Source organism: Sulfitobacter sp. D7, assembly GCF_003611275.1.
Taxonomy (GTDB): domain Bacteria; phylum Pseudomonadota; class Alphaproteobacteria; order Rhodobacterales; family Rhodobacteraceae; genus Sulfitobacter; species Sulfitobacter profundi.
Genome location: NZ_CP020694.1, coordinates 115,344 through 170,439, shown reverse-complemented (window position 1 = coordinate 170,439; position 55,096 = coordinate 115,344). Strand labels below are relative to the sequence as shown.

Sequence of the window (55,096 nt, the reverse complement as noted above, 5' to 3'; positions counted from 1 at the left end):
CGCTAACCGGCCCGCAGCCCGCCCGTGCTACCTTTTGGCGCAGCCGATATGCTTTACCCCCTCGCCCCAAACGCTAGTTTCAAATCAGCCAGACAAAGGAACTCACAATGAACATGCGTATCGCGTCGATCTTCGCCATTTGCCTCGGGGCCACACCCCTTTGGGCGGAAAGCCATGCCTCCGGTGATGCCGAAGCCGGGGAAAAGGTCTTTCGTAAATGCAAAAGCTGCCACATGATCCAAGATGATGAGGGCAATGACATCCAAAAAGGCGGCCGCACCGGGCCGAACCTTTATGGAATCTACAACCGCGTGGCGGGGTCGGTCGAAGACTACCGCTATGGCGATTCCATCGTTGAAGCCGGCGAAGCCGGGCTGGCGTGGAACGAAGAAGACTTCACCGGATATGTTGCCGATCCCAAGAAGTTTCTGGCCAGCTATCTCGACACGAACCGCGCCAAATCCAAGATGTCTTACCGTCTGAAAGATGAAGAAGACGCCAAGGATGTTTGGGCGTATCTGGTCTCGGTCGGGCCCGAGGTTACTGAAGCGGATATGGAAGAAGCCAAAACGACCGAATAATCCGACGTTTCACTGATTTATATCAACGGGGGGCCGATGATCCGGCCCCCCGTTTTGCGTTTTAAAGGCAGTCGCGCAGCAGCTGCGTGACATTCTCTTTGGTCAGTTCAATCGGGTTGCCGCCGCAGCTTGGGTCTTGCAGGGCCGAGGCCACCAGCGCGTCGATATCCGGGTCCGTCACACCAAGGGCGGTCAGCGAGCTTGGGATGTTCAACTCTTCGTTCAGCTTGCCGACGAAATCGTAAAACCCGTCAAAGCCGCCGACGATATCAAGATAGGCTGCCGCTTTGGCCAGACGGCCCTCAATCGCGGGGCGGTTCATGCGCAGGACGGGCTGCATGACAACCGCGTTGGTGGTGCCGTGGTGCGTGTGATGCACTGCGCCGATCGGGTGGCTGATGGCATGGATGGCACCCAGACCCTTTTGGAACGCCGTGGCGCCCATGGCCGCGGCAGACATCATATGCCCGCGCGCCTCAAGATCAGTACCATCGGCATAGGCACGGGGCAGATATTCCTTGACCAGACGCATCCCTTCCAGCGCCATGCCTTGGCTCATCGGGTGGTAATGCGGCGAGCAGAAGGCTTCGAGGCAATGGGCGAAAGCATCCATCCCGGTGCCTGCGGTGATCATCGGTGGCATGCCGACGGTCAGCTCCGGGTCGCAGATCACGACGGCGGGCAGCATTTTAGGGTGGAAGATGATCTTTTTCTCATGGCTTTGGGAATTGGTGATCACGCTGGCGCGGCCCACTTCCGACCCGGTGCCAGCCGTCGTCGGCACGGCCACGATCGGCGCGATGCCATCGGGGTCGGCGCGGGTCCACCAGTCCCCGATATCCTCAAAATCCCACAGGGGGCGCGTTTGGCCTGCCATGAAGGCGATGACCTTGCCCAGATCAAGCCCCGAGCCGCCGCCAAAGGCGATCACGCCGTCATGGCCGCCGTCGCGGTAGACCTTGATGCCCGCCTCGGCGTTCATCTCGGTCGGGTTCGGGTCAACGTCCGAGAACATCGCGCGGCCAAGGCCAGCCGCCTCCATCAGGTCGAGCGTGGACTGGGTGATCGGCAGATAGGCCAGCCCTTTGTCGGTGACCAACAGCGGGTTTTTGATACCTGCGGCGGCGCAGGCTTCGGCGATCTCTTTAATTCGGCCTGCGCCGAAGCGGATGGCGGTGGGGTAAGACCAATTGGCAGTCAGGGACATGTCTCAGGCTTTCTTGAGGTGGTAGGATTTAGGGCGTGTCAGCGCGTGATAGCCCAGTTCAGACAGGCCCGCGCCGCGCCCGGTCTGCTTGCAGCCGGTCCAGCACAGCGCCGGGTCGAGGTAATCGGCGCGGTTCATGAAGACGGTGCCGGTTTCCAGCCGCTGGCCAATGGCTTCGGCGGCATCAGCGTCAGCGGTAAAGATCGCAGCGGTCAGACCAAATTGGCTGTCGTTCATCAGCGCGATGGCTTCTTCGTCGTCCTTGACTGGCATGATGCCGACCACGGGGCCAAAGCTTTCGTCGCGCATGACGCGCATCTCATGGGTGACATCCGTCAGCACCTGCGGCGTCAGATAGGCACCGCCATCGTCGGCGGGCATCTTTTCGATATGCGCCTTGGCACCTGCCGCAACGGCCTCATCAATCTGCGCGCGGACCTCATTGGCAAAGCGAACATTGGCCATCGGGCCAAGCGTCGTGGCTTCTTCCAATGGGTTACCGAGGTTGAGGTTGTTCACCCATGCCACGGCCTTTTCGACAAAGGCGTCATAGAGGCTTTCGTGCACATAAATCCGCTCGATCCCGCAGCAGCATTGGCCCGCGTTGAACATCGCGCCGTCCATCACACCATCGACTGCCGCGTCGAGATTGGCATCGGCCCGGACATAGGCGGGGTCTTTGCCGCCCAACTCTGTCGCGACGCCAGTGAAGGTGCCCGCCGCCGCGCGCTCCATCGCCTGCCCGCCACCGACGGAGCCGGTGAAGTTCACGAAATCGAACGCATTGTCCGCGATCAGCGCCGAGGTGGTGTCATGGCTCAGCACAACGTTCTGAAACACATCCTCGGGCACGCCCGCCGCGCGGTAGGCATCGGCGAGGTGTTCGCCGACCAGAATGGTCTGCGAGGCATGTTTCAAGATCACCGAATTGCCCGCGATCAGCGCGGGCGCGATGGTGTTGTTCGCGGTCATGTAGGGGTAGTTCCACGGTGCCACGACGAAAACCACGCCATGCGGCTCACGCATGATCTTGCGGCTGAAGGCGGCGCTGTCTTCGATTATCGTGGGGGCCAGCGCATCGGCTGCGATCTTGGCCATGTGGCTGGTGCGTTCCTGCAAACCGCCGAATTCGCCGCCATAGCGTACCGGGCGGCCCATTTGGTGGGCCAGTTCCTCGGTCATGCGGTTGGTGGAATTCTCGATCTCTTTCAACGCGCCCATCACCAAATCAACGCGCTCCTGCAAAGGCCGCGCCGCCCATGCCTTTTGCGCTTTGCGAGCGCGGGCAACAGCCTCAAGCGCCGCGTCATTGCTCAGGGTTTCGCGTTCCGCATAGACCGAACCGTCAATCGGAGAGATACATTTTACCGTCGTCATTCTCAGGCCCTTTCAAAGCCACGGGCGATTTCCCAATCGGTCACCACCCGGTCATATTCTTCCTGCTCCCATTCCGCCGCGCGGGTGTAATGGGTCACTACATCGTCGCCCAAGACCTCGCGCAAGAACGTCGAGCCGCGCAGGGTCTCGGTTGCTGCACGCAGGGTCTGGGGGATATCGACAGCTTTGCTTTCACCGTAGGCATCGCCGCGTGTGGGCGGGGCCAGTTCCATCTTGTCTTCGATCCCTTTGATCCCGGCGGCCAGCATGACCGCCTGCGCCAGATAAGGGTTTAGATCCGATCCGCCAATACGGCATTCGACACGCACGCCCTTGGTCCCCGCCCCACATAGGCGGAACCCAGCGGTGCGGTTGTCGACGGACCAGACGGTTTTGGTCGGGGCAAAGGTGCCTTTGGCGAAACGCTTGTAGCTGTTGATATAGGGCGCGAGGAAATAGGTGTATTCCGGCGCATAGGCGATCAGGCCGGCCATGTAGTGGCGCATCAGGTCGGACATGCCCAGTTCATCGTCTCCATCAACGAACATCGGCTTGCCGTCTTTCCACAGCGACTGATGCACATGGCTAGAGGAGCCGACCCGGTCTTTATGCCACTTGGGCAAAAAGCTGGCCGCCTGCCCCTGCTGCCATGCGATTTCCTTGACCGCGTGTTTCGCGATTGTGTGGTAGTCGGCACAATCAAGGGCCGGGGAATAGCGGATGTTAAGCTCTTCCTGCCCCGCTTCGGCCTCGCCTTTGGAATTCTCAATCGGCAGACCGGCGGCAAAGAGGTGGTTGCGCACGGGGCGCATCACGTTCTCTTCCTTGGTGGTCTGGAAGATGTTGTAATCCTCGTTGTAGCCGCTGAACGGCACGAGGTTGCGGTAGCCATCTTTGCGCAGCGCGTCAAAGCTCTGCTCGAAAAGGAAGAACTCCAATTCGGTGGCCATCATCGCGTCAAAGCCCAGCTCCTTCAGCCGCGCGATCTGTTTTTTCAACATGGCGCGGGGGGAATGGGGCACCGGGGAATGCGTGTCGTGATCCAGCACATCGCAAAGCACCATCACTGTGCCTTCGAGCCACGGCACCGGGCGGATCGTATCAAGGTCGGGCTGCATGACATAATCGCCATAGCCCGTCTCCCACGAGGTGGAGGCAAAGCCTTCGGGCGTGCTCATCTCTAGGTCGGTGGCCAGCAAGTAGTTGCAGCAATGGGTCTCTTTGTAAGAGGTTTCGACAAAGTTCACGGCATGGAAGCGTTTGCCCATCAACCGGCCCTGCATATCCACAAGGCAGGCAAGGACCGTGTCGACGGATCCCTCTTTGACCAGTTTTTTCAGCGCGTCGAATGTCAGTGTGCCGGGCATGTTCTGTCCACTTCAGGGGGTAAGGCGGGGGCGCAGGCAGCGCGCCCCCGGTTGTCGGTTCAGCCATTGGTGTAGGGCGGACCGGCTTTGTTGATGACTTCGTTATAGTCGCGGAAGATCTGCACGATCTTGGCGTGCACTTCGCCTTCTTCGGCGATCTCTGTCCAGAAGTCCTTGGCCGCGTTTTCGACCTCGGCCCATTCGTCGGCAGGCACGGTGCTGAGCTTGAGCTTGTCGCCCTGCGCCCGCAGACGCGCCTCGCCGCCCCAGTACCATTGGTTGCGGTAGGTGTGGCCCGCTTCGATCCCCGCCATGACCAACTGCTTGAGGTGATCCGGCAGATCGGCCCATTGCTGCTGGTTGACGAAGAACGAACCGATCCAAGCACCCGAGATGTTGTTGGTGAGGAAGTAGTCGGTCACGTCGGCCCAGCCGACGGTGTAGTCTTCGGTGATGCCCGACCACGCCATGCCGTCCAACTCGCCGGTCTGCACGGCAACTTCGGCATCTTCGTAAGGAATGTTCACCGGCACAACGCCGAACTTCGACAAGAAGCGGCCCGCGGTGGGGAAGGTGTAGAGCTTCAGACCGTCCAGATCGGCGACCGACTTGATTTCTTTGGTGGTGTTGAAGTTACAGGGGTCTTGGCCCGCAGCCGACAGCCATTCGACTCCAACCTTGGCGTATTCCTCTTTCCAGATGTCGGCCAACCCATATTGGTTGAACAGCACCGGCACGTCGAGGATGTGCTTGGTGGCGAAGGGGAAGTAGCCGCCGAATTGTTGCAGCGGCGTGGGCGAAGCCATGGAGTCGTCATCGGAATGCACCATGTCGATGGTGCCGCGCTGCATGGCTTGGAACAGCTCGCCGGTGGGGACGATCTGGTCGGCGTAGAAGAGTTCGATCTCCATCTCGCCATTGGCGGCGGCGTTGATGTAATCGACGGCAGGTTTGGTCACCTGCTCACCCAAGGCAGCACCGGCATAGGTCTGCATGCGCCATTTGATCGGCGCTTGGGCATGGACAATTGACGGCGCGGCGAGGGCCGCAGGGGCGGCGACGGCGGCCCCGGATAGAAACTTTCTGCGAGTGGTCATACGTCTCTCCTTTGTTGAAATGTCAGGCCGTCTTTGCGCGGCTCTCATTGTTATTTGTCGTAGATATAATCAGGCAGCCATGTCGCGATCTGTGGGAAGACCATGACGAGTATCAGCGCCAAGACCATCACCAGCACGAAGGGCGTGATCGAGGCATAGATGTCGCGCAGGGTGATCTCCGGCGGGGCCATCGCGCGCATCAGAAACAGGTTATAGCCAAACGGCGGCGTCATATAGGCGATCTGCGTGGTGATCGTATAAAGGATACCATACCAGATCAGATCAAAGCCCAGCGCACCGACGAGCGGCACATAAAGCGGGGCCACGATGACCAGCATCGCTGTGTCATCAAGGAAGGTGCCCATGATGATAAAGCTGAGCTGCATCATGATCAGGATCATCCACGGGCTCAGGTTCATCTTCTCGGTAAAGAGGCTCTCAATCGCCTTGACCGCGCCCAGCCCGTCAAAGACCGCGCCAAAGGCGAGGGCTGCGAGAATGATCCACATGAACATGCAGGTGATGCCGAGGGTGTTGCGGACGGAGTTCTCAAAAACTTCGCGCGTCATCCGGCCCTTCAGCACAGCGGCAAGGAACGCCGCCCCTGCCCCGATGGCAGAGCTTTCCACAAGACTGGTCCAGCCGCGCACAAACGGCACCATCATCACCGCAAAGATCACCAGCGGCAGGATACCCGCACGCAGGAGCCGCAGTTTTTCGGCGCGGGGAATGTCGCGATCTTCGGCCGAGAGGATGGGGCCGAGCTCTGGGTTCATGCGGCAGCGGATCACGATATAGGCGATAAACATCGCCGCCATCATCAGCCCCGGAATGACACCCGCCAGCCACAGCTGGCCCACCGGCTGCCGCGCGATCATCGCGTAAAGCACCAGCACGACCGAGGGCGGCACGAGGATCCCAAGGCTCGATCCCGCTTGGATCACCCCCGTCACCATCCTCTTGTCATAGCCACGTTTCAGCAATTCCGGCAGCGCAATGGTCGAGCCAATCGCCATCCCCGCCACGCTCAGCCCGTTCATGGCCGAGATCAGCACCATCAGACCAATCGTACCAATCGCCAGCCCGCCGCGCACGCCGCCCATCCAGACATGGAACATCTTGTAAAGGTCATCGGCGATGCGGCTCTCGCTCAGCACATAGCCCATGAAGATGAACATCGGCAGCGTCAGCAGCGGATACCACTTCATCAGCTTCATCGCGGCGGCAAAGCCGATGTCATATCCGCCCTTGTCACCCCAAAGCAGCAGCGCCGAGACCACGGCGATAAAGCCGATGGCGCCAAACACCCGCTGGCCGGTCAGCAGCATCAGCATCATCGATGAGAACATCAATGTCGCAATCATTTCATAGGACATCAAATGGCCTCACCCTTGAGCCGCAGCACGTCTTTCAACAGCTCGGACAGACATTGCAGCAGCATCAGAAAGATACCGACGATCATCACGACCTTGATGGGCCAGAGGTAGGGCCGCCAAGCGGAACTGGATTTCTCCATATGGCCGATCTCTTCGGTGCCCGTGACCAACCCACCGAAAAAGCTAAACGGCTCGGTCCCCCAATAGCCCAGCGAATAGGCGGTGGAACTCACCGCCCCATAGAGCAGCACGCAGAGATAGAAGATCAGGAAGAAAACAGTGAACAGGTCAAACCACGCCTTCCGGCGCAGCGACCAATCGCCATAGAGCAGGTCCATCCGCACGTTCGAGCCGAGTTGGATCGAATAGGGCCCGCCTAGGATGTAGTAGCCCACCATGATGAATTGGGCCATTTCCAGCGTCCAAAGCGAGGGGACGAAAAACGCTTTGCTGACCGTCGACCACAAAAGCACCCCCATCAGGACAAAGATGCCATACATCATGATCCGCCCGATCCGTCGGTTCATCGCGTCGATGCCCCGGATATAGCCACGCATGAATTTCATGGTTTGGCGTCCTTCATCGCGTCATTCATTTCGGGCCGCATCAGCGCGGCACGCAACCAATTGCTGATCATCGCGGCCATCTGCTGTTGCTCGGCCTCGGTTGTGATCAGGTCATTACGGATCTCAAGCATGACATGCGGATGGCCATGCGCCAAACCGTGTTCCTTGAGCGTATGGGTTACCCCGTCTTGGGGGCCATAGGGCGCGTTGCGCTCGACCGTTAGGTCCGTGAACTCTGGCGCCACCGCCAGCATCGCATCCGCCAGCCGTGTGTCACTGTCATGCAGGATGCCAATTTCCACACGGCGCGGTTTGCCGTGGTAGATGGGCGTGAAACTATGCACCGTCACGATCGCGGGCGCATCGACCCGCTTGATCGTCGCGGCAAGGGTCGCGCGGAAGGGCTCGTAATAGCGCGTCACCCGCTCGGCCCGGCCCGCCTCATCAAGCGTGGCATTGCCGGGGATCGCGAAAATCTCGCTCTGGGCAGGCATCGCGCCGGGGGCTTCGGGCGGGCGGTTGCAGTCGTAAACAAGCCGCGAAACGCGCCCGGCAACCAGCACGGCGTCTAAATCCTGCCCCATCGCCCGCGCCACGGCCAGAGCGCCGGGATCCCATGCCACATGGCTTTCGCGGGCCGCAGCATCCAGACCAAGACCATCAAAGCAGGCCGGTATCTCACGCGCCGCATGTTCGCAGACCAACACCAGCGGTGCCTTGGCCCCGGCGTTAATCACCTCGACGGCTTCATTCGAAAGATCTGTCTGCTCTGACACCTTGTCCCCCTCAGTTGATCAAACCTCATTCGGGCGGGGGGCTTCTGTCAACAGAATAATGTCAAATTTATTACAACGCCGTTCAGTTTGTGTTATTACTCGTCAAAAGAGGGGCATCCATGGCTGAACCGACGCTGACCATTTCCGACCGTATCCAGCAAGAACTGGACCGGCTGACCCGTGCTGAACGCCAACTTGCCCATTCGATTCTTGAGAATTACCCCGCCTCTGGCCTCGGCCCGCTGACGGCGCTGGCCAAGGACGCCAATGTCTCTACCCCCACCGTGGCGCGAATGGTGCAAAAGCTGGGGTTCAAGGGCTACCCTGAGTTTCAGAACGAGTTGCGCGAAGAGCTAAAGGCCAAGGCCAAGAACCCCATCGCCAAACACGACACATGGACCGAAGGCGCGCCCTCGGGCCATGTGCTGAACCGTTTCACCGACGCGGTGATCGACAATATCCGTCACACCCTCGGCCAGATTGAACCGGCCACCTTTGATCGTGCCTGCGCCATGATCGCCGATACCGCGCACCCGCTTTATATTGTGGGCGGGCGCATCACGCATACGATGGCGGAATATCTGTTTCTGCACGCGCAGATCATCCGGCCCCGGGTCACGCATATTCAATCCACCTCGAACGCTTGGCCGCATTACCTGCTCGACGTGGGCGAAGGCGATGTCTTCGTCATCTTCGACGTGCGCCGCTATGAGAACAACACCCTGAAACTGGCCGAAATGGCCCATGCGCGGGGGGCCAAGATCATCCTCTTTACCGACCAGTGGCGCTCTCCGGTGCATAACCTTGCCGATATCTGTTTCTCCAGCCGGATCGTCGCGCCCTCGGCTTGGGACAGTGCGGCGGCGACGCTTTTGCTGGTGGAAAGCGTGATCTCGGCCATGCAGGACATCAATTGGGCCGACACCAAAGACCGGGCCGAGCGGCTGGAAGAGATGTTCGATCAGACCCGATTGTTCCGCAAATTCACCTGATCCACAAAGGCTGAGCGCCCTGTCATAAAGGGTATTGGCTTGCCCAAACCCCGCCAGTCGTCTATGGCCAGCACGCCGGGTGTGGTGTCCAGCGCGGTGCCGTGACACGCGCCAAGGCCGGAGGGGGACCGACCATGCGTGATGAAATCTTTTCGCCCAGCGAGCTTGAGCGCCATTATGACCTCGCGCCATCGCCAGCGCTGGCGGCTGAAATGGCCGATATCTACGCCAAGATGGACCGTGTCGTTTCGCCCCCCGATTGGGCCATTCACGCGCCCTATGTCGCCGCGATAAACAAGCTGAAAAAAGAGCGTAACGCGGTCATCCTCGCGCATAACTACATGACGCCTGACATCTACCACGGCATCGCCGATTTCGTGGGCGACAGTCTGCAACTGGCGATCAAAGCGACCGAGGTTGAGGCCGATGTGATCGTGCAATGCGGTGTGCATTTCATGGCCGAGACCTCGAAAATCCTGAACCCGTCGAAAACCGTGCTGATCCCCGATATGGAAGCGGGCTGTTCGCTGGCCGAAAGCATCACCGCCGAGGGTGTCGAACAGATGCGCGCGCAATACCCCGGCGCGCCGGTGGTGACTTACGTGAATACCACGGCCGAGGTAAAAGCCGCGTCGGACATCTGCTGCACCTCCTCCAACGCCGCGCAGATCGTCGCCGCGATGGAGAGCGACACGGTGATCATGACGCCCGACAAATACCTCGCTCAGAACATCGCCAAACAGGTGCCCGAGAAACGCATCGTCTGGTGGGACGGTGCCTGCATCGTGCACGAACGCTATACCGCCAAGGATATCGCCGATTACCGCGAGTGGAACCCCGACACCCGCATCATCGCGCACCCTGAATGCCCGCCGGATGTGGTGGCCGAGGCGGATTTCTCCGGTTCGACCAGCGGCATTTTGGACTATGTGCACCGCGAAAAACCGGCGAAAGCGATGCTGGTCACCGAATGCTCCATGGCGTCAAACATCGCGGATGAGCTGCCCGAAGTTGATTTCGTCGGCCCCTGCAACATGTGCCCCTACATGAAGAAGATCACGCTGGAAAAGGTGCTGTGGTCGCTGCACACCATGTCTGGCGCGGTCGAGGTTGAGGCGGAAGTCTCCGAAAAAGCGCGCGTCGCGGTGCAGCGGATGATCGACCTCTCCCGCGAACTCGGCCTCTGAGGGCCGCGCCGGTGCAAGAGATCACAACCGGCAGGATCATCATCGTCGGTGCGGGCCTCGGCGCGCTTTATGCAGCGCTTTGTCTTGCGCCGCACCCGGTTTTGCTGATCTCGCCTGATCCGCTTGGCTCGGGGGCCAGCTCCGCTTGGGCGCAGGGGGGTGTCGCTGCTGCGATGGCGCAGGCCGACAGTCCAGAGGCGCATGCGCTGGACACCATCGCCGCCGGTGCTGGCACGGTAGAAGCGCGCGTCGCGGCGACCGTGACGGAAGAGGCCCGCGCCCATATCCTTGCCCTGACCGACTTTGGCACCGCTTTCGACCGCAGCGCCGATGGCGGCTATGTCATGTCCCGCGAGGCGGCGCATAGTTTCGCGCGTGTGGTGCGGGTGCAGGGCGATCAGGCCGGGGCCGAGATCATGCGCGCCCTGATCGAGCGGGTGCGCAACACCCCGTCGATCCAAGTACTCGAAGGCGTGTTGGCGCGCGGATTGGACAGCGACGGCAGCAAAGTCACCGGCGTTGAGATTGAATTGGCCCGGGCCAAAGGCTCCGCCCCCGCCCTGCTGCGCGGCGCGGGGGTCTTGCTGGCGGGCGGCGGGTCGGGCGGGCTCTATGCGCTGACGACCAATCCGGCTCGCATTCGCGGGCAGGTGATCGGGATGGCGGCACGGGCAGGCGCGCTCATCGCCGATGCAGAATTCGTGCAGTTCCACCCCACCGCCATCGACTGCGGCGAAGACCCCGCCCCCTTGGCAACCGAAGCCCTGCGCGGCGCCGGCGCGCATCTGATCAACAGCGAGGGGGCGCGGTTCATGACCGAGGTCCACCCGCTGGCCGAACTCGCCCCGCGTGACATCGTGGCCCGCGCGATCTTTGCCCAGACCCAAGCGGGCCAGCGCCCCATGCTCGACACCCGTGCGGCCTTGGGCCCTGCGGTGCTGGCCGAGTATCCCGCCGTCGCAGCCGCCTGTGCCCGCAACGGCATTGACCCGGTGATCCAACCGATCCCCGTGGCCGCCGCCGCGCATTACCATATGGGCGGCGTGGCCACGGATGCGCATGGGCGTTCCAGCCTCGCCGGGCTTTGGGTCTGTGGAGAGGCGTCTTCGACCGGGCTGCACGGCGCGAACCGGCTTGCATCGAACGGGCTGCTCGAAGCGCTGGTCTTTGCCCGCCGCGCGGCGCAGGACATGCTTGAGGAATGCAGCACCGGCGACAGCGGCACGGTGGCCCTGCCCGACCTGCCCGCTGGCGAAACACCCGCTGAGACCCTCGTCGCCCAGTTACGCCAAACCATGACCGCCCATGTCGGCGTTCTGCGCGATGCGGAAGGGCTGCAACGCGCCCTTGCCACGATTGCACAGATCGAAGCCGCACAACCCGACTGCGCCCAGCTGCAAAACATGACCGCCACCGCGACACTGATCACCGCCGCCGCCCTCGCCCGCCGCGAAAGCCGGGGCGCGCATTGCCGCACTGATTATCCCGACACGCTCCCCGAAGCCGCGCGCAGTTTTCTGACACTGGCCGAGGCGACCGCATTCCGCTCCAACCATGAGGAACTTCCCGCATGACCACCGCCCTGCCCGACCTGATCCTAGAGCCGCTGGTCCGCGCCGCGCTGATGGAAGACCTCGGCACCTATGGCGATGTCACCACCCGCAGCGTGATCCCCGAGGGTACAACCTATTCCGCCCGCCTGCGCGCCCGCGCCGAGGGAGTCGTTTCCGGTATGCAGATCGCACGGCTGGCCATTCATCTGGTCGATCCAACGCTTGAGGTTCGCACGCTGAAAGAAGACGGAAGCACGATTTCCGAAGGCGACACGCTGATGGAGATCGAAGGCTCCGCCGCCGCGATCCTGTCGGCAGAGCGTGTGGCGTTGAACTTTGCCGGGCGGCTTTCGGGCATCGCCACCCTGACAGCGGCCTGCGTGGCCGAAACCGAGGGCACCGAGGCCCGCATCACCTGCACCCGCAAGACCACGCCGGGGCTGCGTATGGTGGAAAAACAGGCGGTACTGCATGGCGGCGGGTTCAACCACCGCTTTTCCCTCTCGGATGCGATCCTGATCAAAGACAATCACATTGCCGCAGCCGGTGGCATTCGGCCAGTCTTGCAAGCGGTGAAAAGCAACGCCTCGCATATGACCCGCGTCGAGATCGAAGTGGACACGCTGGCGCAGCTGGAAGAAGTTTTGGACGAAGGCGGCGCGGATGTTGTGCTGTTGGACAATATGGACACGGCGACGCTTCGTGAAGCGGTGGAAATGGCCAAGGGCCGCATCGTTCTTGAGGCATCGGGCAACATGACATTGCCGCGCATAGCCGAGGTCGCGGCGACGGGGGTGAACTATATCTCCATGGGCGCGCTCACACATTCTGCGACAACGCTGGACCTTGGGCTGGATTTCTGAACCAACTAGGGCAAAGATCGCGCAGCCAGCGAAGGGAGCCCCGCCATGTCCGACCTTACCATCCGAACCGTGAGAGACCATGACCGCGCCGATTGGGAGCGGCTCTATCAAGGCTATGCCGAATTTTACAAAGTCGAGCAGACGCCAGAGATGCGCGCGCGGGTCTGGTCTTGGCTGCATGACCCGCTAACAGAGGTCGAAGGGCTGGTCTGCGAAGACGCCGAAGGACGGGTGATCGGCCTGACCCATTTCCGCCATTTCGCGCGCCCCTTGGCGGCGGCGACGGGCTGCTTCCTCGACGATCTCTTTGTGGAGCCGCAAGCACGCGGCAGCGGCGCTGCCGACGCGCTGATCGGGGAAGTGAAAAAGATCGCCCAGAAACGCGGCTGGAGCCTCGTGCGCTGGATCACGGCCGAGGATAATTACCGCGGCCGTGGGGTGTATGACAAGCTGGCAACGCGGACCAACTGGGTCACCTACGACATCAAGCTGTAGGATCGGGCGCCTTTTTCGGGGCCTCGGGATTGGTCGGCTCGTCTGGGTCAGTCACCAACTCTGCCTCTTCGATGTCGTCGGTCCGGGTTGTCAGCGCGCCTTCTGGCGGTGTCGTTTCCGGGGCACCGACGATCAGCGGCAGCATCTGCACACCGCTTGGCATGGCGACTTCCGAGAGCGGCGGGGTCTTCCATTCCAATGTGTCGAAGCTCTTGCAGTTTTCGCAGATCGGCTTCCATTCGGCGTGGATGTGGTGACAATTCTCGCAAATCCACTGCGGCCCGCGCGAGACATTGAGCGCGCGTGTCAGCCAGCCTTTGACCACCGTATCAGACGCGCCCTCACCCCGCTCGATCGCGGCCATCAGCGTGACGGAACGCGCGGAGGGATCGGTCTCAACCAGATTGCCAAGCGCACGGCGCGCTTCGGGGAAATCTTCGTTGGCGATGTGCAATTCGGCCAGCAGCATCTTGGTTTCGGGATGGTCGGGCTGTGATTTCGTCAGCGCGCGGAACCGTTTGATGCGCTGCTGCGGGGTCTCATCGGGCTGAACCTCGGCAAAGGCGGCGGCAAGGTCGGGGTGTGGGTGCACGCTCCACGCTTTTTGCAGCACTTTCGAGGCATAGCGCGGTTTGTCCTGCGCGATATAGCTGCGCGCGGCCATCACGGCGGCGGGCACCAGATCGGGCGACAGGCGGTTGGCTTCGATCGCGGCTTCGCGCGCCTCGATGCTGTTGCCTTCGGCGATGACTTCGCGGGCTTCCGACAGCGCCAGCACCGCATCGCGGCGTTTGTGCACGTCGCGCGGCAGGTGGCCGTTTTTGTACTTGGCCTGCAAGGTGCCGCGCGCGCCGGTCCAGTCATGCTTTTCGGCCTGCAACTTCAGCAGCGTATCGCCGGTTTCTTCGTGTTTGGGCTTCAGCGCGAAGGCCTTCTCGGCCAGTTTCAACGCGGTCTCGGTATCCCCATCGGCCAGCTTTTGTTTCATGATGCCACGCACGCCGACGAAACGGGTCTTTTCGTCTTCGACCAGCTTGCGATAGGTCCGCTCTGCCTTGCGGCGGTCGCCTGCAAGCTCTGCGGCCTGCGCGGTCAGCAGATTGGTCAGCGCCGGGCGTTTGAGATAGCGGTCCGCCTTGGCGGCCTTGGCCATCGCAACCTGACCCTCACCGCTGGCAAGCGCCATCAGCCCGTCCGACAGCGCCTCATAGCCCTTCCGTTCCCGGTTGCGGTCAAAGTAGCGCGACAGGGCGGTCTCATCCCCATTCAGGAAATGCCAGACCGCCGACAGCAGCGCCACGATCTTGAGCAGCACCCAGACCGCGAACATCAAAAGCAAAACGGCGATGACCGATTGCAGCGGCCCGAGGGTATATTCGGTGCCCGCCACGGTCAGTTGAATGCCGCCCTCGCTTTCCAGCAAGAAGCCCGCACCCCATGCCAAAGCGGCGACGAGCACGACGAAAAGAACGATTTTAATAAGAGACCAGAGCATTTTTCGTTCCTCAGTTGGCCGTCAGGCGTTGGGAGAGTTCATTGGCGGCGGTTTCAGCCGCCTGCCGCGCGCGGGCATCGGCAAGCCATTCCGCCATCGCGTCCTGCGCAGGGGCCGGCAGCGTTTCGATCTCGGCCAGCGCATCGGTCAAACGGCCATCGCGCACCGCCGCTTCAGCGCGGGAGAGGACAGCATCGGGGTCCGTCCCTTCGCGGGGCGCGACCGAGCGGGCACCAAGCTGCCGTTTCAGGAAGCTGCCAAAGCCGCCTTCGCCTTCTTCCGGCACGGCGGCACGGGCGGTGGCCAAGGCCTGCCGCGCGGCGTCGGGATAACGCGCTTGCAGATTGGCGAGGGTGACCACACCGCCCGCAGCGGTCTCAGTCAGCGCTTGGGGAATGTTCTCAACCCCGGCTTCCTGCAACTCGGCCAGCGCGGCCTCAAAGGGGCGTCCGGCGCTGATCGCGGCGTTCATCTGGGTGATGCCGGTCTGGGCGCGGGCCGCTTCTGCAGCGGCGGCGGTCGCCTCTTCGGCGGTTTGGGCGTTATCCAGCAGGCTTTCGATTTCGCGGCGCTGCTCAGCGACCGAGGCGCGCAGGGCTTCCATTTCACGCTCAAAGGCCGCGACTGCAATCTCGTTTTCGCCACCGCTTACGGGCTGTTTCTCAACCGTGGTGAGGCGGCTGTCGATCTCGGCCAATTGGCTTTGAAGCGCCGAGAATTCTTCGCGTGCGGCGGTCAACTCTGCGCTGAGCGCGTCGACCTGCGGCAGGCTTTCCGGTAGGGCCGCAGGCTCATCAGCGCGGGCTTCCAACTCTGCGATGCGGGCCTGCTGCGCTTCGATCGCGTTTTGCAATTCCGCAGCCCCCTGCGCGCGGGTGCCAAGAACGTCGTATTCCGATGCGGCAAACCCCAGTCCGGCGGCAATGGCCCCACCGAGCAGCATGGGGAAAAACACGCTCCGCCTGCGCTCTTTCGGCGCGGGCGCGGGGGTCGGTGTCGGGGTTGGCTTGGGGGTCGTAGCGCTTGGCTTTTCGGCCTTGGTCGGCGCGGGCTTCGACGTGCTGTCACCCGGCTTAGACGCGGCTGCCGACGCCCGCGAGGGCGCAGGATCGGTCGCTGGTTTGTCGTGGGAAACCGGTTTGTCCTTGGGCGCAACGCCGCTGGACGTTGGTTTAGGGTCATCCTTGGGCAAGGGCGTCTTTGGTGTCGTATCTTTGGCGGTAGAGGCGCTCTCCGCCTTAGCCGGTGCCTTGTCATCACGCTTGACCGCGTCGCTTGCAGCGGTCGGCTTCGCCGTGGCTTTCTCCGCTGCGGGCGCAGTGTCCCGCACGGGCAGAGTGCTGGTTGTTTTGCCCGGCTCGGTTTTGCCCAAGTCGGTTTGCCCGGGCTCGGCTTTCGCTGCGTCCGGTTTGACATCTTCGGTCTTCGGCGCGTCGGGTTTCACCGTGTCCGTACCCTTGGCATCGGTCTCGGATGGTTTCGGCGCGTCAGCTTTCTCCGCCGTTACTGCCTTATCCGCCTGCGGGGGCGTCTGTTCGGCCGTGGTCTTGTCCGCTTCGCTTTTGCTGACCGTCTTTTTGGGTTTTGCCACGCCGTACGCCTTTCGATTCTGAACCTATCATCCGCTCGCAGTGGCGAGCTTACCCGGCATACCTATGCCCCTCAAGGCAAGGTGGTGCAGCGGAAGAGTTTTTCAACGGCCTCCGCCATGGCTTCGCCAGTGGGTTCCGCAGCGACATCATGCGCATAGAGCGGCAGAGCTTCAAGCGCCTGCGCGGCGGCGGGGCTGATCGACAGGGCGATGACCCGCTCTGTGCAACTGGCCTCGCGGGCGAAATGCTGCGCGCTGCGGGGGGAAAAGAGCGGCACGATGACAGGACTTGGCCCATTTAAAAGGGTTTGCGCCGCGGCGGAGAGCGGCAAAAGGTTCTGTTCATAGATCGTCGCGACATCAACGGTCAGACCCGAAGCGCCTAAAATTGCAGCAACATCCGCCCGCCGATGGCGTCCGGCAAGGTGCAAGAGCGGGCCAATCTGCGGCTGCCCCGAGAGGGTCGCGATCAGCGTTTGGGCATCCAGCCCGGCCATCTGCGCCTGCCAGCCCGCTTTCGCCGCCGCCGCCGTGGTCTGCGGGCCGACACAAAAGGCGGGCCGCCCGTCCCCCTTTGGCGCATGGGCCACACCATTGGCCGAGGTAAAGATCACCCCGGCGAAGGGCGCGAGATCGACCTCTACACCGGTCGGGGCAATCTCGATCAGGGGGGAAATCACCGCCCCGTCCCGCAGCGCGGGCGAGAGCCGATCCAGAAACTGCGCGGCACCGGGATGTGGACGTGTCAGAAGCAATCTTGGCTGTGGCATCGCAAGGCTCCGGCATTGTTTGCGCGTGATAGCGGTGTTACCTGCGGTACAGGTGCCTTGCAACGGAAAGCCCCCATGCCCTCTACCCAACCTCAGACCCGCTTGATCCTTGGTTTGGAAAGCAGTTGCGACGATACCGCTGCCGCCGTGGTGCGTATGGGTGAGGATGGGCGCGGCACGGTGCTGGCCTCGGTCGTCGCAGGGCAGACCGAGCTGCACGCTGACTTCGGCGGTGTCGTTCCCGAAATTGCGGCTCGCGCCCATGCGGAAAAGCTGGATCACTGTGTCGAAGACGCTTTAGCCGAGGCCGGGATCGATTTGCGGCAGATCGACGCAATTGCCGTCACCGCCGGGCCGGGGCTGATCGGCGGGGTTGTCTCAGGCGTGATGTGTGCCAAGGGACTTTCGGCAGCGACGGGCAAACCGCTTTATGGGGTGAACCATCTGGCGGGCCACGCCCTGACGCCGCGGCTGACCGATGATGTGCCCTATCCCTATCTGATGTTGCTGGTGTCGGGCGGACATTGCCAGTTCCTGCTTGTGCGCGGCCCGGAGAGTTTTGACCGTCTTGGCGGCACCATTGATGACGCGCCGGGCGAAGCCTTTGACAAGGTTGCGCGGCTGTTGGGTCTGCCGCAGCCCGGGGGGCCTTCGATTGAAAAATGCGCGCAGGAGGGCGAGCCCAATCGCTTCGCCCTGCCGCGCCCGTTGTTGGATCGTGACGGCTGCGACATGTCCTTTTCGGGCCTGAAAACCGCCGTGCTGCGCGCTCGCGATAAATCCGTGGCAGAGCGTGGCGGGCTGACCCGACAAGATCAGGCGGATCTGGCGGCAGGGTTTCAAGCAGCCGTGGTCGATGTGCTTGCCCATAAGACGCGCCGCGCCTTTGCGGAGTATCCGGCAGAGGGTGCGCGGGGCCTTTGTGTGGCAGGCGGGGTGGCGGCAAACAAGTCCATCCGTGCCGCGTTAGAGACTGTTGCAGCGGAACAGCAGGCGCTTTTCGTCGCTCCGCCGCTGGCGCTTTGCACCGATAACGCCGCGATGATCGCCTTCGCTGCTGGAGAGCAAGCCGCCCTGCGCGGGGCCGATGATCTGACACTCTCGGCACGTCCCCGCTGGCCGCTGGATACCGCACGGCCTTCGATGCTGGGCAGTGGCAAGAAGGGGGCCAAGGCATGAGCGTTTCCGTCCTTGGCGCAGGGGCATTCGGCACGGCGCTGGCAATCTCGCTGGCGGGCAAAGGGCCGGTGACGCTTTGGGCGCGCGATGCGGGGGATATGGCCAAGCGCCGTGAGAATACCAAACGCCTGCCGGGGTGCCCTTTCCCTGATACGCTCACGGTGACGGATAGCCTCAAGGAAGCGAGCGAGGCAGAGATTCTACTGCTGGCCGTGCCGATGCAGCGGCTGCGCAGTGTCTTGGAAGACCACAAAGACGCGCTTCACGGGAAACATTTGGTTGCCTGCTGCAAAGGGATCGAACTCAGCAGCGGCGTCGGGCCAGTGAGCGTGATCACCCAGACCATCCCTGATGCCACGGCTGCGATCCTGACGGGGCCAAGCTTTGCCGCTGATATCGCCCGCGGCTTGCCCACCGCGCTGACCTTGGCCTGTGGCGATGCGGCGGCGGGCAAATACCTGCAAGCGGAACTGACCACGGCGAACCTGCGGCTCTACCGCACCACGGATACCATTGGCGCGGAACTGGGCGGGGCGCTGAAGAACGTCGTCGCCATCGCGAGCGGGGCCGCGATTGGGGCGGGGCTGGGGGAAAGCGCGCGGGCCGCGCTGATGACGCGCGGCTATGCCGAAATGCAGCGCCTCGCCGCGCATCTGAAGGCCGAACCGACAACGCTGGCCGGGCTTTCGGGCTTTGGTGATCTGACGCTGACCTGCACCTCAGAGCAATCGCGCAACTACCGGCTGGGGCAGTCGCTTGGCCAAGGCACGCCGTTCGACCCGTTGACCACGGTCGAAGGAGCCGCCACCGCGCGCGCTGTGGATGCACTTGCCTGCGAGGCTGCGCTCGATATGCCGATTACACGTGCGGTTGCCGGGCTGCTCGACAACCAGTTAGATGTGGCTGGCGCCATGAAATCACTACTGACCCGCCCCCTAAAGGAAGAATGATATGTTTGTTGCCCTGACCGCCCATGACAAAGCCGATGGCCTGCCGATCCGTCAGGAAAACCGGCCCGACCATTTGGCCTATCTCAAATCCAGCGATGCCGTAGCCCAAGCTGGCCCGCTGCTGAATGCCGAAGGCGGCATGATCGGCTCGCTCATCATTCTGGATGTGCCAGACATGGCCGCAGCCGAGGATTGGGCCGCGAATGACCCCTATGCCAAGGCCGGTCTGTTCCAAAGCGTGACCCTGACCCATTGGAACCGGGTGATCGGCTAATGGCCTATTGGTTGTTCAAATCCGAACCCGCAACATGGAGCTGGGCCGACCAAAAGGCCAAAGGTGACGCGGGCGAGGAATGGGACGGCGTGCGCAACTATCAAGCGCGCAACTTCATGCGCGAGATGAAGGTTGGCGATCTGGGGTTCTTTTACCACTCTCAGAAAGACCGCGAGGTTGTCGGCATCGTCGAAGTCTGCGCAGAAGCGCATCCCGACAGCAGCACCGATGACCCGCGTTGGGAATGTGTGGATATCAAAGCGGTGCGGTCGTTCAGCCTGCCTGTGACACTGGATACGATCAAGGCCGACCCACGGCTGGAGGATATGGTGCTGGTGAAAAACTCCCGCCTATCGGTGCAACCTGTGACCGAAGCGGAATGGGACCTTATCTGCGGTTTGGGTAAGACTGCGCCCTAGGGTCGGGCCCTGAGACAGGCCAAAATTAACGGTTGGGAAACGAAAAAGGGTTCCGGCACCCCGCCAGAACCCTTCTCACCCCATGTGCTCCCAAAACCACCACACATGTTCTTTAAACTCTTATCAGCGCATCAAGCCGATATAAGACTGATAGCAGAAGTCATTGAATTTCTCAACTTTCTACTGTGTCAAAGCCCCATCAAAAACGAAACGCGCGCTTAACCAAGCGCGCGTCCGAGGTAAGGTTTTGGTAAGTCTTTCCGACGATTAGCCGTAGACGGACTCTTTGCCGAAATGTTTGACCAGCATGTAATAGACCACAGCGCGGTACTTGTTCCGCTCTGACCGGCCATAGGTTTCAATCACTTTCTGGATGCCGCCCATGAGGTGCTCATCATCCGGCAGGCCGAGTTTCTTGATAAGGAAGTTGTCCTTTACGGTGTTCAATTCAGCCGTATCACCGGCAGACACCGTTTGCGCGTCGGCGTTGTAGATCGACGGACCGCAACCGATGGTCACCTTGGTCAAAAGGTCCATATCCGGGTCCATGCCGCATTTATTCTTCAGGTCCTCGGCGTATTTCGCGATCCATTCGTCACGCTTGCCCATAAATCTCTCCAACAGTAACTTCGGCTTCAGGGGTTCCTGAAACCGGAGCCTAAGGCCATAACCCTGTTTTGCAAAAGATTTATTTCGCAACCCCGGCTGACTGCCCCCGTCGACCACGCCCGGCAGCCACGCCCCCATACGCAAAGAGGCGCCCGATGGGGCGCCTCTGAGTTCGATATCGCGGGTCGCTTAGGATGCGTCGTCAAGACGGACGTCGTCTTCGAGACCTTCGATTGTATCTTCATCAACTTCCGGCTGGGCTTCCAGCTCGGCTTTGGTCCAAGAGCTCAGCTTCAGGTCGTTTTCGGCGGCCATGGAGATTTCCTCAAGCGGCACGGCGACGGTGTGTTCGCCAAGGCCAAGGAAGCCACCCACACCAACGACAGCGGCATAGCCAGCGTCAGTTTTGATCACATAGTCGATGTCACCGATGGTGTCGCCATCCGCTTCGACGACGGTCAGGCCGACCAGATCACCCACAACCATACCGGAGAAGGCATTGCTCATGCCGGTGTCGGTGCGTGTGACGTCTGTTTCCATGTTCGCTTCGGTGTCCGAAGCGACATTCTCTTCCAGATCGGTCTCAGCTTCGCCTTCGATCTCGGCAGTCATTTCGCTGTCGATATCGGCGTCTTCATCGGCTGCCAGATCGGTGTCTGTCTCAGTTGTGACAGTGCCGCTGGTGTCGGTGCTCAGGGTCGAGTTCGACTCTGAATCTGCGTTCCCGGCCAGATCGGCTTCGGCATCCGTCGACGGGGTCACGCCATCGGTTTCGGCGGTCAGCTCCGCTTCGTTGTCGACTTCGGTATCACCTTCGATTTCCGCGCTCTCCGTCGGGGCGGTCAGAATCTCGTCGGTTTTGTTGGGGTCGTTGGTCCCCTCGTAATCGTCAGAATTCTCACGCGACATCTCAGCGGTTTGCTCGGCCTGTTTCTCAACAGTGGCGGTCAAATCGTTGGCGGTGTCGCTTACGCTCTCACCCGAGATTGTGGCCTCGGCCTCTGCTGCTGCACCGGCTTCGGTGTCGGCAGTCTGAGCGAATGCGGTGCCCGCAGTCAGTGCAAGGGCGGCGACGGTGGATTTCAGGAATGTACGTTTCATTTTCGATACTCCTTTTCAGTGGTCTGGGGAAGAAACACCGCCCGGGTGACTATGTTCCGCCCGTCATCTGCCACCGGCAGATATGTGCTTGAATCCGCCGATGGGCCGCATTTCCTGAGGAGTTTCAAAACTTTAATACAAAAACGCCGCCCCGACGGTCTGCGGGGCGGCGTTGAAACCTTACCAAAGAGGGAACTCTTTGCGATTTAGTAGCGGTAATGCTCGGGCTTGAACGGGCCTTCAGGCGTCACACCGATATAGGCGGCCTGTTCGGGGTTCAGTTTCGAAAGCTTCACGCCGATCCGGTCGAGATGCAGACGGGCGACTTTCTCATCCAGATGTTTGGGCAGGATATAAACGTCGTTGCCGTATTTGTCGGTGTTCTCCCACAGTTCGATCTGCGCCAACACTTGGTTGGTAAAGGAGGCGGACATCACGAAGGACGGGTGCCCGGTGGCATTGCCAAGGTTCAGCAGACGCCCTTCGGAGAGCAGGATCAGACGATTGCCGTTCGGCATCTCGATCATGTCCACCTGTTCTTTGATGTTGGTCCACTTGTGGTTCTTCAGCGCGGCAACTTGGATTTCATTGTCGAAGTGGCCGATGTTGCCAACAATCGCCATGTCCTTCATCTCCCGCATATGCTCGATGCGGATCACGTCTTTGTTGCCGGTGGTGGTGATGAAGATATCGGCAGTTGCCACGACATCTTCCAGCAGCACGACTTCAAAACCGTCCATCGCTGCTTGCAACGCGCAGATGGGATCGACTTCGGTGACCTTGACGCGCGCGCCAGCACCGCTCAGCGACGCGGCAGAGCCTTTGCCCACATCGCCATAGCCCATGACGACAGCAACCTTACCGGCCATCATCGTGTCGGTGGCGCGGCGGATACCGTCCACGAGGCTCTCTTTACAGCCGTATTTGTTATCGAACTTCGACTTGGTGACAGAGTCGTTCACATTGATCGCGGGGAAGGGCAGTTGGCCTTGCTTTACCAGATCATAGAGACGGTGCACGCCGGTGGTGGTCTCTTCGGAAACGCCTTTGATCTGGTCGCGCATCTTGGTGAACCAGCCGGGGCTTTGCGCCATACGCTTTTTGATCTGAGCAAAGATCGCTTCTTCTTCCTCAGATTTGGGAATGGCGATCAGATCGTCTTCGCCGTTTTCAACCCGTGCGCCCAAAAGGATATAGAGCGTCGCATCGCCGCCATCGTCGAGGATCAGGTTCGGGCCGTCGGGGAACATGAAGGATTTGTCGAGGTAATCCCAATGCTCAACCAGTGACTGGCCTTTGATCGCGAAGACCGGAACGCCTGATTCAGCAATCGCCGCAGCAGCGTGGTCTTGGGTGGAGAAGATGTTGCAAGACGCCCAACGCACATCCGCGCCAAGCGCGACCAGCGTTTCGATCAAAACGGCTGTCTGGATGGTCATGTGCAACGATCCGACAATCCGCGAGCCTTTCAGCGGTTTGCTCTCACCGTATTCATCGCGCAGCGCCATCAGGCCCGGCATCTCGGTCTCGGCGATGTCCAGCTCTTTGCGCCCGTAGGCCGCCAGATTGATATCCTTAACAATATAGTCGTGGGCCATGCGGCGCTCCTGTTTGAAGTGTTGCAGGGCGGTTAGCACCTTCGCCGCGAATTCTCAATGTGAATGGGGAATGACCCCCGCAGGGTCAACGCTGAAGAGCGGCCAGTTGCTTATCGCCCGAGAGTCCCGCCATCCAGTCATCGCCTTGGGCCAGCACACAGGCATTGCCGTCGGCCAATGTCTTGACCAAGGTCCATGTGCCCGATTGATCCGACGCCCAGAGTTGGCTGTTGTCGTCCCGCTGACCCGGCACAGGCTCTTCGCCGTACCAATCGATCAGAGCCGACTTCATTTCCTTGGCGGGCATGCAGACTTCTTCCGCCTGCGCGGCACCAGCGAGGGTGGCCAAGGTAACTGCAAGTATCGTACCGGAAAAAACGGGTTTCATGATTATCTCCTTCGTGGGATGAACAGGTTTGACAGGGATTTGTTCCCAAGGATCACGAGGTAAGGACTCCGGCGGATGGCGCAGAAACCACGTGCATGGCAAAGGATGCTGTCGGGTCGACGGCTTGATCTGCTCGACCCCACCCCTGTGGATGTCGAGATCGAAGACATCGCCCATGGCTTGGCCTTTGTCGCGCGGTGGAACGGGCAGACGCGGGGCGACTATGCCTATTCGGTGGCCGAACATTCGCTATTGGTGGAAACGATATTTGCCCGGATCGCCCCCCGTGCGCCTGCGAAATGGCGCTTGGCCGCGCTGCTTCATGACGCACCGGAATATGTGATCGGGGACATGATCTCGCCCGTGAAGGCTGCTGTGGGGCCGGACTATCGCGCCTTGGATGACCGGCTGACCACTGCCGTGCATGTCCGGTTTGGCCTGCCTGCCAGCTTGCCGGCGCGCGTCAAGCAACAGATCAAAAAGGCGGATCGCGTCAGTGCTTGGATGGAGGCCAGCCAGATCGCAGGCTTTTCCGAAACCGAGGCGACGCGCTTTTTTGGCCGCCCCGACGCGGCGTTGATGGAGGGGCTGAGCATCCTGCTGCGCCCACCGGTTGAGGTGCGAGCAGAGTTTACCCAACGCCATGAGGCGCTGCTGCGCGAGATGGCGTGATCCATGTCCGCCGTGCCGGGGCGCTTGATACCCGCGCCTTGGCCGACTTGCTGAACGCGATCATCGCCAAGGGGGGCACCACCGCCATGGTCACCCCCGTCACCCCGCGCGAGCTGCAAGGTTGGATGACCGCCTCGGACAGTGCATGGCACTTGGCCGAGGATGAGCGCGGCGCGCTGAAAGGCTTTCAGTACATTGAACCACACCCCGACCTGCCCAAGGGCGGCGTGGATGTCGCAACCTTTGTGCGGGTAGGAGAGACGGGTTTCGGCATCGGCTCAGCACTGTTTGAACAGACCAAGCAAGCTGCCCGTGACCTGGGCTATGCCCATATTCACGCGATCATCCGTGCCGATAACCTAGGCGGACTTGCCTATTACCAAAGCCGCGGTTTCGAAGATTTCCGCCGCCTGCCCAGTTGTACGCTGGCCGATGGCACCCGCGTCGATAAAATCTGGAAACGGTTCGAGCTTTAGCGCGGCGAGCGTTTTGCCAAGATGCGCTGCAAGGTGCGCCGGTGCATGTTCAGCCGCCGCGCGGTTTCAGAAACATTGCGATCACAAAGCTCATAGACTCGCTGGATATGCTCCCACCGAACGCGGTCCGCGCTCATCGGGTTTTCCGGCGGCTCGGGCAGGTTGCCCCCGGTGGCTAGCAATGCGTTAACGATATCATTGGCATCTGCGGGCTTTGAAAGGTAATCTGTCGCGCCGCTTTTGACCGCAGCAACCGCCGTCGCAATCGCGCCATAGCCAGTCAGCACAACGACCCTTGCATCAGCACGTTTGTCGCGCAGCACTTCGACCACATCAAGACCGTTGCCATCCTGCAGGCGTAGATCGACCACGGCAAAGGCCGGGGGACGCGCGGTGGCGATCGCCTTGCCCGCCGCGACAGAGCCTGCGGTTTCCACCTCAAAGCCGCGTTTCTCCATCGCCTTGGCCAAGCGGCGCAGAAACGGCTCATCGTCATCGACCAAAAGCAAGCTGCGGTCTGGGCCTAAGTCGGAAATATCCTGCATCAACGTCCCCTCTCCAAGGCTAATATGGGGCGGCTATCGCGGCGGGTCAATTTCAGCTTTGATCGAGGAAGCAACCAATGCTGTCGGCCATCTGCTCGGGCCGGACCTCGCGGCGGAAAAAGTCGACGACGCCTTCCTCGGGCATGACCAGATAGCTGAAGGTCGAGTGATCGACGAGGTATTCGCCATTCTCATCTGCCGGGTGGGCCTTGTAGTAGGTGCGGTAGGCTTGGCTGGCCGCTTTGACTTGCTCAGGCGAGCCGGTCAGCCCCACCATACGCGGGTGCATCACCTTAGCAAAGTCGCCGACCACTTCGGGCGTGTCACGTGCCGGGTCGACGGTGATGAAAACAGGCGTGATGCTTTGGCCGCGCTCCTCCAGAATTTCGGTGGCGGCGGCGTTGCGGTCCACGTCCAGCGGGCAGACATCGGGGCAAGAGGTATAGCCGAAATAGAGCAAGGCAGGCTCGGTGATGACATCGGCATCGGTCACGGTTTCGCCCGCGCCGTTGACCAATTCGAACGGACCGCCAATATCGCCCCCCGCCACTTGGCTTGACCGGCAAGAGGCATAGGGATCATCTTCGCCACGCAGCACCATAAAGGCCGTCCCGGCCAGAAATACCGCTGCAACCCCAACCGCACCAAATGCAATCATCTGTTTCATGTCAGTCCTTTGCGCCGATGGCCGCTCTTGATCGTGTTTCGCCGCAGACCTACGCTAGATCGCAGGTGATGCAAGACGCAATAAAGTGATGGGGCTAAGATGACGCAGGCAAACATTCGGCCCCTCGACGGGCGCACCCGCGCCAGTTGGATCCGCCTGCGCACGATGATCCTGCTGCGCTGGTTCGCCATCGCCGGACAGTTGACCGCCGTCACCGTGGCGCAATGGGCGCTAGGGCTGCAACTGGCCTTTGGCCTATGTTATCTGACCATCGGTGCCTCGGTGGTGGGCAACCTCGTCGCGGCCTTTGTCTTTCCCCAGAACAAACGCCTGTCCGAGCGCGAGAACCTTGCCATGGTCCTGTTTGACCTGCTGCAACTAACCGCCCTGCTGGGGCTGACCGGGGGGCTGCACAATCCCTTTGCGCTGCTTCTGCTGGCCCCGGTAACGATCTCGGCCACCGCACTCAGCCTGCGTTCGACACTGGTTTTGGGCGCTACCGCGATTGTCGCGGCTTCGGTGCTGGCGCTGTGGCATCTGCCGCTTGTCACCCAGTCGGGCGATGTGCTGCGCCAGCCCGGCATTTTTGTCTTTGGCCATTGGGCGGCGCTGCTGATCGCCATCGTTTTCACCAGCGCCTATTCGCGGCGCGTCACGACTGAGGTCCACTCCATGGCCGATGCGCTCTCAGCCACGCAGATGGTGCTGGCACGGGAGCAGAAATTGTCGGACCTGAGCGGTGTTGTGGCCGCTGCAGCCCATGAATTGGGTACGCCCCTAGCCACCATCAAACTGGCCAGCACCGAACTGCTGGGTGACCTCGAAGACCGGCCCGATCTGGCCGAAGACGCCGCGTTGATCCGCGATCAGGCTGACCGGTGTCGCGATATCCTGCGCGATATGGGCCGCATTGGGAAAGACGATCTGCATATGCAACGCGCGCAACTCACCGCCGTGGTGAAAGAGGCCGCCGAACCACATCTGGAGCGCGGCAAGACGGTGATGTTCTCTGACAACCCGATGGCCCGAGATCACGCGCGCCCCCCCACCATCCCGCGCAAACCCGAGATCATTCACGGGCTGCGCAATCTGGTGCAGAACGCGGTGGATTTTGCCGAGAGCACGGTTTGGATCGAAACCGAATGGTCCGCCGAGGAAATCTCGGTGCGGATCATCGACAACGGGCCGGGCTTTCCGCCGCAGCATCTGGGGCGGATCGGCGACCCCTTCCTGCGCCGCCGTAGCGGCACGGCAAACGAGACGGCGCGCCCCGAATATGAGGGCATGGGGCTGGGGCTTTTCATCGCCAAGACTTTCCTCGAACGGTCCGGCGCGCGGCTGCGGTTTGCCAATGGGTCAGACAGCGGTTGGCTGCGCGGGTTGCCGCCCGCAGGCAGCGGTGCGGTGGTCGAAGTTGTCTGGCCGCGCCGCCTGCTGGACCTTGGCCCCGATGATGCCGTGATGGGCGAGAACCAGCGCTTAACGGCTTGAAAGGGGGAACTGCGCTTTTGTTAACCCGCCGTTAACCTTTGGCTCTCAAGATAGGGCGTCGCATTTGCCGAAAGGGTTATCCGTCATGGCATTGCCAGACGTTATCATCGTGCTTGCTGCCGCTTTCGCCACCGCTCTGGCCGCCCTTTGGTGGCTTAGCACAAACGCGGGCCGCCCCGCTGCGGCACCGCCCGGCATCGACGATATGAGCCTGCTTTTCGAAGACGGCGAGTTGATCCACGGCTCCGACAGCGCACTAACCCGCTTTGCCCTCGCCCCCGGCCACCACCAGTGGGAGGACATCCGCGAAGCGCTGCTGTCGCGGTTTCCTGAATTCCCCCGCACGGCCCGGCACGGGGCCACCGGCAAACTGACCCTCACGGCAGAAGATGGCGACAGCCCCTCGGAACTTCGCATCACATGGCGGGACGCGCTATGTTGGCTGCACCTGCCTCAGACCCGCGCGGCCGAAGAGATCACGCAAGAGACGTTCCAAAAACTCGCCGCGCTGCGCCGGGCCAGCGAAACCAGCCCCAACCCTGCATGGCAGACCAATGCCGCAGGCCGCATCATCTGGCACAACCGGGCCTACGGGGCCCTGAAACGCAAGGCTCCGGCCGATCCTGAATGCGGCGGCGCCGCATTGTTCAGCACGCCCTCGCCCGAACATCCCAACCGCGTATGCCTGCGCTGCGGCGACGGGGACAAACCCGATTGGTACGCGCTGACCACCACGACAGAGGACAATGTGCAGGTCTACCACGCCACCTGCATCAACGCCGTGGTCGCCGCCGAAGAGGCGCAGCGCAACTTCGTTCAAACCCTTGCCAAGACCTTTGCGCATCTGTCCATCGGACTGGCGATTTTTGACCGCAACGGGCAGTTGGCCCTGTTCAACCCTGCCCTGGTTGACCTGACCGCCCTGCCCGCCCCTTTTCTCAGCGCCCGACCGACGATGGTGTCCTTTTTCGATCAGCTGCGCGAAAGCCGCCGCATGCCGGAACCAAAAAACTACAAGAATTGGCGTCAGGAGATTGCCGAGGTGATCGCCGCCGCAACCGATGGGCGCTATCAAGAGACATGGTCGCTTGAGAACGGTCAAACCTACAGTATCCGTGGCCGGCCCCACCCCGACGGGGCCACGGCATTCTTGATCGAAGACATCACCGCCGAAGTCACCCTGACCCGCAATTTCCGCGCTGAGCTTGAGCAAAGCCAAAGCCTGCTGGACAAGCTCGAAGATGGCTTCGCCGTCTTCTCCGCCTCCGGCGTGCTGACCTTTTGCAACGCCGCCTATCGCGACCAATGGAAACAAGACCCCGACAAAAGCTTTGCCGAGATTACAATCAATGACGCGATCCGCGTCTGGCAAAAGATGTCGGCAGCCAATCCGCTTTGGCCCGACGTGGCCGAGTTTGTCATGGGCAGAGGGGACCGCGCGGGCTGGAACATGCCCATCGCTCCGCTCCACGGCGCGGCCCTCACTTGTGAGATTTCGGCCATCGCTTCCGGCGCGACGCTTTTGCGCTTTCGCCCGACCCCAGTTGGAACAGCCCGCCCGGACCGCAGCGCCATGCCTTCGGCATGCGACCGGCGACAACCCTCCAACTAGGGCATTCCCCGCCGCTTTAATCTTGCGGCTGCGTGTCGGCACGCTAAGCATGGGGCATGTTCGACGATACCCTTTCCCTCCTGCTCAGCGGCCCCGATGACACCGCCCGGCGCGCCCAGCAATTGGCCCGCCGCCTGTCACCCGGCGATGTCATATTGCTCAGCGGCGATGTCGGTGCGGGCAAGACCCATTTCGCCCGCGCCCTGATCACCGAACTGCTCGACTACCCCGAGGACATCCCCTCGCCCACCTTCACATTGGTACAAACATATGAGGGGGCAAGCGGCGCGATCTGGCATGCCGATCTCTACCGTCTGACCTCCACCCATGAGACTGAGGAGCTGGGGCTGATCGACGCTTTTCATGACGCGATCTGTCTGGTGGAATGGCCGGATCGTCTGGGCCCGCTCGCCCCCGCCGGGGCATTACGGATCAGCCTTTCCCCCGGGGCCCATGAAGACAGCCGCGCGCTGACAGCCGAATGGTCCGGCAGCGGTTGGGCCGCCAAGTTGACAGAGTGGCGCACATGACCGAACGCGCCGCATTGATCGAAGGTTTTTTGCAAACGTCTGGCTGGGCCGGGGGCACCCGAAAGCTGCTGGCGGGCGACGCCTCCAACCGGCGGTATGACCGGCTGCGCAAAGCGAATGGGGATAGGGCCATCTTGATGGATGCCCCAGCCGAACGCGGCGAAGACGTGCGCCCCTTCCTTGATGTCGCGGCGCATCTGACGGCCTGCGGCCTCAGCGCGCCACAGATTTACCACAAGGACAGCGACCACGGGCTGCTGCTGATCGAAGACCTTGGCGATGATCTTTTCGCCCGGCTGATGGCGGCCGATCCCGCTTGGGAACTTCCGCTTTACCGCGCCGCCGCAGACGTATTGGTCAAACTTCACAGCGCCCCTTTGCCGGAACTGCCGCTTTGCGATGCCGATTGGCTGACCGATATGGCAGCCCCCGCATTTGACTTTTACGCACCCGTGGGTAGGCAAGTGGCAAGCGCCGCTTTTGCGCAGGCTTTCCGCCCCCTCGTCGCTGCGCTGGATGACGCCCCCAAGGTCGTGATCCTGCGCGACTATCACGCCGAAAATCTGCTTTGGCTGCCGCAGCGCGAAGGTGCCGCGCGCGTCGGGTTGCTGGATTTCCAGGACGCGCTGCTGGGCCATCCGGCCTATGATCTGGTCTCAATCCTGCAAGACGCCCGCCGTGATGTTCCCCGCGCGGTGGAGGCACAGATCATCGACTATTACCTTGCCCAGACCGAACAAGAAGCCGCCCCCTTTCGCCGCGCCTATGCGCTGCTTGGTGCCCAGCGCAATCTGCGCATTCTGGGCATCTTTGCGCGCCTTTGCCTACGCGATGGCAAACCGCATTACGTCGATCTGATCCCCCGTGTGTGGCAGCATCTGCAACATAACCTGCGTCATCCCGCGCTTGCCGCGGTGGCGGATTCTATCGCGGGCGTGCTGCCCCCTCCGACCCCCGAATTATTGGAGCATCTAAAAAGCCAATGCGCGACTATCCCGACGCCATCATGATGTTCGCGGCCGGGTTCGGCACGCGTATGAAACATCTCACCCAGACCCAGCCCAAGCCCATGGTGCCGGTCGCAGGTCGCCCCTTGATCGACCATGCGCTGGACCTCGCCCGCGGGATATCCCCCGCCCGGATCGTGGCGAACCTGCACTATCTGCCCGACCAGCTTGATGCCCATCTGCGGGCGCAGGATGTTAAGACCGTGATCGAGACGCCTGAGATCCTCGACACCGGCGGCGGGCTGCGCAATGCCCTGCCGTTGCTGGGCGCGGGGCCGGTTTTCACCATGAACAGTGACGCACTTTGGGCCGGGCCGAACCCGCTCGCGTTGCTGCAAGCAGCGTGGGATCCGGCGCGGATGGAAGCGCTATTGATGACCGTGCCGCTGGAAAACACCCTTGGCCATGGCGGCACGGGCGACTTTACCCGCGCCCCGGATGGCCGCCTGCAACGCGGGCCGGGGCAGGTCTATGGCGGGATACAGATCATCAAAACCGATCTGCTGGCCGATATCGAAGCCGAGAAATTCTCGCTCAACCTATTGTGGGATATGATGCTTCAGCGCGAGACGTTGTTTGGCCTGCCCTATACTGGGCGTTGGTGCGATGTGGGCCATCCCGGCGGCATTCCCCTTGCCGAAAGCCTTTTGGCGGGCGCCGATGTTTGAACCGCAAGACAGCCCCCGAGTCTTTGGCCTCGCCCCCGGTGTCGACTTTCCACGCGGGTTGGTGCGCGGGCTTTGTGACCGGTTGGAGAATGGCCCCCCCGAGGCGATGGCCCGCGTTGAACTGCTGGTCAACACCAACCGAATGGCACGCCGGTTGCGCCATGATTTCGACGCAGGGCCGGCGGGGTTTCTGCCCCGCATTCGGCTGATTACGGACCTTGATGCCTTGGGCCCCGGCATTGCGCTGCCTGCCCCAACGCCACCGCTGCAACGGCGGCTGGAACTCATTCAACTGGTGTCGCGCCTGCTGGATGCCGCGCCGGATCTCGCGCCGCGCGCGTCGCTTTATGCGCTGTCGGACAGTCTTGCGGGCCTGATCGACGAAATGCAGGGCGAAGGGGTTTCGCCCGAGACGGTGGCCGGGCTGGACGTTGGCCATCTCTCGGCCCATTGGGAGCGCGCGCAGCGGTTCCTAGCCATCGCCCATGACTATCTAGGTCAGACCACCACCCGCCCGGATGCCGAAGCGCGGCGGCGTCAACTCGTCGCCCGGATCATCGCCCGCTGGCAGGACAATCCACCGCAGCACCCGGTGATCCTTGCCGGCTCTACCGGGTCGCGCGGGACCACCGCGCTGCTGATGGAGGCCGTGGCCCGCCTGCCGCAAGGGGCGATCATCCTGCCGGGTTTCGATTTCGAGATGCCAACCGCCGTTTGGAATGAATTGGATCAGGCGCTGTTGGCCGAGGATCATCCGCAATACCGGTTTCGCAAGCTGATGAACATGCTCGGCGTTGCGCGCGGCGCGGTCGCGCCTTGGTGCGAGATGCCCCCGGTTTCGACGGCCCGCAACAAGCTGCTGTCGCTCTCGCTCCGGCCCGCGCCGGTCACCCATGCTTGGCTGAACGAAGGGCCAAAACTGGAAGACCTGCAAGGTGCCACCGCCAACATCACTCTGATCGAAGCGCCCACGCCGCGGGTCGAGGCTTTGGCCATCGCGCTGCGTCTGCGCCAAGCTGCCGAAGACAGGGTGAAAGCCGCGTTGATCACGCCCGACCGGATGCTTACCCGGCAGGTCACGGCGGCGCTTGATCGGTGGAACATCCTGCCCGACGACAGCGCCGGGATGCCGCTGCAACTCTCTCCGCCGGGGCGGTTCTTGCGCCATGTGGCGGCGCTGTTCGTCCGGAAACTGGATGCCGAGGCGCTGCTGACCCTATTGAAACACCCGCTGACACACAGCGGTGCGGGGCGGAACTTTCACCAGCTCTATACCCAGCGGTTGGAGGCCGAGATCCGCCGTCACGGGTTGCCCTATCCCGATGCCGAGAGCTTGACCGAGATTGCAGAGCGGGCCGCGAAGCGGATGGAAGACCCCAGCGGTTTCCGCGATTGGGTCGCTTGGCTGGGCGAGGTTTTCCCCGGCCACGACACCCCCGGAGAGCGGCCCCTGCCCGATTGCGTCGCCGCGCATTTGGCGCTGGCCGAAAGGATCGCCGCCGGGCAACCCGCCGACCCCGATCACCTGCTCTGGCAGCAGGGTGCGGGCATCGCGGCTGCGGCGGTGATGGCCAACCTGACGGAGCACGCCGCCCATGGCGGCGCGATGAATGCCGCCGATTATGCCGACCTGCTTGGCGCACTTTTGTCCCAAGAAGAGGTGCGCGAGGCCGATACCCCGCATCCCGACATCATGATCTGGGGCACGATGGAGGCGCGGGTGCAGGGGGCCGAGTTGGTCATCCTCGGCGGTCTGAACGAAGGCACTTGGCCCGAAGCGCCGCCGCCCGATCCTTGGCTCAACCGTCAGATGCGCGAAAAGGCCGGGCTGCTGTTGCCCGAACGGCGCATCGGCCTGTCGGCGCATGACTACCAACAGGCCATCGCCAGCCCCGAGGTTTGGATCACCCGCGCGATCCGGTCGGATGAGGCAGAGATGGTGCCCTCGCGCTGGCTGAACCGGTTGGGCAACCTGCTGGGCGGCTTGGGCGATATCGGCGGGCCGGAGGCGTGGAAGGCGATGCAACAACGCGGCGGCTATTGGCTGGATCAGGTGCGCGGCCTTGAGGCGGTGAAGCGTACGGCCCCCGCGCCGCGCCCCTCGCCGCGCCCGCCCCGTGCCGCGCGGCCGCGCAAACTGTCGGTGACCGAGATCAAGACGCTGATCCGTGATCCCTATGCCGTCTACGCCAAGCACAGCCTGAAATTGCGTCCGATCAACCCGCTGGTGCAATCTCCCGACGCGCCGGTGCGGGGCATCGTTTTGCACCGCATCATGGAGGATTTCGTGAAGCTGGTGGCCCGCGACCCCGCGCGGCTGACCCGTGACACGCTGATGCAAGTGGCCGCCGAAGTGCTGGAGGAGGAAGCCCCATGGCCCGCCGCTCGCGCTATGTGGCTGGCGCGGATCGACCGGATCGCGGATTGGTTCATCGCCCGTGAAAGCCAACGCGCTGGATTTTCCAGCCCCGTCGCTTTTGAGCAGGGCGCGCGCGGCAGCTACACCTTTGCCGACCTCGGCTTTACCCTCAGCGGCTTTGCGGACCGGATCGACCAGACCGATGATGGTGATGTGCTGCTCTATGACTACAAGACCGGGACGCCGCCGGGCAAAAAGGAACAGCGGCTGTTCGACAAACAACTGCTGATCGAAGCGGCGATGGTCGAGCGTGGCGGTTTCCCCGAGGTGGGCGTGGCCCATGTGGCCCATGCCGCCTTTATCGGGCTCGGGTCGAAACCCGTCGAAGTCCCTGCCCCGCTGGAAGAAGAGAACCCTCAAGAGGTGCTCGCCGGGCTGCATGCGCTACTCTCACGCTACCTTGATGAGGGGCAGGGTTTCACCGCGCGCCGCATGGTGCAAAGCGATGCCTTTGCGGGAAATTATGACCAACTGGCCCGTTTCGGCGAATGGGACGGCACCAGCTCTGTCCGTCCAGAGGATTTGGAATGATGCGCGATTTTGACGATGCCACCCGCGCCCAGATCGAAGCGGCGCGGCCCGATGCCTCCACTTGGCTCACCGCCAACGCAGGCTCTGGCAAGACCCGCGTGCTGACCGACCGCGTGGCGCGGTTGTTGCTGGACGATGTGGAGCCGCAGCACATCCTTTGCCTGACCTATACCAAGGCCGCCGCGTCAGAGATGCAAAACCGTCTGTTCAAACGTTTGGGCGAATGGGCGATGCTGAAAGATGAGACTCTGCGCAGCGCTTTGGCCGATCTCGGCGTGCAGGGAGAGTTGACGCCCGAGCAACTGCGCAATGCCCGCACCCTTTTCGCCCGCGCGATTGAGACACCGGGCGGGCTGAAAATCCAAACCATCCACTCTTTCTGCGCGGCCCTTCTGCGCCGCTTCCCGTTGGAGGCGCAGGTCAGCCCGCAATTCACCGAGATCGAAGACCGCGCCGCCGATCTGCTGCGGGCCGAGATCGTCGATGAGATGGCCGAGAGCGAAGACGCCCCGCTGGTGGCCGACATTGCGCGGCATTACACCGGCGAAGATTTCGCCAGCCTTACCCGCAGCATCGTGGGCCAGCGCGATGCTTTCACCGACCCCCGGTCATGGGCCGAGATCCTAACGCTTTTCGCCCAGCCCGAAGACCTGACCGAAGAGAAAATCGCGGCGTCGGTCTTTCTTGGCAGCGAAGCGGCGATGATGGCCGAGATCATCCCGCATCTGCTGGCCAAAGGCGGAAATGACGGCAAGGCTGGCGCGGCGCTGCAAGAGATTGACCGCTACGATCTTTCTGCCCTGCCCCAGCTTGAAAATACCCTTTTGACCGGCAGCGGCGCCAAGGCGCCATTTACCGCGAAAATCGGCAGTTTTCCAACCAAACCGACGCAAAAGATCATCGCCGAACAGATGCCGCAGCTTGAGCAGTTGATGCAGCGCGTAGAAGACGCCCGCGAAGCACGGCTGGCCTTAAAGGCGGCGCGCAAGTCCTATGTGCTGCACCGGTTCGCGGCCCGTTTCCTTGAGCGTTATGCCGATGAGAAACAAAAACGCGGCTGGCTCGATTTTGACGATCTGATCCTCAAAGCCCGCGCTTTGTTGACCGACAAGGCGGTGGCGGCTTGGGTGCTGTTTCGCATCGACGGTGGCATCGACCATATCCTTGTTGACGAAGCGCAGGACACCTCGCCCCGGCAATGGGATGTGATCGAACGGCTGACAGATGAATTTTACTCAGGCGCTGGCGCACGTCATGAGGTGGACCGGACGCTTTTCGTCGTGGGCGACAAAAAGCAGTCGATCTACTCTTTCCAAGGGGCCGACCCCGAAGAGTTGGACCGCAAAGGCGCGACCTTTGAGCAGAAAATCGGCGAAGCGGGGCAGTTCTTTCAGCGCCGTAGCCTCGCCTATTCCTTCCGGTCTTCCTCGGCGATTTTGCAGGCAGTCGATGGGGTTTTCGATCCGGAGATCCAAACCGGGTTCACAAATGACGGGCATATGGCCTTTAAGGACCGCCTGCCCGGCCGTGTCGATCTTTGGCCCTTTATTGAGAAAGCAGGCCCCGATGAAGAAGGCGACTGGACCGACCCCGTTGACCGCCGCAGCGCGCGGCATCACACCGTGCAACTGGCCGAACGCATCGCGCGGCGGATCAAAGAGCTAACCACCGAGGCGCATTACCTGCCCGACGACAGCAAGGGCGGCTTGGCGCGGCGGCGCATCCAACCGGGGGATTTCCTAATCCTCGTGCAGCGCCGCTCGGCCCTGTTTTCGGAGATCATCCGCGCTTGCAAAGCGGCGGAACTGCCCATCGCCGGGGCGGACCGGCTCAAGGTCGGGGCCGAACTGGCGGTGCGCGATCTGGCGGCGATCCTGTCGTTCCTCGCCACACCGGACGACGATCTATCCCTTGCCACCGCGTTGAAATCACCGCTGTTCGGCTGGTCAGAGCAAGACCTTTTCACCCTCGCCCATTACCGCAAAGAGGATCACCTCTGGCAAGCCCTGCGCGGCCAGACCGAGACCCACGCCGCCACCCTCGCTGTGCTGCGCGACCTGCGCGGGCAGGTCGATTACCTGCGCCCCTACGACCTGATCGAACGCATCCTCACCCGCCACGATGGCCGCCGCAAACTGCTGGCGCGGTTGGGGCCAGAGGCCGAGGATGGGATCAATGCGATGCTGAGCCAAGCGCTCTCTTACGAGCGCGGCACGGTGCCCAGCCTGACCGGATTTCTGCAATGGATGCAGACCGATGATCTGGAGATTAAACGCCAGATCGACAGTGCTTCGAACCAGATCCGCGTGATGACGGTGCATGGGGCAAAGGGTCTGGAAGCGCCGATCGTGATCCTGCCTGACACCGGGCGGCGCGATGTGACGATCAAGGATGAGATCATCACCGTCGACGGCACACCCGTCTGGAAAGCCCCGGCAGATGACATGCCCCAGCCCATGCGCGCGCGGTTGGACGAGATGAAAGAGGCCGCGCTGCAAGAGCGGCTTCGGCTTTTTTATGTGGCCATGACGCGGGCCGAAAAATGGCTGATCGTGGCGGCGGCGGGGGAATTGTCGAAAGATGAATCCTCTTGGTACCAGATCACCGCTGCCGCTTTGGCCCGGCTCCGGGCCGAACCCTTGGGCGATGATGGCACGCTGCGCTATCAACAGGGCGACTGGGATGCGCTCGACATCGTAGAGGCGCCAGAGAAAATCGTCACAACGCCCGTGTTAGACCCTATTTTCACCCGTTCCGCCCCGTCCCCCCGGGGGGAGGACAAGACCCTCTCGCCCTCCGATCTTGGCGGTGCCAAGGCGCTGGCGGGTGAGGCCGGCTTTGATATGGATACCGCGCTGAGCTACGGCACTTTGGTCCATGAATTGCTGGAGCATCTGCCCCTCATGGGGCCGGACGCGCGGCAGGTATTTCTGGACCGCTTGGCCCGCACGCATCCACCTGAAATGATTGCCCGCGCCGAAAGTGAGGCCGAAGTGGTTCTGCGCACCCCTACCCTCGCCCCGCTGTTCACCGAGACGACCCTTGCCGAAGTCCCCGTGACCGGCAGCTTGGGCCATCAGCGTCTGCACGGCACGATCGACCGCTTGGTGATCGCCGAGGACCATATCCTTGCCGTCGATTTCAAGACCAACCGCGTGGTCCCCGAGACCGCCGACGCCTGCCCCGACGGGCTGTTGCGCCAGATGGGCGCCTATGCCCATATGCTGCGCCAAATCTACCCCGATCGCCGGATCGAGACCGCCATTCTGTGGACCGCCCGCCCCGCTCTTATGGTGGTACCCAACGATATCGTGACAAATGCGCTGCGTGCCCTGCCATATCTTGACGCCACCGCCCCGCGTTCATAGGTTCAGGCCTCAACCCATTCCTGTCAGGAGAGCATCATGGCAACCGTCGCAGTCACCGACGACACTTTCGACGCCGAAGTCAAAAATTCGGACATTCCGGTTCTGGTCGATTTCTGGGCCGAATGGTGCGGCCCGTGCAAACAGATCGGCCCTTCGCTGGAAGAGCTGTCGGATGAGATGAACGGTCGCGTGAAGATCGTCAAAGTCAACGTCGACGAAAACCCGAACTCGCCCGCTCAGGTCGGCGTGCGTGGTATTCCGGCGCTGTTCATCTTTAAAGACGGGCAGGTCGTGTCCAACCTTGCTGGCGCACGCCCCAAGGCGGCCCTGCAAAGCTGGATCGAAGAATCCATCTAAGGTCAGTACCTTACCAGATTTGAGTTGCGAAAACGGGCGTCCTTCGGGGCGCCCTTTTCATTTGCGGTCACGGGAGCCAGTCAAAGGGGCCAGCCAAAGCGTTTGAACCGGGCGACGATCTTTTCTTCGGCCTCGGCGCGGCCTGCGTTGATGCAATGCTCTTGCCAGAACCACCAGATATAGGCGGCGAAATCCGGGGCTGTCTGCCCCACGGCGGCAAAGCTGTGGCTGAGATCCGCAAGATCCGCCCGCACGCCGATATGGTGGAAATCGATCTGGCCAAAGAACAACGCCGGTTTGCGAAAGAAGTAGCCAGAGAAGGCGGCTGCTGAATTCTGCGTCACGACGAATGCACAGCTTTGCAAATGCCGCACCATCTCACCCATCGTTAGGGTCAATCTTGGATGGCGCGCAGCGAGGGCTTCGAGCGCGGTTAGCTCCTCGGGGCTATAGACCTCTTTCGGGTGCAGGGCCGCGACGACGGGGCCGGTGTTATAGGCAAGCGTGAGGGTCAGCATTTCAAGTGGGCTGCAAGATTGAAAAGACCGCCGCTGCAACAAGCGGCCCTGTAGCGGCACGTAGATCGGCCCATCACGGTTGGACTGTCGCGGCGCATCTCCGAACAGGCGCTTTTGCCAGAAACTGTAGAAGCGTTGCGCCTGCTTGGGATCGACACCGCTTGGATCAAACTCGGCCACGGCGACATCCCAAAGCCACCGTTCAGGGCGCGCTTCGATCTGCCAAAAGGGGTAGTAGTAGCAGCGCCGAAAGACCAAACCGCGGGACGTTGGGGCAGGGGCCATATGGCTTAATGAAAGCGCATCAGCCGCGCGGGCGAGCGCGCCGATATCCCGATATGTGACCCTAAGTTGGGCATTTTCGAGGACACGCGCGAGTTTTCCGATGAAGTTATGCGTCCCGGCTTCGGCGCTCTGCCGTAGCGGGGGTTCAAGGTAGATATCAACTTGGGCTTGATCCTGCATCGCTAAAGGCTAGCCCGTCGCCCGACCGCTCACAAGCGGCGCTGCCCTTGTCCTGCCCTGCCACGGGGGCCATATAGAGCGCCAAGCGACAGGAGGCCCCATGGCACAGAACGACGATTTCCCCGGTTGGCACGGGACCACGATCATTGGCGTCAAAAAAGGCGGCGAAGTGGTGATTGCCGGTGATGGACAGGTCAGCCTTGGCCAGACCGTGATCAAAGGCACCGCGCGCAAAGTGCGCAAGCTCAGCCCCGGCGGCTATGACGTTGTGGCGGGGTTTGCGGGGTCCACGGCAGATGCCTTTACCCTGCTGGAACGGTTGGAGGCCAAGCTCGAAGCGACACCGGGGCAATTGGCCCGCGCGAGTGTCGAATTGGCCAAGGACTGGCGCACCGACAAATACCTGCAAAAACTCGAAGCGATGCTGATCGTGACCGACGGGAAAGACCTGCTGGTCATCACCGGCGCAGGCGATGTGCTGGAGCCCGAACATGAGGTCGCGGCCATCGGGTCGGGCGGGAACTATGCCCTCGCCGCTGCGCGCGGCATGATGGACAGCGACCGCGACGCCGAAACCATTGCCCGTGATGCCATGGCGATCGCCGCCGACATCTGCGTCTACACCAACGGCAAACTCACCGTGGAGAAAATCACCGCATGACCGACCTGACCCCCCGCGAGATCGTATCCGAACTGGACCGTTATATCATCGGCCAGAATGACGCCAAACGCGCCGTTGCCGTGGCCCTGCGCAACCGGTGGCGCCGCAAGCAGCTAAGCGATGACCTGCGCGACGAAGTCTATCCCAAGAACATCTTGATGATCGGCCCCACCGGCGTTGGTAAGACCGAGATCAGCCGCCGTTTGGCCAAGTTGGCCCGTGCACCATTTATCAAGATCGAAGCGACGAAATTCACCGAAGTGGGCTATGTCGGCCGCGACGTGGAGCAGATCATCCGAGATCTTTTGGACAGCGCCATCGCCATGACCCGCGATTTCATGCGTGAAGACGTGAAAACCAAGGCCGAGCAGGCCGCCGAAGAGCGCGTGATCGACGCCATCGCTGGCACCGACGCCCGCGACGGCACGCGCGAGATGTTCCGCAAGAAGCTCCGCAGTGGTGAGTTGGACGACACGATGATCGAGCTTGAGGTCTCCGATACCTCCAGCCCCTTCCCAATGATGGACATTCCCGGCCAACAGGGCATGGGGATGATGAACCTTGGCGATATGTTTGGCAAAGCCATGGGGGGCCGCACCACCAAAAAACGCATGGCCGTGGCCGATAGCTATGAGGTGCTGGTCGGCGAAGAAGCCGACAAATTGCTGGACGATGAAGCCGTGAACCGCGCCGCCATCGAAGCGGTCGAGCAGAACGGCATTGTCTTTTTGGATGAGATCGACAAGGTCTGCGCCCGTTCCGATGCGCGGGGCGGTGATGTTTCACGTGAAGGGGTGCAGCGCGATCTGCTGCCGCTGATCGAAGGCACCGTGGTGTCGACGAAATACGGCACGGTGAAGACCGATCATATCCTCTTTATCGCTTCTGGTGCCTTCCACATCGCCAAACCGTCGGACCTGTTGCCCGAGCTTCAGGGCCGTCTGCCGATCCGCGTCGAACTGCGGGCGCTGACCGAGGGTGATTTCGTTCGCATCCTGACCGAGACCGACAATGCGCTGACGCGGCAATACACCGCCCTGATGGGAACCGAAGATCTGACCGTCACCTTCACCGAAGAGGGCATCGCAGCACTGGCCAAGATCGCGGCGGATGTGAACACCTCGGTCGAGAACATCGGCGCGCGGCGGCTTTATACGGTGATGGAACGGGTGTTCGAGGAGGTCTCCTTTGATGCGCCCGACCGGTCGGGGCAAGAGATCACGGTTGATGCCGACTTTGTCGAAAAGAACTTGGGCGAACTGACCCGCTCCACCGATCTAAGCCGCTACGTTCTTTAGGGCTTTCCTTTCCTCCATGCCCCGGCGATGAAAGGGGCATGGAATACCTCTCATTTTTGCGGCGCAACTGGTTGTTTCTGCTGGCCGGTTTCCTGCTGACATTCACCTCGTCCTATGGGCAAACCTATTTCATCTCGCTCTTTGCCGGGGCGGTGAAGGGCGACTTTGGCCTGAGTGATGGGCAATGGGGCGGCATCTATACCATCGGCACGACGCTTTCGGCAGTCACCATGGTCTGGGCCGGGGTGCTGACGGATCGTTTTCGTGTGCGGGCGCTGGCCTTTGGCGTGATGGTGGCGCTTGCTGGGGCCTGTTTGGCGATGGCGGCGGTGCCGAATTGGATCGCGCTGATCTTCGTTATCTATGCCTTGCGGCTGACCGGGCAGGGCATGATGTCTCAGCTTGGGCAGGTCGCCATGGTCCGCTGGTTTGAGGCATCGCGCGGCAAAGCGCTTTCGCTATCCTCTATGGGATTTGCGGCCGGTCAGGCATTTCTTCCGGTAATCTTTGTGGCGCTTTTCGCCAGCTTTCATTGGCGCAGCCTTTGGGTGCTGGCCGCCGGGCTGGTGCTGCTGACCATCCCGGTGATCCTGATGCTGCTGCGTCAAGAGCGCACCCCGCAGAGCATGGCGGATCAGGCGCAGCGCGCGGGCATGGAGGGGCGGCATTGGACGCGGGCAGAGATGTTCCGTTCGGGCCTGTTCTGGATGATCATCCCCCTCGCCATCGGCCCCGCCGCATGGGGCACCGCGCTGTTTTTCCAGCAGGTTCATCTGACCCAAGTGAAGGGCTGGGCCTTGGTCGAATTCGTGGCGCTCATGCCGGTCTACACGCTCTCGGCGGTAGCCTCGACCTTCCTTTCGGGTTGGGCGATTGACCGCTTTGGCGTCAGCCGCGTGGTGCCGGTGATGATGCTGCCCTTTGCCCTGTCATTCGCGGTGCTGGCCTATGCCGATACGCTGTGGATGGCTGGGATCGGCTTGGTGATTTTCGGCTTCGGGCAGGGCATGCAATCCACCGCCCCGGCGGCCTTTTGGGCCGAGTATTTCGGCACCCGCCATGTGGGGTCGATTAAAGCAGTCGCCGCGGCGCTGATGGTCTTTGGCTCGGCCATCGGGCCGGGGGTGACGGGTCTGTTCATCGACTTGGGCGTCGATTTCCCGGAGCAGATGTTGCCGATCGCGGTTTACTATCTGGTGGCGGCTGGTTTGGCCGCATGGGCGATCAGACGCTACAAACCCCTGCTGCGCGCCTAACGGTTGCGCCGGAGATAGACGTAATAGGCACCGCCGCCGCCGTGGCTGACATGAGCTTGCGCAATCTGAAGCACAAGGCTGCTGAGCGGTGGCATCGACAGCCATTGCGGCACCTGATGGCGCAGCACGCCGTCGCGCACCGGGATCGGCCCGCCTTCGTCACGGCGCTTGCCCTTGCCGGTGATGACCAGGACCAGCCGCTTGCCACGGGCATGGGCGTCCATGATGAAGCCATTCAGCGCCGGATGCGCGCGGTCGAGCGTCATGCCGTGAAGATCAATCCGGCCTTCGGGGCGCAGTTTGCCGCGCTTCAGCTTGCCGAAGGCTTTGTGATCCATCTGAACCGGGGCGGCTTTCATCTGTTCTGACAATGTCGGGCGCAAGTCATTGCTGCGTTTCTTCATGGTCGGCTGAGGCTTGTTGCCTTGGAGCGCGATTTTGGCCCGACGGACCTGCGGCGGGGCAGGGGCGGGCGCGTCGATCTCTTGCGTGAAAAGCTTGTTCAGCTCCAGCTTTTCTGTCCGCTCCGTGACCCTGCGCCAAAGCGCAAGATCGTCTTCGTTCAGGCGGCGGCGTTTCATATCGCGCTCTCCGGCAGGAAAGCATAGGCGCGTTGGATCGGCATCAAGACCATCATCCGCCCCGCGTCGCGCAGGCGACCTGCCTCGCGGCCTGCTTTGTCGCCGGTGCCAAAGAACACATCCGCACGCTGCGTGCCCTTGATGGCCGAGCCTGTATCCTGCGCGACCATCAAGCGCCGCATGGGTTTCTTGCCGTCTTTTTCGATCCAAACCGGCGCGCCAAGCGGCACATGCGACGGGTCCACCGCGATGCTGCGCAGCGTGGTGATGGAACGGTTCATCGCCCCAAGCGGCCCCTTGTCGGCAGGCACCCGGCTGACCTCTCGAAAGAAAACATAGGATGGATTGTGATAGAGCAATTCGCGGCCATCTTCGGGATTCCGGCGTACCCAATTCTTGATGACATCGGCGCTGACCTGATGCGCCTCATAGACCCCGCGCCGCACCAGTTCGACCCCGACAGAGCGGTAATCATGGCCATTCGCCCCGCGGTAGCCCACGCGCAGGTAGCTGCCATCGGGCAGGCGGATACGTCCAGAGCCTTGAATTTGCAAAAAGAAAAGCTCAACCGGGTCATCGACCCAAGCGATTTCCAATCCGCGGTCCCGCATCACGTCGCCATCTAGGATCTCACGTCTGGTAAGCCAGGGGCGGATCTCTTCGGCCTCGGGGGGCATGGCGTAGATGGGGTACTGAAACCGCGCAGAGGGGTAGAGATCACCGTCCAACTCAGGCTCGAAATACCCTGTGAACAGCCCATCTTTTCCGTCTTCCATCAACACGGGCCGGAAAAACAATTCGAAAAACTGCCGGGGGTCGGGGCCATCTTTGGCCAGCTTGCACAGCGCGCGCCAATCGACATCTTTCATGTCGCCGCAAGTGCTAGTGAACACCTCAAAGGCGGCGGCGTGGTCATCTTCGGCCCAGCCGTCAAGCTGGTCGAAATCCATCACCGTATAATGCACCTCTGCTGCGGACGGCGTGTTCATCGACACACCGCCCAACAGCGCAAGTGCGCCAAGCGCACGCACTACCCGTCTGTGGAAACCAACAGCCAATTCGGATCATCCGAGCCCATGACACGGGCGAAGACCCATGTATCTTTTTGGCGTTTGATTTCGTTGCTGCTGCCCTCGACAACCTCGCCTTCGCGGTTGCGTACTTCAGAGGTCAGCTCTCCCACGAAGCGAATGGTGAGTTCGGCTTCTTTGGTGGTCTCGTCCATCGTGGCGTCGACCAATTCCATCTCACGCACGCCGATAAAGTTGGCGTCGATCGTCAGACCTTGATCCTCGCGCGCCGCGACACCGTCAACAAAGCTTTCATAGACATCATCGGCCAGAAACGGCTGAATTTCTGCCAGATCGCCACGCTCGTAGCCCATGACGATCATCTCATAGGCACCGCGTGCGCCTTGCAGAAAATCGCTGACGCCGAACGAGGGCTCAACCCGTTTCATCTCGGCCAGTGCCTTGCCCGAGGGGCTGTCTTCGGGAACGTGGTCGGTGATATCGAGATCGGGGCCGCCTTCGATCACCTCAAACGCGGGGCCACTGCGGGCGCTTGGCGTTTGATCGGTTACCGGGGGCTTTTCAAAACCCTCGCGGGTGCCAAGCACGTTTTTCAGCCGCAGGATCAGGAATACGGCGATACCGGCAAGCACCAGAAGCTGTATCAGGGGAGAATTCATCGAAACCTCATTCAGGGGTGGCATGGAAACATGCGAGTTAAGCTCTTATGTAGGTGTTCGACCGGGGCAAGTCCACTCTGCCCCCAGCGAAAGGACCCCGCCACATGTGGCTATTGATCGCATTTATCGCCGTGCCTCTGATCGAGATCACGCTTTTCATCCAAGTCGGTGGCGCCATCGGCCTTGGCTGGACGCTGACCGTGGTGGTGCTGACCGCCGTTCTGGGCACATGGTTGGTGCGCTCTCAAGGGGCGCTGGCGCTTGGTCAATTGCGCAGTTCCTTCAATGACCTGCGCGACCCGACAGAGCCTTTGGTGCATGGCGCGATGATCCTGTTTTCCGGCGCGCTGCTGCTGACGCCGGGTTTTTTCACCGATGCTGTCGGCTTTGCTTTCCTGATCCCGCGCTTCCGGCAAGCGGCCTACAGCGCGATCCGCGACCGGGTGAAGGTCCAGAGCTTTGGCACCCCGGGCGGCATGGGCCCGCGCCCCGGCCCGCAGGGCAGACGCGACCCGCGCGGTCGCGGTGACGTGATCGATGGCGATTTCCATGAGATCTCCGAACAGCCGCGCCAGACCAAGGGCCCCTCGGGCTGGACTAAGGATTGAGCGGCCCGTGCCGACCTGCTAAGTCCGGATAGATTTAAGAAATTCACCACAACAGGACACAGAAAATGGCAGAAAACGAAACAGCGCAACCGAAACAGCCGCAGATGCGCGTGCTGGGCCAGTTCATCCGCGACATGTCGTTTGAGAACATCATGGCGCAAAAGGGCGCCCCTGCAGATGTGCAGCCCGATGTGCAGGTTCAGGTCAACCTCGACGCGAAAAAGCGTGGTGGGGAAAACCAGTATGAGACCGCGATCAAGCTGAACATCACCTCGAAAGCGAAAAACGGCGACGCGACGCTCTTCGTGCTGGAAATCGACTATGTCGGCATTTTCCAAGTCGAAAGCGTGCCTGAAGAGCAGATGCACCCCTATCTGCTGATCGAATGCCCGCGGATGATCTTCCCCTTCCTGCGCCGCATCGTCAGCGACGTGACCCGCGATGGTGGCTTCCCGCCGCTGAACCTTGAGAACATCGACTTCCTGTCGCTCTACCGCAACGAAGTTGCCCGCCGTCAGGCCGAGACCCCGCCAAAAGCCGACGCCTAAGCGTCAGCCAAGCTGTTTCCACAGCGCGTCGTCGCCCAGCTTGCCGACAAATTCGGCATGGGCGGCGGCTTCGGCCTCTGTCAGACGCGAGGGCAGAGGATTGGGCCGCGGTTTCGGGGTCCAGCGCGTGTCAGGCTCACCGGATTTCCGTTCGGGCGCCGATGACAGCGCAAAGTCGGGCTGCCGCCCCCCGATCAATTCCAGATAGACTTCGGCCAGAATCTCACTGTCGAGCAGGGCGCCGTGCAGCGTCCGCGAGGTATTGTCGATCCCGAAGCGACGGCAGAGCGCATCAAGCGACGCGGGCGAGCCGGGGAAGCGTTTGCGCGCAATTTCCAACGTATCAAGCGCCTGCTCCCATGGGATTTGAGGCAGACCCATCCAGCGCAGCTCGGCGTTCAGGAATTTAATGTCGAAGGCAGCGTTGTGAATGATCAGCTTGGACGTGCCAATAAAGTCGAGGAATGACTTGCCGATCGTAAGCATCCAGGGAAGCCCCTCTGCACTGTGATCATAGCAGCTCGTTGATTGTCATTCGGCGCTAATGATTGGCCGTGGTTCCGACCAGTTTCAGCCCAACAATCCCAGCAACAATCAAGAGAAGACAGGCGACACGAGCCAAGTCTTTTTGCTCTCCCAAGATGGTCATTCCAATAATAGCAACGCCCACAGCCCCAATACCTGCCCAAACGGCATATGCAGTACCTACGGGAATGTCTTTCATTGCTTCAGCCAAGAGCCAGAAGCTTGCGATCATTGCGAGCACGGTCAGGACAGATGGCTGAAGTTTCGTGAAGCCTTGAGTGTATTTCAGACCAATTACCCACCCACATTCAAGAAGACCCGCAAAGAACAAGTAAACCCAAGCCATTTTACCTCCATAGGCGTCAATGAAAAGTTTGATCAGGCGGCGTGTTGATCCCCGACCTCAGCATTCTGCGCGTTGATCATGCCCTGAGATGCCCAAGGTAGCAACAGGGGGATGCGATTGACGGGATGATCCTGGATGCGTTCGAGCACCCAAGCGAGCCAGGCTTCGGGATTGACGTTGTTCATCTTTGCGGTCTCGATGAGAGTATAGGCGATTGCTGCGGATTTGCCGCCTGCCTCTGACCCCATGAAGAGGTAGTTCTTTCTTCCAACGGCCACAGGACGCACTGCCCGCTCGGCTGTGTTATTGTCGATTTCCAAGAAGCCGTTGTCGAGATAAGGCCGTGCCTTTGGCAGGCGCGCGAGGGCATATCGGATGGCCTTAGCCAGTGGCGTCTTGCCGGAGATTTTACCCAACTGCTCCTTGAGCCAGATCTCCAGATCATCAAAGATGGGCTTGGCGAGTTCCTGACGCAGGGCCACGCGCTCATGGGGTGGTAGGAACCGTGCCTGTGTTTCAACGTCATAGAGCTTTCGAATGCGCAAGACCGCTTCGCCCGCCACAGGCAGCTTCAGGCTTTCATACAGGGCATAAAACTCCCGTCGCACATGGGCCATACAGGCCATCTCCTTGATGCGCCCCGTGCGGTAGGCATCGTTATAGCCTGCATAGGCGTCCGCATGGGCGTAGCCCGTGTAGGATTTGAGATGTTCGCTCGGGTGTTCCGCACCTCGGTTGGTGGAGAACTGATACCACACGGCGGGTGGCGCGGCCCCGGACCAGGCGCTCTCATCTCGGGCATAGACCCATAGCCGTGCGGTTTTGCTCTTGTTTTTGCCACGCCCTTTGCCCTTCTGGAGCAGCTTGACCGTGGTATCATCCATGAAGATGGCTTGTGCCTCAAACACATGGTCACGGATGGCATCTGCCACGCGTTCAAGCAGCTTGGTGCATTTGCCCACCCAGAGGGCCATGAGCGATCCGCTCAGGTCGATGCCTTCGTTCTCAAACATCTGGCTTTGGCGATAGAGCGGCAGGTGATAGCCGTATTTGCAGCACAGGATATGCGCCATCAGCGCGGGACCCACAAAGCTCTTGGGGATGGGGCGGCTTGGCATCTCCGCCTGAACCACCTTGTCACAGCAGCTACAGGCCAAACGCGGGCGGTTGATCTGATTGACGATGTAATGGCCTGGAACATATTCCAACTCTTCCAGAACATCTGTTCCCAGCTCCCTGAAGCGGCCACCACAGTCTTCACAGGTCTCACCGGGGGTGATGGTCTTCTTGACCCGCTTAAGCCCCTTTGGGAAAGGCTTGCGTTTGCGCGGGGTGCGCGGCGGCTTTGGGACGTCTGCCTCGGAAGACGTCTGGCCCTCACCATCACCTTCAGTCTCTGCGGCTTGCTCGATCTCCAACTCTTCGAGGATCAGTTCCAGCGCCAGTTGCGCGCTGCTTTCCGACTTTGACCCAAAGCGGTGCTTTTTGTGACCATGCAATTGCAAGCGCAGATCAGCAATGAGGGTATCTCGGCTCTGGATGGCCCGCGCATGGGCGGTGCGCTCGGCAGCAAGGGCGGCTTCCATCTCATCCTTGAGGCGTTTTTGGGCGGAGGCATGGCTCAACGATTGGCCCAACAACTCCGCATCCTTACGGGCCAGTTCCGCCGCTTGTGCGGCTACAAAGGCCTGCACGTCAGGTGGCAGATCAGCCAGATTTGGAGGGGTCTTACGCATGCCATTCCATAGCAAAATCGGACATCAGGGGGAATCCCAAAACAGCAAGAAAGCCCATAAAACATTGCCTCAGCCCACCATCGCGGGCCGCCATGTCTTCTGCGGCATGCGCCAGTCTATGCCTTCCATCAGCATGGCCAACTGCGCGCGGCTCAGGTTGATTTTACCCTCGCTGGCCGTGGGCCAGACAAACCGACCCCGCTCCAAGCGCTTGGTGAACAAGCATGCACCCTGACCGTCCCACCAGATCATCTTGATCTGATCACCTCGCCGTCCCCGGAACAAAAACAGATGGCCGGAATAGGGATCGCCCGCCAGAACCTGCGCGGTCTGTGCCGCCAGACCGTTGAACCCACGCCGCATGTCCGTCACACCCGCCGCCAGCCAGATCTTCGCATCCGCCAGAACAGGGATCATGCCGCCAGCCCCCGCGCCAGTTCCAGCACAAAGCCAGCATCAACCCCGTCGCTAACGCTCAGCTTGCGCCCATTCTCCAGCGTGATCTCTATCCGGGAGCTGGCTGTAGGCCGCGCTTCCGGCAGCATCGGTACTGCATCGTGATCGCCGCCTGAAATCTCAACAGGCATGAACCCGGCATCATCAGACCCATCGGGTTGAAACCTGTCATCGCTGCGCCACGAATAAATCCGGCTTGTCGGCACGCCATGACGGCGAGAAACCATCGGCACACTGACACCATCGGCTTGGCTCTCTGCCACCAACCGCCGCTTGAACTCATCCGAGTATTTGGAACCCCGCCCAACCCGCCGTTTACTCATCTCAAAACCCTCATATTGCGCCAGTCAAATCGCCAGCCTCGCGCAATAATCGCACCTCAAATCAGCCCAAAATAGAGGGGGTTCCCTTGATGCTTACTGCCGATCTGGGCAAACTTAGGTTTGTCGCGCAGGAAATCATCTCCCAGCCCGTGCACCTGAAAGGCTTCTTCCGGCATTCCGCGTTCAGGATTGATATATTGGTGGTAGGTCTCGCCCGTGGCCATATGGTTCATCAGCTCGACCGCACCGATTTCGACGATACGGTCGCCGCTTTCGGGGTCAAAGCCGGTGGTTTCGGTATCGAGCACGATTTCACGCATGACGCAGCTTTTCCCTAATGTCTCGGATCACATCCCGCACCTGCGCGCGGGCATGGTCGGGCGTGTCGGTCACTATCACATAGTCTGAACGGGCGCACTTCTCTTTGGCGGGCATCTGCTTGGCGCGGATGGCATCGAATTGCGCTTCGGTCATGGTGCCACGGGCAAGCACGCGGTCGCGTTGGACGGCGTCGGGGATAGTGACGCAGACCACCGCGTCCATCGCAGCGTCGCCGCCGGTTTCAAACAGCAACGGAATGTCGAGCACGGCAATGTCGCTATGAGCTTCGGCCAGAAATGTCGCCCGGTCTTGGGCCACCAGCGGATGTACGATGGACTCGATCCGGGGCAGGGCGGTGGGATCAGCGGCGATGATCTCTTTCAATGCGGCGCGAGAAACCGCGCCAGCCTCTATCGCCGTCGGAAACGCCGCCTGCATGGGCGCGACCGCCGCGCCCCCCTTTGCATAAAGCCGGTGCACCGCTGCATCGGCATCCCACACGGCGCAGCCTTCCTCGGCAAACATCTTTGCCGTAGTCGATTTGCCCATGCCGATCGACCCGGTCAGCCCGAGGTGAAACATCAGCGCAGCACCGCCGTGCGCGTGGCGCGGTCAACCTCTGGCCGCTGGCCGAACCAACGCTCAAACGCGGGCACCGCCTGATGCAATAACATGCCAAGGCCGTCGACCGTGACACAGCCCATTTCCTCGGCCGTTTCCAGCAGATGTGTCCGCAGCGGCGCATAAACGAGGTCCGTCACCACGGTGCCGGGGCGCAGCCCATCAAGCGGCACACGCAAAGCACCCTTGCCAATCATACCAAGCGATGTGGTGTTCACCACCAAGGCGGCATGATCAATCATATTGCCTGCCTGCATCCAATCGACGACTTTGACCCTGCTGCCAAAATCGCGCTGCAACTGCTCTGCCCGCACGCTGGTGCGGTTCGACAGGCAGATCTCAGGCACCCCAGCGTCCAAAAGCGACGAGACCACAGCGCGCGCCGCGCCGCCTGCACCCAAGATCGCCGCTGGTCCGGATTTTGGATCCCAATCGGGCGCACCGGCTTTGAGGTTTTCGATGAACCCATAGCCATCCGTATTATCCGCATGAATTTTGCCATCGGGACGAAAAATCAGCGTATTGGCAGCACCAATCAATGTGGCGCGGTCGGTGATGAGATCCGCGATCTTCATCACCGCCTCCTTATGGGGGATCGTCAGGTTTACCCCGACGAAACCCATCTTGGGCAGTGTCCGCAAAACCTGCTCCAGATCATCGGGCGCCACATCAAGCGGTACATAATGACCCGCGATGCCGTAGGTCTCTAGCCAATGGCGGTGCAGTTGCGGGGATTTGGAATGCGCGATGGGCGATCCGATCACACCGGCAAGGGGGATTTTGGACAGGCTCATGTCGTGAGGTCTCCGCGCAGCGTCAGGTAATTCAGCAGTTCAAGAAATGGCATACCGAGGACGTGAAAGTAATCCCCCTCAATCTGGCTGAATAGCCGCACACCTTCTTCTTCCAGCTTATAGCAGCCCACCGCGTGGCGGATGCTGTCCCAGTTCCGTTCGACGTAGTCCTTAATATAGGTGTCACTGGCGTCACGCATCCGCAGCCGCACTTGGCCGACATGCCGCCACAGCGGTTCACCATCTTCGTAGAGCACGGCGGCAGAGAGCAGCGAATGCCGATCCCCGCGCAATTGGTGAAGCTGCGCGATGGCCTCATCCCGATTACGCGGCTTGTGCAACATCTCTCCGCGATGCTCCAAGACCTGATCGCAGCCCAATACCAGCGCGCCGGGGTGTTTTTCGCTCACCTTGCGGGCCTTCATCTCGGCCAATGTATCGGCAATGTCGCGCGGTTTCGCCGCCTCTGCACACAGGGCAGCGGTGATCATCTCTTCGTCGACCCGCGCCGGGATCACCTCATGCGGGATCGCAGCCTGCGCCAAGAGTTTCGCGCGGATCTCCGAGCCGGAGGCGAGGACGATTTTCTGCGGCATGTGGATAACCCTGTGATGATCTGGCGCAAATCTTGAGGATTTGTTCTGCGAGATAAAAGTTGACAGCACAAGCCCGCAGATCTCGCCCCGAGTCGCGGTTTTTGTCGCCGATTCCCACCCCGATGGATAGGGATAAGCCGCTTGTGCGTATAACCACGGCACTTCACCGGTTATCCCCGCTTTGATACATTTTGTCCCCCGGAAAATACGCTGGCAAGATCCTGAGAAAGTTCAACATTCGCGAATCGGGGCGGGTTTATCCACAGGTGGCCGTGAAGTTTATTCACCTGTTGATAAGCGGCGGTATAAATCATTAATCCACAGGAATCCGGTTCCCTACAATCAACTACATCTTTTCTCTTTTCTTATTTATTAAGAAAGAAGCACGCACACCGGAGCCGTCCCCATGTTCGATCTTCTCAGCCTCGCTTATCCGTGGATCAAAGCGCTCCATATCGTGTCCGTCATCAGTTGGATGGCCGCGCTGTTCTATCTGCCGCGGCTCTTCGTGCATCATGTCGAACAGGCAGGCTCGGCAGGTCGGATGCATGAGACCTTCTCGATGATGGAATTTAAGCTCGCTCAGTTCATCATGCGCCCCGCGATGATGGCGACATGGGGTTTCGGCCTCGCCCTCGTTCTGACGCCCGGAATCGTGGATTGGACGATGATCTGGCCTTGGACCAAGGGTGCTAGCGTCGTCGCCATGACGATTTTCCACGTTTGGCTAAAAAAACAGGTCAAATCCGTCGAAAGCGGCGACAGCACAGTGACAGGCCGTCAGTTCCGCCTTTTGAACGAGGTGCCGACGCTTTTGATGATCGTGATCGTCTTCTCGGTCGTTGTGAAATTCTGAAGCAATTGACTCAAGCAGCCCCGTTGCCTATATCTGCGCCACTGTCCCGTCCGGGGCGGTTTCTGCTTGCCACATTCAAATGATCGACCAGCCCGCATTCTGCTGCGGCTGAACAGGATGCTCCATGACAACCGAAACGCTGAACCTCGCTGATCTCAAGGCGCAGACGCCGAAAAACCTGCTCGCCATGGCCGAAGAGCTGGAGATCGAAAACGCCTCGACCATGCGTAAAGGCGAGATGATGTTCCAAATTCTCCGCGAACGCGCGGATGAGGGCTGGGAGATCTCAGGCGACGGCGTGCTGGAAGTGTTGCAAGACGGATTCGGTTTCCTGCGCTCGCCCGAAGCGAACTACCTGCCGGGCCCCGATGACATCTATGTCTCGCCCGACATGATCCGCAAATGGTCGCTGCGCACCGGGGACACCATTGAAGGGCTGATCAAAGCGCCTGACGACACCGAACGCTATTTCGCGCTGACCGAAGTGACCAAGATCAACTTCGAGGCGCCCGAGAAGGCCCGCCACAAGGTTGCTTTTGAGAACCTGACGCCGCTCTACCCTGACGAGCGTCTGACGATGGAGGTCGATGACCCCACCATCAAGGACCGCTCCGCACGGATCATCGATCTGGTTTCGCCCATCGGCAAGGGCCAGCGTTCGCTGATCGTCGCCCCGCCGCGCACCGGTAAGACCGTGCTGCTGCAGAACATCGCCAATAGCATCGAAAAAAACCACCCAGAGTGCTATCTGATCGTCTTGCTGATCGACGAACGGCCCGAGGAAGTCACCGACATGCAGCGTTCGGTGAAGGGGGAGGTCGTATCCTCCACTTTCGATGAACCTGCAACGCGCCACGTGGCCGTGTCCGAGATGGTGATCGAGAAAGCCAAGCGTCTTGTTGAACACAAGCGCGACGTTGTGATCTTGCTCGATTCGATCACCCGTCTGGGCCGCGCGTTCAACACCGTGGTGCCATCTTCGGGTAAGGTTCTGACCGGTGGTGTCGACGCAAACGCCCTGCAACGCCCCAAACGTTTCTTCGGCGCTGCGCGGAACATCGAAGAGGGCGGATCGCTCACCATCATCGCCACAGCGCTGATCGACACCGGCAGCCGCATGGATGAGGTGATCTTTGAAGAGTTCAAAGGCACCGGCAACTCTGAAATCGTGCTGGACCGCAAGATCGCCGACAAGCGCGTCTTCCCGGCGATCGACATCCTCAAGTCCGGCACCCGGAAAGAGGATCTGCTGGTCGATAAAGTGGACCTGCAAAAGACCTTTGTCCTGCGCCGCATTCTCAACCCGATGGGCACCACTGACGCCATCGAGTTCCTGCTCGGCAAGCTCAAGCAGACCAAGTCGAATTCTGACTTCTTCGACTCCATGAACACCTGAGTTATTGATTAATAACAATAGGTTAGTGAAATATGGACACGATATTCGCCCAAGCGTCAGCGCCGGGCCGTGCCGGAGTTGCGGTGATCCGCATTTCCGGCCCGCAGGCCTTTGCGATCGCAGAGAAGATCACCGGCCAACGCCCTGAGGGGCGCGAAAGCGTGCTGCGCAATCTTCGGGGCGCCGAGGGGGAGGTCATCGACCAAGCCTTGCTCCTCAGCTTTCCCGGGCCGAATTCCTTCACCGGCGAAGATGTTGTCGAGCTGCAAGTTCACGGTTCGATCGCTGTCGTGCGCGCTATGCTCTCACTGCTCTCGACATTCCCGGAAACACGAATGGCTGAGGCAGGTGAATTCACCCGTCGCGCCCTAGAAAATGAAAAGCTGGACCTCGCACAGGTCGAAGGTCTGGCAGATCTCATCGAAGCCGAAACCGAGGCACAAAGAAAGCAAGCTCTCCGCGTTCTCTCCGGGCACCTTGGCGCGCGGGTCGAAGACTGGCGGAAAGACCTGATCCGGGCTGCGGCCTTGCTTGAAGCGACGATCGACTTCGCAGACGAAGAGGTGCCCGTTGATGTCACCCCAGAGGTCGACGCGCTGCTAACCAAAGTCGGGAAAGAGTTGCAGGCCGAAGCGCGGGGCACCTATGTTGCAGAGCGCGTCCGCAATGGCTTTGAAGTTGCCATCATCGGCGCACCGAACGCCGGTAAATCGACCCTGCTAAATGCTCTCGCAGGCCGTGACGCAGCGATTACATCCGAAATCGCTGGCACGACTCGCGACGTTATCGAGGTAAGGATGGACCTCGGCGGTCTGCCAGTGACGCTGTTGGATACGGCGGGTCTGCGCGATAGCGATGATAAGATTGAGGCCATCGGAATCGAGCGGGCTATCGAACGCGCGAAAGCCGCCGACTTGCGGGTCTTCCTTGCCGCCCCGGATGAGACTTTGATGATCGCTCCGGAGCCTGATGATATTGTGGTCCGACCAAAGGCGGATCTCACAGGTATCGGGGAAAGCGGGATATCTGGAAAAACCGGGCAGGGCATCTCTGAGCTTATTGCCCGGGTCCAAACGACCCTTTCGACGAAGAGCGCCCGCATCGGACTAGCGACGCATGAGCGACATCGTGTCGCTCTGGAGCAAGCCGTCTCGTGTTTGGCTGAGGTAGATGTTATCCTCCAGCGAGGACCCGACTTTTATGATTTAGCCGCGGCGGAATTGCGATTCGCTATACGCGCGCTCGAAGCTTTAGTAGGCCGGATAGATGTCGAAAACCTGCTGGATGAAATCTTCACCAGCTTTTGCGTAGGTAAATGATGGAGTGTTTCACGTGAAACATTTTGAT

The 55,096-nt window shown here is 61.1% G+C and carries 56 protein-coding genes and 2 pseudogenes (1 of these 58 running past the window's edge); 29 read left to right on the top strand and 29 right to left on the bottom strand.

Annotation, left to right across the window (positions count from 1 at the left end):
• Window positions 1-107: 107 nt before the first annotated feature.
• The gene (locus tag B5M07_RS00770) at window positions 108-581 is read left to right on the top strand and encodes a c-type cytochrome (protein WP_120349837.1); all 474 of its coding nucleotides are present in this window, start codon (window positions 108-110) and stop codon (window positions 579-581) included.
• 61 nt (window positions 582-642) lie between these two features.
• Here the strand turns inward: B5M07_RS00770 and B5M07_RS00765 are convergent, their stop codons facing one another.
• From B5M07_RS00765 to B5M07_RS00735, 7 genes are read right to left on the bottom strand one after another with little or no spacing between them, the layout of a single operon-like run.
• Window positions 643-1,788: an iron-containing alcohol dehydrogenase gene (locus B5M07_RS00765; RefSeq protein WP_120349836.1), complete on the bottom strand. Its 1,146-nt coding sequence runs from the start codon at window positions 1,786-1,788 to the stop codon at window positions 643-645.
• Between the two features lie 3 nt (window positions 1,789-1,791).
• The gene (locus B5M07_RS00760; protein ID WP_120349835.1) at window positions 1,792-3,165 is read right to left on the bottom strand and encodes an aldehyde dehydrogenase family protein; all 1,374 of its coding nucleotides are present in this window, start codon (window positions 3,163-3,165) and stop codon (window positions 1,792-1,794) included.
• Window positions 3,166-3,167: 2 nt separating this feature from the next.
• A complete protein-coding gene (locus tag B5M07_RS00755) occupies window positions 3,168-4,532 on the bottom strand; it encodes a glutamine synthetase family protein (RefSeq protein WP_120349834.1) in 1,365 nt (454 codons plus the stop codon).
• A gap of 59 nt (window positions 4,533-4,591) precedes the next feature.
• Window positions 4,592-5,629, bottom strand: coding sequence for a TRAP transporter substrate-binding protein (locus tag B5M07_RS00750; RefSeq protein ID WP_067939693.1), 1,038 nt, complete (start codon window positions 5,627-5,629; stop codon window positions 4,592-4,594).
• A 50-nt stretch (window positions 5,630-5,679) separates the two neighbouring features.
• Window positions 5,680-7,005: a TRAP transporter large permease gene (locus B5M07_RS00745; protein WP_067916408.1), complete on the bottom strand. Its 1,326-nt coding sequence runs from the start codon at window positions 7,003-7,005 to the stop codon at window positions 5,680-5,682.
• Window positions 7,005-7,571, bottom strand: a complete 567-nt coding sequence (locus B5M07_RS00740) for a TRAP transporter small permease subunit (protein ID WP_067939696.1) — start codon at window positions 7,569-7,571, stop codon at window positions 7,005-7,007. The genes B5M07_RS00745 and B5M07_RS00740 overlap by 1 nt, the downstream gene beginning before the upstream one ends.
• Window positions 7,568-8,347, bottom strand: a complete 780-nt coding sequence (locus B5M07_RS00735) for an N-formylglutamate amidohydrolase (RefSeq protein ID WP_120349833.1) — start codon at window positions 8,345-8,347, stop codon at window positions 7,568-7,570. Before B5M07_RS00735 ends, B5M07_RS00740 begins: the two co-directional genes overlap by 4 nt.
• 119 nt (window positions 8,348-8,466) lie before the next feature.
• Between B5M07_RS00735 and B5M07_RS00730 the strand changes: the two genes are divergently transcribed.
• The 5 genes from B5M07_RS00730 to B5M07_RS00710 all read left to right on the top strand — a co-directional run bounded on the left by B5M07_RS00730 (window position 8,467) and on the right by B5M07_RS00710 (window position 13,437).
• Window positions 8,467-9,339: a MurR/RpiR family transcriptional regulator gene (locus B5M07_RS00730; protein WP_120349832.1), complete on the top strand. Its 873-nt coding sequence runs from the start codon at window positions 8,467-8,469 to the stop codon at window positions 9,337-9,339.
• Window positions 9,340-9,473: 134 nt separating this feature from the next.
• Window positions 9,474-10,526 (top strand): quinolinate synthase NadA, encoded by a 1,053-nt coding sequence (gene nadA / locus B5M07_RS00725; RefSeq protein WP_093927636.1) that lies wholly within the window; start codon window positions 9,474-9,476, stop codon window positions 10,524-10,526.
• An 11-nt stretch (window positions 10,527-10,537) separates the two neighbouring features.
• On the top strand, window positions 10,538-12,100 hold the full coding sequence (locus tag B5M07_RS00720; RefSeq protein WP_120349831.1) for an L-aspartate oxidase: 1,563 nt from the start codon (window positions 10,538-10,540) through the stop codon (window positions 12,098-12,100).
• Window positions 12,097-12,942, top strand: a complete 846-nt coding sequence (gene nadC / locus B5M07_RS00715) for a carboxylating nicotinate-nucleotide diphosphorylase (RefSeq protein ID WP_120349830.1) — start codon at window positions 12,097-12,099, stop codon at window positions 12,940-12,942. The genes B5M07_RS00720 and nadC overlap by 4 nt, the downstream gene beginning before the upstream one ends.
• Window positions 12,943-12,987: 45 nt before the next feature.
• On the top strand, window positions 12,988-13,437 hold the full coding sequence (locus B5M07_RS00710; protein WP_120349829.1) for a GNAT family N-acetyltransferase: 450 nt from the start codon (window positions 12,988-12,990) through the stop codon (window positions 13,435-13,437).
• Here the strand turns inward: B5M07_RS00710 and B5M07_RS00705 are convergent.
• From B5M07_RS00705 to B5M07_RS00695, 3 genes are all read right to left on the bottom strand, one after another.
• A complete protein-coding gene (locus tag B5M07_RS00705) occupies window positions 13,427-14,932 on the bottom strand; it encodes a heme biosynthesis protein HemY (RefSeq protein ID WP_120349828.1) in 1,506 nt (501 codons plus the stop codon). The genes B5M07_RS00710 and B5M07_RS00705 overlap by 11 nt on opposite strands.
• A gap of 10 nt (window positions 14,933-14,942) precedes the next feature.
• On the bottom strand, window positions 14,943-16,523 hold the full coding sequence (locus tag B5M07_RS19555) for a hypothetical protein (protein WP_254693943.1): 1,581 nt from the start codon (window positions 16,521-16,523) through the stop codon (window positions 14,943-14,945).
• 71 nt (window positions 16,524-16,594) lie between these two features.
• Window positions 16,595-17,293 carry a uroporphyrinogen-III synthase gene (locus tag B5M07_RS00695; protein WP_120349827.1) on the bottom strand — a complete coding sequence of 233 codons (699 nt, stop codon included), beginning with the start codon at window positions 17,291-17,293 and terminating at the stop codon, window positions 16,595-16,597.
• A 75-nt stretch (window positions 17,294-17,368) separates the two neighbouring features.
• On the opposite strand from B5M07_RS00695, the gene tsaD reads away from it, so the two are divergent.
• Genes tsaD through B5M07_RS00675 form a run of 4 tightly spaced genes read left to right on the top strand, consistent with a single transcriptional unit; the run spans window position 17,369 to window position 20,115 of the window.
• Window positions 17,369-18,472, top strand: a complete 1,104-nt coding sequence (gene tsaD / locus B5M07_RS00690) for a tRNA (adenosine(37)-N6)-threonylcarbamoyltransferase complex transferase subunit TsaD (protein ID WP_120349826.1) — start codon at window positions 17,369-17,371, stop codon at window positions 18,470-18,472.
• Complete coding sequence (locus B5M07_RS00685; protein ID WP_120349825.1) at window positions 18,469-19,422, top strand: NAD(P)H-dependent glycerol-3-phosphate dehydrogenase; 954 nt, start codon at window positions 18,469-18,471, stop codon at window positions 19,420-19,422. The genes tsaD and B5M07_RS00685 overlap by 4 nt, the downstream gene beginning before the upstream one ends.
• A 1-nt stretch (window position 19,423) precedes the next feature.
• Window positions 19,424-19,696: a YciI family protein gene (locus tag B5M07_RS00680; protein ID WP_067623436.1), complete on the top strand. Its 273-nt coding sequence runs from the start codon at window positions 19,424-19,426 to the stop codon at window positions 19,694-19,696.
• Entirely contained in the window at window positions 19,696-20,115 is a 420-nt protein-coding gene (locus B5M07_RS00675; protein ID WP_120349824.1) for an EVE domain-containing protein, read from the top strand. The genes B5M07_RS00680 and B5M07_RS00675 overlap by 1 nt, the downstream gene beginning before the upstream one ends.
• A gap of 267 nt (window positions 20,116-20,382) precedes the next feature.
• Here B5M07_RS00675 and B5M07_RS00670 read toward each other — a convergent pair whose 3' ends face one another.
• The 4 genes from B5M07_RS00670 to B5M07_RS00655 all read right to left on the bottom strand — a co-directional run bounded on the left by B5M07_RS00670 (window position 20,383) and on the right by B5M07_RS00655 (window position 23,811).
• Window positions 20,383-20,724: a DUF2853 family protein gene (locus B5M07_RS00670; protein WP_120349823.1), complete on the bottom strand. Its 342-nt coding sequence runs from the start codon at window positions 20,722-20,724 to the stop codon at window positions 20,383-20,385.
• Between the two features lie 189 nt (window positions 20,725-20,913).
• Window positions 20,914-21,825, bottom strand: coding sequence for a PRC-barrel domain-containing protein (locus B5M07_RS00665; protein ID WP_120349822.1), 912 nt, complete (start codon window positions 21,823-21,825; stop codon window positions 20,914-20,916).
• Between the two features lie 206 nt (window positions 21,826-22,031).
• On the bottom strand, window positions 22,032-23,423 hold the full coding sequence (ahcY, locus tag B5M07_RS00660; protein WP_120349821.1) for an adenosylhomocysteinase: 1,392 nt from the start codon (window positions 23,421-23,423) through the stop codon (window positions 22,032-22,034).
• A gap of 85 nt (window positions 23,424-23,508) precedes the next feature.
• The gene (locus B5M07_RS00655; RefSeq protein WP_240791555.1) at window positions 23,509-23,811 is read right to left on the bottom strand and encodes an S-adenosyl-L-homocysteine hydrolase; all 303 of its coding nucleotides are present in this window, start codon (window positions 23,809-23,811) and stop codon (window positions 23,509-23,511) included.
• Window positions 23,812-23,886: 75 nt separating this feature from the next.
• On the opposite strand from B5M07_RS00655, the gene B5M07_RS00650 reads away from it, so the two are divergent.
• Both B5M07_RS00650 and B5M07_RS00645 read left to right on the top strand, forming a co-directional pair.
• Window positions 23,887-24,483, top strand: coding sequence for an HD domain-containing protein (locus B5M07_RS00650; protein WP_120349820.1), 597 nt, complete (start codon window positions 23,887-23,889; stop codon window positions 24,481-24,483).
• Window positions 24,480-24,959: a GNAT family N-acetyltransferase gene (locus B5M07_RS00645; RefSeq protein ID WP_120349819.1), complete on the top strand. Its 480-nt coding sequence runs from the start codon at window positions 24,480-24,482 to the stop codon at window positions 24,957-24,959. The genes B5M07_RS00650 and B5M07_RS00645 overlap by 4 nt, the downstream gene beginning before the upstream one ends.
• Here B5M07_RS00645 and B5M07_RS00640 read toward each other — a convergent pair.
• Both B5M07_RS00640 and B5M07_RS00635 read right to left on the bottom strand, forming a co-directional pair.
• Window positions 24,956-25,504: an ActR/PrrA/RegA family redox response regulator transcription factor gene (locus B5M07_RS00640; RefSeq protein ID WP_120349818.1), complete on the bottom strand. Its 549-nt coding sequence runs from the start codon at window positions 25,502-25,504 to the stop codon at window positions 24,956-24,958. The genes B5M07_RS00645 and B5M07_RS00640 overlap by 4 nt on opposite strands.
• 52 nt (window positions 25,505-25,556) lie before the next feature.
• Window positions 25,557-26,171: an SCO family protein gene (locus B5M07_RS00635; RefSeq protein WP_120349817.1), complete on the bottom strand. Its 615-nt coding sequence runs from the start codon at window positions 26,169-26,171 to the stop codon at window positions 25,557-25,559.
• A gap of 99 nt (window positions 26,172-26,270) precedes the next feature.
• Between B5M07_RS00635 and regB the strand changes: the two genes are divergently transcribed.
• From regB to trxA, 8 genes are all read left to right on the top strand, one after another.
• The gene (gene regB, locus B5M07_RS00630) at window positions 26,271-27,662 is read left to right on the top strand and encodes a sensor histidine kinase RegB (RefSeq protein WP_120349816.1); all 1,392 of its coding nucleotides are present in this window, start codon (window positions 26,271-26,273) and stop codon (window positions 27,660-27,662) included.
• 85 nt (window positions 27,663-27,747) lie between these two features.
• A complete protein-coding gene (locus B5M07_RS00625; protein ID WP_120349815.1) occupies window positions 27,748-29,274 on the top strand; it encodes a PAS-domain containing protein in 1,527 nt (508 codons plus the stop codon).
• 56 nt (window positions 29,275-29,330) lie between these two features.
• Complete coding sequence (tsaE, locus tag B5M07_RS00620) at window positions 29,331-29,804, top strand: tRNA (adenosine(37)-N6)-threonylcarbamoyltransferase complex ATPase subunit type 1 TsaE (RefSeq protein ID WP_120349814.1); 474 nt, start codon at window positions 29,331-29,333, stop codon at window positions 29,802-29,804.
• Window positions 29,801-30,814 carry an aminoglycoside phosphotransferase family protein gene (locus B5M07_RS00615; RefSeq protein WP_205570887.1) on the top strand — a complete coding sequence of 338 codons (1,014 nt, stop codon included), beginning with the start codon at window positions 29,801-29,803 and terminating at the stop codon, window positions 30,812-30,814. The genes tsaE and B5M07_RS00615 overlap by 4 nt, the downstream gene beginning before the upstream one ends.
• Complete coding sequence (locus tag B5M07_RS00610; RefSeq protein WP_120349812.1) at window positions 30,787-31,479, top strand: nucleotidyltransferase family protein; 693 nt, start codon at window positions 30,787-30,789, stop codon at window positions 31,477-31,479. Before B5M07_RS00615 ends, B5M07_RS00610 begins: the two co-directional genes overlap by 28 nt.
• Window positions 31,472-34,429: a double-strand break repair protein AddB gene (gene addB / locus B5M07_RS00605; protein WP_120352106.1), complete on the top strand. Its 2,958-nt coding sequence runs from the start codon at window positions 31,472-31,474 to the stop codon at window positions 34,427-34,429. The genes B5M07_RS00610 and addB overlap by 8 nt, the downstream gene beginning before the upstream one ends.
• A complete protein-coding gene (addA, locus tag B5M07_RS00600) occupies window positions 34,426-37,797 on the top strand; it encodes a double-strand break repair helicase AddA (protein ID WP_120349811.1) in 3,372 nt (1,123 codons plus the stop codon). The genes addB and addA overlap by 4 nt, the downstream gene beginning before the upstream one ends.
• A gap of 36 nt (window positions 37,798-37,833) precedes the next feature.
• Complete coding sequence (gene trxA / locus B5M07_RS00595) at window positions 37,834-38,154, top strand: thioredoxin (protein WP_007118424.1); 321 nt, start codon at window positions 37,834-37,836, stop codon at window positions 38,152-38,154.
• A gap of 80 nt (window positions 38,155-38,234) precedes the next feature.
• Here trxA and B5M07_RS00590 read toward each other — a convergent pair whose 3' ends face one another.
• Window positions 38,235-39,137: a hypothetical protein gene (locus tag B5M07_RS00590; protein ID WP_120349810.1), complete on the bottom strand. Its 903-nt coding sequence runs from the start codon at window positions 39,135-39,137 to the stop codon at window positions 38,235-38,237.
• 100 nt (window positions 39,138-39,237) lie between these two features.
• On the opposite strand from B5M07_RS00590, the gene hslV reads away from it, so the two are divergent.
• The 3 genes from hslV to B5M07_RS00575 are packed head-to-tail and all read left to right on the top strand — an operon-like array spanning window position 39,238 to window position 42,352.
• Entirely contained in the window at window positions 39,238-39,798 is a 561-nt protein-coding gene (gene hslV / locus B5M07_RS00585; protein ID WP_067623712.1) for an ATP-dependent protease subunit HslV, read from the top strand.
• Entirely contained in the window at window positions 39,795-41,096 is a 1,302-nt protein-coding gene (gene hslU, locus B5M07_RS00580) for an ATP-dependent protease ATPase subunit HslU (RefSeq protein ID WP_120349809.1), read from the top strand. The genes hslV and hslU overlap by 4 nt, the downstream gene beginning before the upstream one ends.
• A gap of 38 nt (window positions 41,097-41,134) precedes the next feature.
• The gene (locus tag B5M07_RS00575; RefSeq protein WP_120349808.1) at window positions 41,135-42,352 is read left to right on the top strand and encodes an MFS transporter; all 1,218 of its coding nucleotides are present in this window, start codon (window positions 41,135-41,137) and stop codon (window positions 42,350-42,352) included.
• On the opposite strand, the gene B5M07_RS00570 is transcribed toward B5M07_RS00575, so the two are convergent.
• From B5M07_RS00570 to B5M07_RS00560, 3 genes are read right to left on the bottom strand one after another with little or no spacing between them, the layout of a single operon-like run.
• Window positions 42,349-42,933, bottom strand: coding sequence for a Smr/MutS family protein (locus B5M07_RS00570; RefSeq protein WP_120349807.1), 585 nt, complete (start codon window positions 42,931-42,933; stop codon window positions 42,349-42,351). The genes B5M07_RS00575 and B5M07_RS00570 overlap by 4 nt on opposite strands.
• Entirely contained in the window at window positions 42,930-43,922 is a 993-nt protein-coding gene (mltA, locus tag B5M07_RS00565) for a murein transglycosylase A (protein ID WP_067937393.1), read from the bottom strand. The genes B5M07_RS00570 and mltA overlap by 4 nt, the downstream gene beginning before the upstream one ends.
• Before the next feature lie 41 nt (window positions 43,923-43,963).
• Window positions 43,964-44,623, bottom strand: coding sequence for a Tim44/TimA family putative adaptor protein (locus B5M07_RS00560; RefSeq protein ID WP_120349806.1), 660 nt, complete (start codon window positions 44,621-44,623; stop codon window positions 43,964-43,966).
• 104 nt (window positions 44,624-44,727) lie between these two features.
• Here B5M07_RS00560 and B5M07_RS00555 point away from each other — a divergent pair, with 104 nt between their 5' ends.
• On the top strand, window positions 44,728-45,231 hold the full coding sequence (locus tag B5M07_RS00555) for an FxsA family protein (RefSeq protein WP_120349805.1): 504 nt from the start codon (window positions 44,728-44,730) through the stop codon (window positions 45,229-45,231).
• A 65-nt stretch (window positions 45,232-45,296) separates the two neighbouring features.
• Window positions 45,297-45,779, top strand: coding sequence for a protein-export chaperone SecB (secB, locus tag B5M07_RS00550; protein WP_120349804.1), 483 nt, complete (start codon window positions 45,297-45,299; stop codon window positions 45,777-45,779).
• Between the two features lie 3 nt (window positions 45,780-45,782).
• Here secB and B5M07_RS00545 read toward each other — a convergent pair.
• From B5M07_RS00545 to B5M07_RS00505, 9 genes and pseudogenes are all read right to left on the bottom strand, one after another.
• A pseudogene (locus B5M07_RS00545) lies at window positions 45,783-46,256 on the bottom strand (exonuclease domain-containing protein); the annotation flags it as partial.
• Between the two features lie 64 nt (window positions 46,257-46,320).
• The gene (sugE, locus tag B5M07_RS00540; RefSeq protein ID WP_017467358.1) at window positions 46,321-46,650 is read right to left on the bottom strand and encodes a quaternary ammonium compound efflux SMR transporter SugE; all 330 of its coding nucleotides are present in this window, start codon (window positions 46,648-46,650) and stop codon (window positions 46,321-46,323) included.
• A 32-nt stretch (window positions 46,651-46,682) separates the two neighbouring features.
• Window positions 46,683-48,386: an IS66 family transposase gene (gene tnpC, locus B5M07_RS00535; protein WP_065331082.1), complete on the bottom strand. Its 1,704-nt coding sequence runs from the start codon at window positions 48,384-48,386 to the stop codon at window positions 46,683-46,685.
• 69 nt (window positions 48,387-48,455) lie between these two features.
• A complete protein-coding gene (tnpB, locus tag B5M07_RS00530) occupies window positions 48,456-48,803 on the bottom strand; it encodes an IS66 family insertion sequence element accessory protein TnpB (RefSeq protein WP_017467473.1) in 348 nt (115 codons plus the stop codon).
• Window positions 48,800-49,165, bottom strand: a complete 366-nt coding sequence (tnpA, locus tag B5M07_RS00525) for an IS66-like element accessory protein TnpA (RefSeq protein ID WP_065331083.1) — start codon at window positions 49,163-49,165, stop codon at window positions 48,800-48,802. The genes tnpB and tnpA overlap by 4 nt, the downstream gene beginning before the upstream one ends.
• Window positions 49,166-49,263: 98 nt before the next feature.
• Window positions 49,264-49,485 (bottom strand): annotated as a pseudogene (locus B5M07_RS00520) (exonuclease domain-containing protein); the annotation flags it as partial.
• Window positions 49,478-50,068: a dephospho-CoA kinase gene (coaE, locus tag B5M07_RS00515; protein WP_120349803.1), complete on the bottom strand. Its 591-nt coding sequence runs from the start codon at window positions 50,066-50,068 to the stop codon at window positions 49,478-49,480. The pseudogene B5M07_RS00520 and the gene coaE, both read right to left, overlap by 8 nt.
• Window positions 50,068-50,901, bottom strand: a complete 834-nt coding sequence (locus tag B5M07_RS00510; RefSeq protein ID WP_120349802.1) for a shikimate dehydrogenase — start codon at window positions 50,899-50,901, stop codon at window positions 50,068-50,070. The genes coaE and B5M07_RS00510 overlap by 1 nt, the downstream gene beginning before the upstream one ends.
• Window positions 50,898-51,497, bottom strand: a complete 600-nt coding sequence (locus B5M07_RS00505) for a Maf family protein (RefSeq protein WP_120349801.1) — start codon at window positions 51,495-51,497, stop codon at window positions 50,898-50,900. The genes B5M07_RS00510 and B5M07_RS00505 overlap by 4 nt, the downstream gene beginning before the upstream one ends.
• Window positions 51,498-51,903: 406 nt before the next feature.
• Between B5M07_RS00505 and B5M07_RS00500 the strand changes: the two genes are divergently transcribed.
• From B5M07_RS00500 to mnmG, 4 genes are all read left to right on the top strand, one after another.
• Window positions 51,904-52,353, top strand: coding sequence for a CopD family protein (locus B5M07_RS00500; protein ID WP_120349800.1), 450 nt, complete (start codon window positions 51,904-51,906; stop codon window positions 52,351-52,353).
• 124 nt (window positions 52,354-52,477) lie between these two features.
• On the top strand, window positions 52,478-53,749 hold the full coding sequence (gene rho, locus B5M07_RS00495) for a transcription termination factor Rho (protein ID WP_093927598.1): 1,272 nt from the start codon (window positions 52,478-52,480) through the stop codon (window positions 53,747-53,749).
• 32 nt (window positions 53,750-53,781) lie between these two features.
• On the top strand, window positions 53,782-55,068 hold the full coding sequence (gene mnmE / locus B5M07_RS00490) for a tRNA uridine-5-carboxymethylaminomethyl(34) synthesis GTPase MnmE (protein ID WP_120349799.1): 1,287 nt from the start codon (window positions 53,782-53,784) through the stop codon (window positions 55,066-55,068).
• Between the two features lie 13 nt (window positions 55,069-55,081).
• On the top strand, window positions 55,082-55,096 hold the start of the coding sequence (mnmG, locus tag B5M07_RS00485) for a tRNA uridine-5-carboxymethylaminomethyl(34) synthesis enzyme MnmG (RefSeq protein ID WP_120352104.1). The gene runs 1,848 nt beyond the window's last position; only the first 15 of its 1,863 coding nucleotides appear in the window; the start codon lies at window positions 55,082-55,084; the stop codon falls past the right edge of the window.

What these genes read in the sequence shown, in the direction of transcription:
- B5M07_RS00770 (WP_120349837.1), top strand. Translation starts at nt 108, where the DNA reads ATGAACATGCGTATCGCGTCGATCTTCGCCATTTGCCTCGGGGCCACA.
- B5M07_RS00765 (WP_120349836.1), bottom strand. Translation starts at nt 1,788, where the DNA reads ATGTCCCTGACTGCCAATTGGTCTTACCCCACCGCCATCCGCTTCGGC.
- B5M07_RS00760 (WP_120349835.1), bottom strand. Translation starts at nt 3,165, where the DNA reads ATGACGACGGTAAAATGTATCTCTCCGATTGACGGTTCGGTCTATGCG.
- B5M07_RS00755 (WP_120349834.1), bottom strand. Translation starts at nt 4,532, where the DNA reads ATGCCCGGCACACTGACATTCGACGCGCTGAAAAAACTGGTCAAAGAG.
- B5M07_RS00750 (WP_067939693.1), bottom strand. Translation starts at nt 5,629, where the DNA reads ATGACCACTCGCAGAAAGTTTCTATCCGGGGCCGCCGTCGCCGCCCCT.
- B5M07_RS00745 (WP_067916408.1), bottom strand. Translation starts at nt 7,005, where the DNA reads ATGTCCTATGAAATGATTGCGACATTGATGTTCTCATCGATGATGCTG.
- B5M07_RS00740 (WP_067939696.1), bottom strand. Translation starts at nt 7,571, where the DNA reads ATGAAATTCATGCGTGGCTATATCCGGGGCATCGACGCGATGAACCGA.
- B5M07_RS00730 (WP_120349832.1), top strand. Translation starts at nt 8,467, where the DNA reads ATGGCTGAACCGACGCTGACCATTTCCGACCGTATCCAGCAAGAACTG.
- nadA (WP_093927636.1), top strand. Translation starts at nt 9,474, where the DNA reads ATGCGTGATGAAATCTTTTCGCCCAGCGAGCTTGAGCGCCATTATGAC.
- nadC (WP_120349830.1), top strand. Translation starts at nt 12,097, where the DNA reads ATGACCACCGCCCTGCCCGACCTGATCCTAGAGCCGCTGGTCCGCGCC.
- B5M07_RS00710 (WP_120349829.1), top strand. Translation starts at nt 12,988, where the DNA reads ATGTCCGACCTTACCATCCGAACCGTGAGAGACCATGACCGCGCCGAT.
- B5M07_RS00705 (WP_120349828.1), bottom strand. Translation starts at nt 14,932, where the DNA reads ATGCTCTGGTCTCTTATTAAAATCGTTCTTTTCGTCGTGCTCGTCGCC.
- B5M07_RS00695 (WP_120349827.1), bottom strand. Translation starts at nt 17,293, where the DNA reads ATGCCACAGCCAAGATTGCTTCTGACACGTCCACATCCCGGTGCCGCG.
- tsaD (WP_120349826.1), top strand. Translation starts at nt 17,369, where the DNA reads ATGCCCTCTACCCAACCTCAGACCCGCTTGATCCTTGGTTTGGAAAGC.
- B5M07_RS00685 (WP_120349825.1), top strand. Translation starts at nt 18,469, where the DNA reads ATGAGCGTTTCCGTCCTTGGCGCAGGGGCATTCGGCACGGCGCTGGCA.
- B5M07_RS00680 (WP_067623436.1), top strand. Translation starts at nt 19,424, where the DNA reads ATGTTTGTTGCCCTGACCGCCCATGACAAAGCCGATGGCCTGCCGATC.
- B5M07_RS00675 (WP_120349824.1), top strand. Translation starts at nt 19,696, where the DNA reads ATGGCCTATTGGTTGTTCAAATCCGAACCCGCAACATGGAGCTGGGCC.
- B5M07_RS00670 (WP_120349823.1), bottom strand. Translation starts at nt 20,724, where the DNA reads ATGGGCAAGCGTGACGAATGGATCGCGAAATACGCCGAGGACCTGAAG.
- B5M07_RS00665 (WP_120349822.1), bottom strand. Translation starts at nt 21,825, where the DNA reads ATGAAACGTACATTCCTGAAATCCACCGTCGCCGCCCTTGCACTGACT.
- ahcY (WP_120349821.1), bottom strand. Translation starts at nt 23,423, where the DNA reads ATGGCCCACGACTATATTGTTAAGGATATCAATCTGGCGGCCTACGGG.
- B5M07_RS00655 (WP_240791555.1), bottom strand. Translation starts at nt 23,811, where the DNA reads ATGAAACCCGTTTTTTCCGGTACGATACTTGCAGTTACCTTGGCCACC.
- B5M07_RS00650 (WP_120349820.1), top strand. Translation starts at nt 23,887, where the DNA reads ATGGCGCAGAAACCACGTGCATGGCAAAGGATGCTGTCGGGTCGACGG.
- B5M07_RS00640 (WP_120349818.1), bottom strand. Translation starts at nt 25,504, where the DNA reads ATGCAGGATATTTCCGACTTAGGCCCAGACCGCAGCTTGCTTTTGGTC.
- B5M07_RS00635 (WP_120349817.1), bottom strand. Translation starts at nt 26,171, where the DNA reads ATGAAACAGATGATTGCATTTGGTGCGGTTGGGGTTGCAGCGGTATTT.
- regB (WP_120349816.1), top strand. Translation starts at nt 26,271, where the DNA reads ATGACGCAGGCAAACATTCGGCCCCTCGACGGGCGCACCCGCGCCAGT.
- B5M07_RS00625 (WP_120349815.1), top strand. Translation starts at nt 27,748, where the DNA reads ATGGCATTGCCAGACGTTATCATCGTGCTTGCTGCCGCTTTCGCCACC.
- tsaE (WP_120349814.1), top strand. Translation starts at nt 29,331, where the DNA reads ATGTTCGACGATACCCTTTCCCTCCTGCTCAGCGGCCCCGATGACACC.
- B5M07_RS00615 (WP_205570887.1), top strand. Translation starts at nt 29,801, where the DNA reads ATGACCGAACGCGCCGCATTGATCGAAGGTTTTTTGCAAACGTCTGGC.
- B5M07_RS00610 (WP_120349812.1), top strand. Translation starts at nt 30,787, where the DNA reads ATGCGCGACTATCCCGACGCCATCATGATGTTCGCGGCCGGGTTCGGC.
- addB (WP_120352106.1), top strand. Translation starts at nt 31,472, where the DNA reads ATGTTTGAACCGCAAGACAGCCCCCGAGTCTTTGGCCTCGCCCCCGGT.
- addA (WP_120349811.1), top strand. Translation starts at nt 34,426, where the DNA reads ATGATGCGCGATTTTGACGATGCCACCCGCGCCCAGATCGAAGCGGCG.
- trxA (WP_007118424.1), top strand. Translation starts at nt 37,834, where the DNA reads ATGGCAACCGTCGCAGTCACCGACGACACTTTCGACGCCGAAGTCAAA.
- B5M07_RS00590 (WP_120349810.1), bottom strand. Translation starts at nt 39,137, where the DNA reads ATGCAGGATCAAGCCCAAGTTGATATCTACCTTGAACCCCCGCTACGG.
- hslV (WP_067623712.1), top strand. Translation starts at nt 39,238, where the DNA reads ATGGCACAGAACGACGATTTCCCCGGTTGGCACGGGACCACGATCATT.
- hslU (WP_120349809.1), top strand. Translation starts at nt 39,795, where the DNA reads ATGACCGACCTGACCCCCCGCGAGATCGTATCCGAACTGGACCGTTAT.
- B5M07_RS00575 (WP_120349808.1), top strand. Translation starts at nt 41,135, where the DNA reads ATGGAATACCTCTCATTTTTGCGGCGCAACTGGTTGTTTCTGCTGGCC.
- B5M07_RS00570 (WP_120349807.1), bottom strand. Translation starts at nt 42,933, where the DNA reads ATGAAACGCCGCCGCCTGAACGAAGACGATCTTGCGCTTTGGCGCAGG.
- mltA (WP_067937393.1), bottom strand. Translation starts at nt 43,922, where the DNA reads ATGAACACGCCGTCCGCAGCAGAGGTGCATTATACGGTGATGGATTTC.
- B5M07_RS00560 (WP_120349806.1), bottom strand. Translation starts at nt 44,623, where the DNA reads ATGAATTCTCCCCTGATACAGCTTCTGGTGCTTGCCGGTATCGCCGTA.
- B5M07_RS00555 (WP_120349805.1), top strand. Translation starts at nt 44,728, where the DNA reads ATGTGGCTATTGATCGCATTTATCGCCGTGCCTCTGATCGAGATCACG.
- secB (WP_120349804.1), top strand. Translation starts at nt 45,297, where the DNA reads ATGGCAGAAAACGAAACAGCGCAACCGAAACAGCCGCAGATGCGCGTG.
- sugE (WP_017467358.1), bottom strand. Translation starts at nt 46,650, where the DNA reads ATGGCTTGGGTTTACTTGTTCTTTGCGGGTCTTCTTGAATGTGGGTGG.
- tnpC (WP_065331082.1), bottom strand. Translation starts at nt 48,386, where the DNA reads ATGCGTAAGACCCCTCCAAATCTGGCTGATCTGCCACCTGACGTGCAG.
- tnpB (WP_017467473.1), bottom strand. Translation starts at nt 48,803, where the DNA reads ATGATCCCTGTTCTGGCGGATGCGAAGATCTGGCTGGCGGCGGGTGTG.
- tnpA (WP_065331083.1), bottom strand. Translation starts at nt 49,165, where the DNA reads ATGAGTAAACGGCGGGTTGGGCGGGGTTCCAAATACTCGGATGAGTTC.
- coaE (WP_120349803.1), bottom strand. Translation starts at nt 50,068, where the DNA reads ATGTTTCACCTCGGGCTGACCGGGTCGATCGGCATGGGCAAATCGACT.
- B5M07_RS00510 (WP_120349802.1), bottom strand. Translation starts at nt 50,901, where the DNA reads ATGAGCCTGTCCAAAATCCCCCTTGCCGGTGTGATCGGATCGCCCATC.
- B5M07_RS00505 (WP_120349801.1), bottom strand. Translation starts at nt 51,497, where the DNA reads ATGCCGCAGAAAATCGTCCTCGCCTCCGGCTCGGAGATCCGCGCGAAA.
- B5M07_RS00500 (WP_120349800.1), top strand. Translation starts at nt 51,904, where the DNA reads ATGTTCGATCTTCTCAGCCTCGCTTATCCGTGGATCAAAGCGCTCCAT.
- rho (WP_093927598.1), top strand. Translation starts at nt 52,478, where the DNA reads ATGACAACCGAAACGCTGAACCTCGCTGATCTCAAGGCGCAGACGCCG.
- mnmE (WP_120349799.1), top strand. Translation starts at nt 53,782, where the DNA reads ATGGACACGATATTCGCCCAAGCGTCAGCGCCGGGCCGTGCCGGAGTT.